The organism is Shewanella sp. MF08487 (assembly GCF_050848685.1).
Lineage (GTDB): Bacteria > Pseudomonadota > Gammaproteobacteria > Enterobacterales > Shewanellaceae > Shewanella > Shewanella glacialipiscicola.
In genome coordinates this window covers 1-50546 of sequence record NZ_JBOZPB010000030.1, presented here as the reverse complement: position 1 = coordinate 50546, position 50546 = coordinate 1, and the positions used below count along the sequence as shown (strand labels likewise).

Annotated in this window: 49 protein-coding genes and 2 pseudogenes; 31 read left to right on the top strand and 20 right to left on the bottom strand. The window is 44.2% G+C overall.

Annotated features, from left to right (window positions below):
• Positions 1 to 127: 127 nt before the first annotated feature.
• A pseudogene (locus tag ACRN9H_RS17495) lies at positions 128 to 331 on the bottom strand (cold shock domain-containing protein); the annotation flags it as partial.
• A gap of 411 nt (positions 332 to 742) precedes the next feature.
• On the opposite strand from ACRN9H_RS17495, the gene ACRN9H_RS17490 reads away from it, so the two are divergent.
• Entirely contained in the window at positions 743 to 1129 is a 387-nt protein-coding gene (locus ACRN9H_RS17490) for a PadR family transcriptional regulator (RefSeq protein WP_432315436.1), read from the top strand.
• 1 nt (position 1130) lies between these two features.
• Positions 1131 to 2093, top strand: coding sequence for a hypothetical protein (locus ACRN9H_RS17485; protein WP_432315435.1), 963 nt, complete (start codon positions 1131 to 1133; stop codon positions 2091 to 2093).
• A 143-nt stretch (positions 2094 to 2236) separates the two neighbouring features.
• On the opposite strand, the pseudogene ACRN9H_RS17480 reads toward ACRN9H_RS17485, so the two are convergent.
• Positions 2237 to 2780, bottom strand: a pseudogene (locus ACRN9H_RS17480) (hypothetical protein).
• Positions 2781 to 3107: 327 nt separating this feature from the next.
• On the opposite strand from ACRN9H_RS17480, the gene ACRN9H_RS17475 reads away from it, so the two are divergent.
• The 4 genes from ACRN9H_RS17475 (at position 3108) to ACRN9H_RS17460 (ending at position 7917) form a co-directional block, all read left to right on the top strand.
• Entirely contained in the window at positions 3108 to 5165 is a 2058-nt protein-coding gene (locus tag ACRN9H_RS17475; RefSeq protein ID WP_432315438.1) for a TonB-dependent receptor, read from the top strand.
• Positions 5166 to 5354: 189 nt separating this feature from the next.
• Positions 5355 to 6185, top strand: coding sequence for an AraC family transcriptional regulator (locus ACRN9H_RS17470; protein ID WP_432315433.1), 831 nt, complete (start codon positions 5355 to 5357; stop codon positions 6183 to 6185).
• A gap of 122 nt (positions 6186 to 6307) precedes the next feature.
• The gene (locus ACRN9H_RS17465; protein WP_432315431.1) at positions 6308 to 7000 is read left to right on the top strand and encodes a LysE family translocator; all 693 of its coding nucleotides are present in this window, start codon (positions 6308 to 6310) and stop codon (positions 6998 to 7000) included.
• A 164-nt stretch (positions 7001 to 7164) separates the two neighbouring features.
• The gene (locus ACRN9H_RS17460; protein WP_432315437.1) at positions 7165 to 7917 is read left to right on the top strand and encodes a phosphatase PAP2 family protein; all 753 of its coding nucleotides are present in this window, start codon (positions 7165 to 7167) and stop codon (positions 7915 to 7917) included.
• A 63-nt stretch (positions 7918 to 7980) separates the two neighbouring features.
• Here the strand turns inward: ACRN9H_RS17460 and ACRN9H_RS17455 are convergent, their stop codons facing one another.
• Positions 7981 to 8529 (bottom strand): DUF2799 domain-containing protein, encoded by a 549-nt coding sequence (locus tag ACRN9H_RS17455; RefSeq protein ID WP_432315429.1) that lies wholly within the window; start codon positions 8527 to 8529, stop codon positions 7981 to 7983.
• 493 nt (positions 8530 to 9022) lie between these two features.
• On the opposite strand from ACRN9H_RS17455, the gene ACRN9H_RS17450 reads away from it, so the two are divergent.
• The 3 genes from ACRN9H_RS17450 to ACRN9H_RS17440 all read left to right on the top strand — a co-directional run bounded on the left by ACRN9H_RS17450 (position 9023) and on the right by ACRN9H_RS17440 (position 12975).
• A complete protein-coding gene (locus ACRN9H_RS17450) occupies positions 9023 to 9883 on the top strand; it encodes a PA4780 family RIO1-like protein kinase (protein ID WP_220772518.1) in 861 nt (286 codons plus the stop codon).
• Between the two features lie 1303 nt (positions 9884 to 11186).
• Positions 11187 to 11873, top strand: coding sequence for an OmpA family protein (locus tag ACRN9H_RS17445; RefSeq protein ID WP_220772551.1), 687 nt, complete (start codon positions 11187 to 11189; stop codon positions 11871 to 11873).
• 265 nt (positions 11874 to 12138) lie between these two features.
• Entirely contained in the window at positions 12139 to 12975 is an 837-nt protein-coding gene (locus tag ACRN9H_RS17440) for a molybdate ABC transporter substrate-binding protein (RefSeq protein ID WP_432315427.1), read from the top strand.
• An 82-nt stretch (positions 12976 to 13057) separates the two neighbouring features.
• Here ACRN9H_RS17440 and mgtE read toward each other — a convergent pair whose 3' ends face one another.
• The 11 genes from mgtE to ACRN9H_RS17385 form a co-directional block, all read right to left on the bottom strand.
• Positions 13058 to 14422, bottom strand: coding sequence for a magnesium transporter (gene mgtE, locus ACRN9H_RS17435; RefSeq protein WP_432315425.1), 1365 nt, complete (start codon positions 14420 to 14422; stop codon positions 13058 to 13060).
• A gap of 253 nt (positions 14423 to 14675) precedes the next feature.
• Positions 14676 to 14951 (bottom strand): HPr family phosphocarrier protein, encoded by a 276-nt coding sequence (locus ACRN9H_RS17430; RefSeq protein ID WP_220772521.1) that lies wholly within the window; start codon positions 14949 to 14951, stop codon positions 14676 to 14678.
• Positions 14938 to 15792 carry an RNase adapter RapZ gene (gene rapZ, locus ACRN9H_RS17425; RefSeq protein WP_220772522.1) on the bottom strand — a complete coding sequence of 285 codons (855 nt, stop codon included), beginning with the start codon at positions 15790 to 15792 and terminating at the stop codon, positions 14938 to 14940. Before rapZ ends, ACRN9H_RS17430 begins: the two co-directional genes overlap by 14 nt.
• A complete protein-coding gene (gene ptsN, locus ACRN9H_RS17420) occupies positions 15789 to 16232 on the bottom strand; it encodes a PTS IIA-like nitrogen regulatory protein PtsN (protein WP_220772523.1) in 444 nt (147 codons plus the stop codon). Before ptsN ends, rapZ begins: the two co-directional genes overlap by 4 nt.
• Positions 16233 to 16234: 2 nt before the next feature.
• Positions 16235 to 16522: a ribosome hibernation promoting factor gene (hpf, locus tag ACRN9H_RS17415; RefSeq protein ID WP_432315423.1), complete on the bottom strand. Its 288-nt coding sequence runs from the start codon at positions 16520 to 16522 to the stop codon at positions 16235 to 16237.
• A gap of 28 nt (positions 16523 to 16550) precedes the next feature.
• A complete protein-coding gene (locus ACRN9H_RS17410; protein ID WP_432315421.1) occupies positions 16551 to 18029 on the bottom strand; it encodes an RNA polymerase factor sigma-54 in 1479 nt (492 codons plus the stop codon).
• 107 nt (positions 18030 to 18136) lie between these two features.
• Positions 18137 to 18868: an LPS export ABC transporter ATP-binding protein gene (gene lptB / locus ACRN9H_RS17405; RefSeq protein WP_432315419.1), complete on the bottom strand. Its 732-nt coding sequence runs from the start codon at positions 18866 to 18868 to the stop codon at positions 18137 to 18139.
• Positions 18865 to 19419: a lipopolysaccharide transport periplasmic protein LptA gene (gene lptA, locus ACRN9H_RS17400; RefSeq protein WP_432315417.1), complete on the bottom strand. Its 555-nt coding sequence runs from the start codon at positions 19417 to 19419 to the stop codon at positions 18865 to 18867. Before lptA ends, lptB begins: the two co-directional genes overlap by 4 nt.
• A complete protein-coding gene (lptC, locus tag ACRN9H_RS17395) occupies positions 19406 to 19966 on the bottom strand; it encodes an LPS export ABC transporter periplasmic protein LptC (protein WP_432315415.1) in 561 nt (186 codons plus the stop codon). Before lptC ends, lptA begins: the two co-directional genes overlap by 14 nt.
• Entirely contained in the window at positions 19963 to 20514 is a 552-nt protein-coding gene (gene kdsC / locus ACRN9H_RS17390) for a 3-deoxy-manno-octulosonate-8-phosphatase KdsC (RefSeq protein WP_432315414.1), read from the bottom strand. Before kdsC ends, lptC begins: the two co-directional genes overlap by 4 nt.
• Positions 20514 to 21491, bottom strand: coding sequence for a KpsF/GutQ family sugar-phosphate isomerase (locus tag ACRN9H_RS17385; RefSeq protein WP_220772552.1), 978 nt, complete (start codon positions 21489 to 21491; stop codon positions 20514 to 20516). Before ACRN9H_RS17385 ends, kdsC begins: the two co-directional genes overlap by 1 nt.
• Before the next feature lie 645 nt (positions 21492 to 22136).
• Between ACRN9H_RS17385 and mlaF the strand changes: the two genes are divergently transcribed.
• The 7 genes from mlaF to murA are packed head-to-tail and all read left to right on the top strand — an operon-like array spanning position 22137 to position 26769.
• Positions 22137 to 22955 carry a phospholipid ABC transporter ATP-binding protein MlaF gene (gene mlaF / locus ACRN9H_RS17380; protein WP_432315412.1) on the top strand — a complete coding sequence of 273 codons (819 nt, stop codon included), beginning with the start codon at positions 22137 to 22139 and terminating at the stop codon, positions 22953 to 22955.
• Positions 22952 to 23737, top strand: coding sequence for a lipid asymmetry maintenance ABC transporter permease subunit MlaE (gene mlaE, locus ACRN9H_RS17375; RefSeq protein ID WP_432315410.1), 786 nt, complete (start codon positions 22952 to 22954; stop codon positions 23735 to 23737). The genes mlaF and mlaE overlap by 4 nt, the downstream gene beginning before the upstream one ends.
• Positions 23738 to 23794: 57 nt before the next feature.
• Positions 23795 to 24268: an outer membrane lipid asymmetry maintenance protein MlaD gene (gene mlaD, locus ACRN9H_RS17370; RefSeq protein WP_107881595.1), complete on the top strand. Its 474-nt coding sequence runs from the start codon at positions 23795 to 23797 to the stop codon at positions 24266 to 24268.
• 11 nt (positions 24269 to 24279) lie between these two features.
• Entirely contained in the window at positions 24280 to 24942 is a 663-nt protein-coding gene (locus ACRN9H_RS17365) for an MlaC/ttg2D family ABC transporter substrate-binding protein (protein ID WP_432315409.1), read from the top strand.
• Positions 24939 to 25223 carry an STAS domain-containing protein gene (locus ACRN9H_RS17360; RefSeq protein WP_432315408.1) on the top strand — a complete coding sequence of 95 codons (285 nt, stop codon included), beginning with the start codon at positions 24939 to 24941 and terminating at the stop codon, positions 25221 to 25223. Before ACRN9H_RS17365 ends, ACRN9H_RS17360 begins: the two co-directional genes overlap by 4 nt.
• A 19-nt stretch (positions 25224 to 25242) precedes the next feature.
• Positions 25243 to 25500 (top strand): BolA family protein, encoded by a 258-nt coding sequence (locus tag ACRN9H_RS17355; protein ID WP_107881599.1) that lies wholly within the window; start codon positions 25243 to 25245, stop codon positions 25498 to 25500.
• A gap of 9 nt (positions 25501 to 25509) precedes the next feature.
• A complete protein-coding gene (gene murA, locus ACRN9H_RS17350) occupies positions 25510 to 26769 on the top strand; it encodes a UDP-N-acetylglucosamine 1-carboxyvinyltransferase (RefSeq protein ID WP_432315406.1) in 1260 nt (419 codons plus the stop codon).
• A gap of 110 nt (positions 26770 to 26879) precedes the next feature.
• On the opposite strand, the gene degS is transcribed toward murA, so the two are convergent.
• Both degS and degQ read right to left on the bottom strand, forming a co-directional pair.
• A complete protein-coding gene (degS, locus tag ACRN9H_RS17345) occupies positions 26880 to 27962 on the bottom strand; it encodes an outer membrane-stress sensor serine endopeptidase DegS (protein WP_432315404.1) in 1083 nt (360 codons plus the stop codon).
• A gap of 114 nt (positions 27963 to 28076) precedes the next feature.
• Entirely contained in the window at positions 28077 to 29429 is a 1353-nt protein-coding gene (gene degQ, locus ACRN9H_RS17340; RefSeq protein ID WP_432315403.1) for a Do family serine endopeptidase DegQ, read from the bottom strand.
• Between the two features lie 418 nt (positions 29430 to 29847).
• Between degQ and zapE the strand changes: the two genes are divergently transcribed.
• From zapE to rlmB, 7 genes are all read left to right on the top strand, one after another.
• The gene (gene zapE, locus ACRN9H_RS17335; RefSeq protein ID WP_432315401.1) at positions 29848 to 30960 is read left to right on the top strand and encodes a cell division protein ZapE; all 1113 of its coding nucleotides are present in this window, start codon (positions 29848 to 29850) and stop codon (positions 30958 to 30960) included.
• Positions 30961 to 31250: 290 nt separating this feature from the next.
• The gene (rplM, locus tag ACRN9H_RS17330; protein WP_076502029.1) at positions 31251 to 31679 is read left to right on the top strand and encodes a 50S ribosomal protein L13; all 429 of its coding nucleotides are present in this window, start codon (positions 31251 to 31253) and stop codon (positions 31677 to 31679) included.
• A gap of 15 nt (positions 31680 to 31694) precedes the next feature.
• Positions 31695 to 32087, top strand: a complete 393-nt coding sequence (rpsI, locus tag ACRN9H_RS17325; RefSeq protein ID WP_220772536.1) for a 30S ribosomal protein S9 — start codon at positions 31695 to 31697, stop codon at positions 32085 to 32087.
• Between the two features lie 140 nt (positions 32088 to 32227).
• Positions 32228 to 32416, top strand: a complete 189-nt coding sequence (locus ACRN9H_RS17320; RefSeq protein WP_220772537.1) for a DUF2065 domain-containing protein — start codon at positions 32228 to 32230, stop codon at positions 32414 to 32416.
• 402 nt (positions 32417 to 32818) lie between these two features.
• Positions 32819 to 33475: a flagellar protein MotX gene (gene motX / locus ACRN9H_RS17315; RefSeq protein WP_432315399.1), complete on the top strand. Its 657-nt coding sequence runs from the start codon at positions 32819 to 32821 to the stop codon at positions 33473 to 33475.
• 39 nt (positions 33476 to 33514) lie between these two features.
• Positions 33515 to 35986: a ribonuclease R gene (gene rnr, locus ACRN9H_RS17310; protein WP_432315398.1), complete on the top strand. Its 2472-nt coding sequence runs from the start codon at positions 33515 to 33517 to the stop codon at positions 35984 to 35986.
• Positions 35987 to 36727, top strand: coding sequence for a 23S rRNA (guanosine(2251)-2'-O)-methyltransferase RlmB (rlmB, locus tag ACRN9H_RS17305; protein WP_107881609.1), 741 nt, complete (start codon positions 35987 to 35989; stop codon positions 36725 to 36727).
• A gap of 88 nt (positions 36728 to 36815) precedes the next feature.
• Here the strand turns inward: rlmB and ACRN9H_RS17300 are convergent, their stop codons facing one another.
• Both ACRN9H_RS17300 and ACRN9H_RS17295 read right to left on the bottom strand, forming a co-directional pair.
• The gene (locus tag ACRN9H_RS17300) at positions 36816 to 38252 is read right to left on the bottom strand and encodes an MFS transporter (RefSeq protein WP_432315397.1); all 1437 of its coding nucleotides are present in this window, start codon (positions 38250 to 38252) and stop codon (positions 36816 to 36818) included.
• A gap of 219 nt (positions 38253 to 38471) precedes the next feature.
• Complete coding sequence (locus tag ACRN9H_RS17295; RefSeq protein ID WP_432315396.1) at positions 38472 to 39215, bottom strand: DUF481 domain-containing protein; 744 nt, start codon at positions 39213 to 39215, stop codon at positions 38472 to 38474.
• A gap of 213 nt (positions 39216 to 39428) precedes the next feature.
• Here ACRN9H_RS17295 and rpsF point away from each other — a divergent pair, with 213 nt between their 5' ends.
• Genes rpsF through rplI form a run of 4 tightly spaced genes read left to right on the top strand, consistent with a single transcriptional unit; the run spans position 39429 to position 40868 of the window.
• Positions 39429 to 39824: a 30S ribosomal protein S6 gene (rpsF, locus tag ACRN9H_RS17290; protein ID WP_220772542.1), complete on the top strand. Its 396-nt coding sequence runs from the start codon at positions 39429 to 39431 to the stop codon at positions 39822 to 39824.
• Positions 39825 to 39832: 8 nt separating this feature from the next.
• Positions 39833 to 40138, top strand: coding sequence for a primosomal replication protein N (gene priB / locus ACRN9H_RS17285; RefSeq protein WP_220772543.1), 306 nt, complete (start codon positions 39833 to 39835; stop codon positions 40136 to 40138).
• A 12-nt stretch (positions 40139 to 40150) separates the two neighbouring features.
• Entirely contained in the window at positions 40151 to 40378 is a 228-nt protein-coding gene (gene rpsR / locus ACRN9H_RS17280; protein ID WP_006083042.1) for a 30S ribosomal protein S18, read from the top strand.
• A 37-nt stretch (positions 40379 to 40415) separates the two neighbouring features.
• Positions 40416 to 40868 carry a 50S ribosomal protein L9 gene (gene rplI, locus ACRN9H_RS17275; protein ID WP_432315394.1) on the top strand — a complete coding sequence of 151 codons (453 nt, stop codon included), beginning with the start codon at positions 40416 to 40418 and terminating at the stop codon, positions 40866 to 40868.
• Positions 40869 to 41086: 218 nt separating this feature from the next.
• On the opposite strand, the gene ACRN9H_RS17270 is transcribed toward rplI, so the two are convergent.
• Positions 41087 to 43285, bottom strand: a complete 2199-nt coding sequence (locus tag ACRN9H_RS17270) for a S46 family peptidase (protein WP_432315392.1) — start codon at positions 43283 to 43285, stop codon at positions 41087 to 41089.
• A gap of 126 nt (positions 43286 to 43411) precedes the next feature.
• Between ACRN9H_RS17270 and dnaB the strand changes: the two genes are divergently transcribed.
• Together dnaB and alr are read left to right on the top strand one after the other, a co-directional pair.
• Positions 43412 to 44818 (top strand): replicative DNA helicase, encoded by a 1407-nt coding sequence (gene dnaB, locus ACRN9H_RS17265; RefSeq protein ID WP_076501295.1) that lies wholly within the window; start codon positions 43412 to 43414, stop codon positions 44816 to 44818.
• Between the two features lie 103 nt (positions 44819 to 44921).
• Positions 44922 to 45998 carry an alanine racemase gene (alr, locus tag ACRN9H_RS17260; RefSeq protein ID WP_432315390.1) on the top strand — a complete coding sequence of 359 codons (1077 nt, stop codon included), beginning with the start codon at positions 44922 to 44924 and terminating at the stop codon, positions 45996 to 45998.
• Between the two features lie 108 nt (positions 45999 to 46106).
• On the opposite strand, the gene ACRN9H_RS17255 is transcribed toward alr, so the two are convergent.
• On the bottom strand, positions 46107 to 46571 hold the full coding sequence (locus tag ACRN9H_RS17255; protein WP_220772548.1) for a chemotaxis protein CheX: 465 nt from the start codon (positions 46569 to 46571) through the stop codon (positions 46107 to 46109).
• Positions 46572 to 47186: 615 nt separating this feature from the next.
• Here ACRN9H_RS17255 and ACRN9H_RS17250 point away from each other — a divergent pair.
• Together ACRN9H_RS17250 and ACRN9H_RS17245 are read left to right on the top strand one after the other, a co-directional pair.
• On the top strand, positions 47187 to 49379 hold the full coding sequence (locus tag ACRN9H_RS17250) for a TonB-dependent receptor (protein ID WP_432315388.1): 2193 nt from the start codon (positions 47187 to 47189) through the stop codon (positions 49377 to 49379).
• A 105-nt stretch (positions 49380 to 49484) separates the two neighbouring features.
• The gene (locus ACRN9H_RS17245; RefSeq protein ID WP_432315386.1) at positions 49485 to 50159 is read left to right on the top strand and encodes a Fe2+-dependent dioxygenase; all 675 of its coding nucleotides are present in this window, start codon (positions 49485 to 49487) and stop codon (positions 50157 to 50159) included.
• Positions 50160 to 50546 lie beyond the last annotated feature (387 nt).

The window sequence follows — 50546 nt, the reverse complement described above, 5'->3', positions numbered from 1 at the left end:
GTAAAAAATGGACCATGCCCATTCGAAACTGGCGTACTGCGATGAGCCGATTTATTATTGAGTTCGAAGACAGAATTGTGAAGCATATTAACTAAATTGCAGTTACACAGAATCTGTTACACCCTCTCGAGGCGATAACCGCTTTTCTTTTGCCGTCATTTTGCACTTCAGTTTGAAACAGAATGCTATCGCCCACTATGGGTTTTCTCGCCATCTTTTTCAGCACTGAAATGTGAATAAACACATCTTGGGCTGCGTTTTCTTCAGGCTGAATAAAGCCAAATCCCTTTTCATCATTCCAGCGTACCAGCACGCCTCTATCCATGAGCATTTTCTATGTCCTTAATTTAACAGCTTAATATTTTTAGTTATTGAATATCAATACTTACTTGAGTCGTTCCTATTTATCTCTTTTAAGGAGCAAACCGTACTTAGGTTGACGAATCGGCTATTCAATGTTGGCAGCTAAGTTACTCAAGCATAGGAAGTTTTGCAATTTTTTATCTTGAATTTGCTTATGTGTGACTCATTCGCTTTGAGTGTATGGCGGTGGGGAAATGTGAGCACTCAGCAGAAACGGTTGGCATTTTTGTAAATTCAATACAAACAATAGATTGCATTAATAATAAACAAATCGATCAAAAAACGTGCGTAAGAACTTGCAATATTACTGTGTGCTGCATAGTATTTGCTGTGTGGCACACAGTGTGTGTGACACAGTGTTAAGGACAGGAATTCGACAATGACAAGTTCACAGCTAGTCAAAATGCGACTCGAGTTGCGCCGTGGGGTATTAGTGTTGGCGGTACTGGGATTATTAAAACAACCCCACTACGGTTATTCGCTCCGCAAACAGTTGCAGGAAGGCGGTATCGATATTGACGAAGGGACTCTGTATCCCTTAGTGCGCCGCCTAGCCGATCAAGGATTGTTGGATAGTGAGTGGCGACAGGCCGAAGGGCGTGAGCGTCGTTATTACCAATTGTCGTCATTGGGCGCTGAGTTGCTCAGTCAACTGACCGATGAATGGCAGCAACTTAATGGCGCCTTGGCTTTTTTACTGGAGCAAAGCGCTGACACTAATGGCTCTGATATAAAAAGCTCAGACGAGAGTGCAGAGGAGATTTGATATGGAATTAGTCGATCGCTATATCGCCGCGGTGCAGCGAGAATTGCCCGAGAACAAACGTCAGGAAATTGGCCGTGAATTAAAAGCTAATATCTGCGACCAATTGGATGCCCTATCTGAACAAGGTGAATTGACTGAAGCGCAAATTGTCGCAGTATTAAAGCAAATGGGTCATCCCTGTAAGGTCGCGCAGCAATTTGTTCCGGCAGTGCCTATTATTGCCTCTGAGGATATTCCGCTTTTTAAACATACACTTTTCACTGTGCTTGGGGTCTTGTTTGTGCTGCAGGTTGTGGGCGGCACGACTCAATGGTTGGGTTCTACAGAGGGGGATCTATTAGGATTTATCCACCATATTGCCAAAGGTTTTATCGGCGATGCCTGTCTTGCCTTTACCGCTATCCTGTTGGCCTTTTGGAGTTTCTCGGCTCAGGGGAAACCTATGTCCGGCAGCAATTGTCAAAAATGGCAGCCACAGAATTTGCCTAAGGTTGGGCCCGGTTGGCAGCATATTAGTTTAAGTGATGTATTTACCGATCTGGCGACGTATCTTTTCCTCTTGCTCGTGATCTGGTGTTCTGTGTGGATGAGTAGCGAGCAATTAGCCGCGCGGACTGTGATTTTCAGCGCTAGTGCTCAGCAATTACTGCAATGGTTTAGCCCTATTATTTTGCTGTCTATGGCGAATAGTCTCTGGCAGTTACGCCGCCGAGTGTGGACTACTGAATTGTTACTGGCGAATATGGGGATCAATCTTGCCTATGCCTCGTTCTTAGTCTTTCTGGCCTTTAGTTCGCCACTATTACAAAGCCAAGTACAAAACCAAGTAGCTGAATTAAATTGGGAATTTACGTTATTACAGTTAGAACATTGGCTAAGTTATAGCTTAGTGATTGCCGCTATGTTCCCAGGCTATGAGGTGATCCGCGATGGGTTACGTTGGCGTAAACTCGCTAGCCAGTAAGGTTTAACCTAGGTTTTGTAGGTGAGCTTTATGCGCTTTTTCATCGAATACATGGCCTTTTCAGTATGATTGAACAGGCTTTTTACATTAGTGCCATCGTCTGTGGAGAAAAGTAAGCCACGACTTTTACAGTCGATGCTGATTTATTCTGGGGTATCGCCATGATTCATTTCATTATTAAGCGATTTTTGGGCCTGTTGTTTGTAGGTGTCAAATATACCTTCTTGCTTCATCTGTTTTAGCTTCCGAGCAAGATTAACGGCGAGTGCCGCGTGACGTTTATTTAAGTAACCATAGCTGGTGAGTTCTTCTAGGGTGGCAATCGCGATTATTTTGCTGCCTTGAAACTCAGGCGTTTGTAATAGATCCAATGAGCTTGCCTCCGTATCAATATAGATATCGATTCGGTCGCGGAGCATTTTACGAAAGGAGCTCGCGGGGGATGAAGATTCAGTCAGACGCTCCTTAGGAATATCCTAAGCGTTCAAAGGCTTGGGCGTAAATCAGTTCAGCCCATTTAAAGTAGAAGTTATGTTTGGGGTCCTCATAAAACGCCATCGTAATGATAGGTTTATCAGCAATCATCGCTGTGGTTTCTGCTGTTGATTTGCTGGTTGCATGAACCGAGACACAAAAGAAAAGGCCTACCCACACACTCCAAATCTGCATATTGCTCCATCGTTGCATCGCGTGTCTCTAAAAGTGTTGAGTTATTTAGAGTATAGCTAGCCGGATAAATGGGTTCATTTTTATTCAAGCAAGATTATTTTATTTCCATGATTTCGCACTAACACACGGTTGAAATGTGATCTGCTGGCGGACATTTTGTCCTTTTGGGTTTAAAAATGTGCGATACGGCACATAGAAATGATATTTGCCTGTATTTTGCTGGTTTTTTATTCATCAGAGTTTGAGCTTGATCGGTTTTTTGCTTGTAAATAAGGCGTTAAATCCTTGCCGTCTATCACCTGTAGTAGGAAAAAAAGGATGAAATCGGGACTGGGATTATCAGGAATGCGGTTATCAAAGCTTTGGTTATCAATGACGTGGTTATTACCTCTTTGTTGTTTATCGAGTGCCGTAATGGCAGAGGTGGCAACGGATAATATAGAACGCCTTGAGGTGCGCGGCAGGCAAATTAATACCTTAGGCCATAGTACTTCGGCATCAGAGGGGATAGTCGGCGCGGCAGAAATCGAGAGTCGCCCCCTATTACGAACCGGCGAAATCCTCGAATTCGTTCCTGGGATGATAGTCACTCAGCACAGTGGTTCGGGTAAAGCGAATCAGTATTTCTTACGCGGCTTTAATTTGGATCATGGCACAGACTTTAATACTCGAGTCGATGGTATGCCTGTGAATATGCGAACCCATGGGCATGGTCAGGGTTATACGGATCTTAACTTTTTGATCCCTGAACTTATAGGCGAGATCCGTTATGCCAAAGGCGCTTATTATCCTGAGGTGGCCGATTTTTCTGGCGCGGGTGCTGCCCAATTACTGCTGGCTGATCAACTCCCCCATAACCAAGTTGGGGTGACGTTGGGGGAATATGGTTACCAGCGACTCGTGGCAACTCAGGAGCTAAACACTGACATAGGTCGTTTTATTTGGGGTGGTGAGGCACAAACCTATGATGGCCCGTGGACGGATATTGATGAGGATGTGAGTAAGGTCAGTGTCGTCGGGCGTTATTTAACTCGGCTCGGCGAGGGTGACTTAAGCGTCACTATGATGGCCTACGACAACAGCTGGAATTCGGCGGATCAGATCCCCGCCCGTGCGGTGGATTCTGGATTAATTGATTTTTATGGATCTTTAGATAAAGACGTCGGCGGTGAATCTAACCGTTATAGCGTTTCAGCTAATTACGATGCGGGTGATTGGCAGGGAAATGTCTACGCCATTCGCTCGACTATGAATTTATTCTCTAATTTTACCTATTTCTTAAACGATCCCATCAATGGTGATGAGTTTGAACAAGTCGATGAGCGCACGATTTGGGGCGGCGATCTTAAGCGTGATTGGCAAACTTTACTTGGTGGCACTCAACTGAATTACAGTGTGGGCGGCGATGTGCGTTATGACGACATTGGTGCAGTGGGTTTGTATAACACTCAGGCGCTACAACGGCTGAATACGGTAAGGCTTGATGAAGTGCAAGAGTTGTCGAGTGGCATCTTTGGCAAAGTTGAGTGGCTGCCAGCTGATCAATGGCGTTTTAATCTTGGGCTGCGTTACGATTATTTTGATGTGCAGGTCGACAGTGATAATCCGCTTAACAGTGGCGATGCGTCTGATGGTATGTTCAGCCTCAAAGCCGGCGCTTCTTATTTGTGGAGCGATAATCTTGAGTTATATGTTAATGCAGGCCAAGGGCTACATTCGAACGATGCCCGCGGTGCAACAATCAAGGTTGACCCAGTGAGTGGCGATGAGGTCGAAAAAGTCGATCTGCTCGTGCGCTCAAATGGCGGCGAATTTGGGGTGAAATACTATGACAGGGACTTTATTAATTTCTCTGCTGCGATCTGGTATCTGCAACTAGATTCAGAATTAGTATTTGTGGGTGATGCGGGTAACACTGAGCCGAGTCGTGCATCTGAACGTTATGGTGCTGAATTAACGGCTTATTATTGGCTGAATGAGGCAATCAGTATCGATATGGAATTAGCGTGGACTAACGCCAGATTTACTGAAAATGAATTTGAAGAGGGCAAGTATATCGATGGCGCGGTTCCCTTTGTTGCCAGTGCGGGCATCACCTATCGACCCGACGGTGATGGCCTGTATTCGAGTGTACGTGTGCGGCACCTTGGCGAACGGGTGCTCGACAGCTTTAATGACCACAAGGCTGATGCGACCACATTAGTTAACCTCGCGTTAGGATACGAGTTCCGCCGCTTCGATACTAAGCTTGAGCTGCTCAATGTGTTTGATAGTAAAGATCACGACATAGATTATTTTTATGCCTCTCGTTTGCCCGGCGAAGCAGCCGAAGGCGTTGAAGATCAGCATTATCATCCTGTTGAGCCACGAATGGTAAGAGTGAGCGTCAGTTATCGTTTTTAAGTCTATTCTTGATGATTAGGTAGATGATGATTAGGCCGTCAAAGTACGGCCTTTTTTAATGTGTGCGGCATCATTTTTATTCACCGCGACCAAGATTTTTAGCCCGCTGGTGCAATAATTTACTATTCTGGTGTTTACTACGGAGGCTAGAATAGCGGTTACCATTCTTGCTGGCTGCCTTGTTAACCAATGACCTACGTTATCCCCGTTGAAAATATTAATTATTGGCGTCACCCTAGCTTGGCAGGCATAGAACTGAGTCAGGCAAAATTCACTCATTTTAGTTTTGATAAACATGTGCATCTTGATTACCACTTAGGCGTAGTTACTCAAGGCGCGCAGCAGTTTGTGAATAAGGGCAGCAGCTATCAACTTGGACAGCAGAGTCTCTCGACACTCAATCCTGATGAAACCCATGATGGTCAAAGCTGCTATGCAGAGGGATATTGCGTTAAAGTGATGTCTATTCCGGTGGCATATATGAATGAGATCAGCCAAGAGCTGGGCATTAAAGAGCATTTTTTCTCTGCGCCTATGGTTGAGGATGCTCGCTTATATCGCTATTTTACCCAGTTGCATGAGCAACTGATTCAAGGCCAATCCTCTGAACTGGCTAGCGAGTCCCATCTACTCTATTTTTTGCATTTGTTACTCCAGCGATATCCCGAACAGGCGGTTAAATCAAGTCCCCAGCAAGGTTTATCGCCATTACAGCTGAATGTAATTAAACAGCGTATTTACGATGAACCTTGGCAGAATACCCAGCTTTCGACGTTTGCCACTGAAGTTAATTTAAGTAAATTTCAGTTTTTACGTCAGTTTAAACAAGCCACTGGCATGACACCCCATGCTTATTTAAAACGAGTGAGGTTAGAGTTGGCGAAAAAGTCCCTTAGCCGTGGTGCGCTAGTGGCCGATGTGGCGCAGCAGTTGGGATTTTTCGATCAGAGCCATCTTAACAAAGCCTTTAAACATGCCTTTTTACTTTCGCCAGTGCAGTTTCAGCGTCGCATGCTTTAACGCCATCGGTGTTTTTAGTATCGATTGGTTATGTAATTGATGACAATTCAGCTCTCAATTAAATGGCAATACTGGTCTTTCAATAGTTTCACTAACCGCATTAGTACGGAGTCGTATTACCCATGGATTTATCTTTATTACTGACCTTGGGCGTCATTCATACCGTCGCTTTGATTAGTCCTGGCCCTGATTTTGCCATTATGGTCAAAATAGCCACCCAGCAACGCAGAAATACCGCATTGGCCGCTGCTGCGGGAATTTCGGTGGCGATTTTGGCCCATACGATTTTAAGTCTAACAGGCGTGAGCTTAGTGATTAAAAGCTCGCATATTTTATACTTAGTGGTGCAAATTGCGGGCGCTTCTTACTTAGCGTGGATGGGGTTTTCTGCTCTGCGTTCTGGCATGGCGATATGGCGTAACCCCCTTGCCAGTGTTGATGATGAAGCGAATGACAATGTACAAGAAACGAGCGCGGATAGCGTGTCAAAAATACGCGTTATACCTATGTCTCAACGACAAGGTTTTTTAACGGGGCTGTATACTAATTTATTAAATCCCAAGGCATTGGTGTTCTTTTTAACGCTATTTTCAGCACTCATTACGCCCGACGTCACTGCTAGCACTAAGCTGGTATCTGCGGTATTGCTATTTGTACTGTCATTGGCTTGGTTTGGGCTGCTTGCCGTTATGTTGTCAAAGGCGCAGGTGCAATTGAAATTACAACGGCTGACGCCGATCATTGACGTGGTGATTGGCGTGATTTTTATGTCCGTTGCTGCTGCGATTGTGACCAATCTTATGCTGACGGCTTAAGTGTCGATGGCGTCCGTTTACATTTAAGCCATTTATCTTCAGCTTCATTTATCCCCTCGGATTTTGAATGGCTTAAGTTTTTGATAAGAATTCATCTTTATTATGAGCTGAGATTTTGGCGATGGGATAGATGAGTGCATAACACGACACCACATAATGTCAGTGTGACATTTTTTAGTTTTGCTAAAGGGCATTTACTGCTGCCACTATGCTTTTTTGCCGCCATTATTTTTGTACTTGAATGGACACATATGGATATGAGGTTAGCCAGCGAGCTATTTCATTGGCAAGGCGGTGTAAACTCTTGGCCCTTAAGGGGACATTGGCTCACGGAAGATGTGCTACACGTTGCAGGGCACCATTTTGTTATTTTACTGGCGGTGTGTGTTGTGATCGCTATTGCCATGAGTTTTCGTAATGACACAGTAAAACCGTACCGGAAAGGGCTGATTTTTCTTTTCTGTAGTGTGTTAACCAGCGTGCTATTAGTGAGAATAGGAAAAAGCGTGACTCATATGACCTGCCCGTGGGATGTCGTCGATTTTGGCGGCAGCATGCTGCATTCATCGTTATTTGCGCGTTTACCTGAGGGGGCCGAGTTTGGTCAATGTTTCCCCGGCGGCCATACCAGTGGTGGCTTTGCGTGGGTCGCTTTATTTTATGTATTTAAGGAATATCGTCCAAGTTTAGCCAAATTTGGATTAGCGTTTGGCATTATGTTAGGACTGGCTTTTGGTATTGCTCAAGAGTTGCGGGGAGCGCACTTTTTAACTCATGATTTGTGGAGTTTAGCGATTGCGTGGACCTCCTCTAGCTTGCTTTATTATGCTTTTTTTCTACGGCCTCAGGCGTCGAAGTTACCGAGTATGGTCGGAAATATCTCATTCATTAAATCAGCCCATAATAGAACTGCTTAAATAGCGGCTAATGGCAGCGTGACTCAACACTGATCCCTATTGGTATCAGTGTTTTTTTATCGCTTAATATCTAAATTCAAAGCGCATATCGGGTCTACGCAGGCGGTATCCTTCATCTAACAGTTGGTTTTTTTCATTGAGTAGGCTGTTTTTTTGTTTCAATAAGCTCGCTTTATCAGTGAGGTTATTGAGCTTGCCATCAATACTGCTGATTTCTCTATCAATGGAATTTAAGCGTTCGACAATATCCGCCATACGTTTGTTAATTTGATATTGTTGATGTCCCTGATTGTAACGTTCAACAAAGACGTTACTACTACAAACGCCATAATAGCTTTGTCCTGCCAATCCAATACGGTAGCCATTTTCAGGTTGGCAATAATTGGCCAATCCTTGTAAATATCCCTGCTTCCACTGCGCCGTATCGACATTGAGATTAAATTCGCGGCAATCTTTTTGATATTGATTGAGTTGCCCTGCACTCGTCCCTCGATTACCATCGGCGAGCCCAAGTGAAAACCAATCACTATGAGTACATTCTTCAATGGATAAGCTACTACATTGCGTCATACATAAGACTGAAAAGGCGAGGAAGATGCTGCTATGACGCATTGGAAAACTCTCTGTATATTGTGGCGTTTAGGATAAAGGCTGCAACTCATGAGATCTAGTGTTATCGACCACAATTGATGCCGTTATGACTTAGGTGTTTTCGGTATTGTCTTTTAAATAAGGTATCTGGTTAAGCCTTTATTTTTATGTGCTTAATTTTAATACTTGCTCCGTAGTAGCTGCAACAAACAGATTTAAGTTATCTTAGTGCTTAACGTTGGTAGCCGAGAATAGAAGTAGTTATTTTGAGTCTTATTTTATTGCGGTAAACAAAAAGTGCTTTTTTAGTTTAAGTTTGAGTTAAAACGGCTTTCTTTGCCAAAGTCTTGGGCAAATCTGGTATTGTATTTAACACGCAAGTGCTTTAGTTTTTTACTTTAAATTCGTATATTAACCCTGAACAATATTCATCAAACTTCCGCTGGAGACCGCTTTTGTATGAAGATTTGCCCGCAGTATTCCATATCATGCCTAAGTAAGGTATAAGGGCGCTATGAAAACTCCGAAACGAATCCAACCCCTGGTTGATGAAGGACTGGTCGATGAGGTCATTAGCCAGTTAATGAGCGGTAAAGAAGCGACTGTGTACGTTGTACGCAGTGGTGATGATATCCGCTGTGCCAAAGTTTATAAAGAAGCGGATAAACGTAGTTTTAAGCAAGCTGTGTTATATCAAGAAGGCCGAAAAGTGCGTAATAGTCGTCGCGCGCGCGCGATGGAAAAAGGCTCTAAATTTGGCCGTGATCAACAGGAAGAAGCTTGGCAAAATGCCGAGGTCGATGCGTTATATCGTTTAGCGAATGCAGGCGTTCGTGTGCCTACACCCTATGGTTGTTTTGATGGTGTATTGCTAATGGAGTTAGTCACCGACGCTGATGGCCATGTCGCTCCTAGATTGAACGATGTCAGTATGTCGGCAGAAAAAGCGCTACGCGATCATGCATTAGTGATGGAATACGTTAAGTATATGCTGTGCGAAGGCTTGGTACACGGTGACTTATCTGAGTTTAACGTATTAGTGGATAGTGAAGGGCCAGTCATTATTGACTTACCTCAGGCGGTTGATGCTGCTGCTAATAATCATGCCAAATGGATGTTAGCGCGCGATGTAAATAACATGACCCAGTATTACGGCCTGTATGCGCCTGAGCTATTAAAAACCCAATACGCTAAAGAGATTTGGGCTTTGTTTGAGGCGGGTGAATTAAAACCTGATACCCCATTAACGGGTGAATTTACTGAAGTGTTAGTTGAAGCTGATGTGAGTGCGGTACTCGAAGAAATCCAAGCTGCCTTTGAAGAAGCGCAAGAACGTAAACAGCGCATTCAAGAGGCTAATGAAGAAGACTATTAATCACTCGTTGTTAATAGAAAATTTGGTATAAAAATGACGCTCTGAGTAGCGTCTTTTTTTATAGCAAAATTTCAGTTTATGGTTTTATTTTATAACTACTTTAGCCCACTATTAGCTTAGTTTTTATCGGCCAATAAAATGACAAGACTTGAGAGAGAAATATGTTCATGACTTGGGGGAGCACAATCTACATATTTGATCTTGGGGGAGATAACGCTCTCTCCAGTCTTGCCGAAACTTTTATATAGCCTCTATTTAACCTGTAGAGACGCCGCGCTTATCTTGAGTTTTTGCTCAATGATTTCCCAATCTTCGTTGGGTGTATCAGTTTGGACGACAAGGTCGGACTAAAAGGGCACCATTATTATTTTTATGAGTACTTCTTTAAAATCGTTAGCGTTATCAGCATGCCGATATTTTTTCGTCCGACCTCGTCTATCTGGTACTCGCTTAAGCCGTGGCATTAGCGTTGTGTTAGGGTTTAACTTATTGAACGTAAACCATCATTGAGGCATGTCTTCTTTGCCGATGTCATTATCTCTGCTCTACATCCCATTGGCTCAGACCTATATGACGTAAACCAATCCATTTGTAATGACATAGCGCAATAACCTTGTTTATCGTGTTCATGCCTGCTCCTTGATGGCTCTCTATTAGACTAACCTGCTCTGTGTCTCTATAGCGTTAACTTTGCTACTACATAGCCCGCTATTAGGTACGCAAGCTTGCCTTGATAACGAAAAACTCACTCTGTAGAGTTAATTTTGTGAATAAGGTAATAAGATTAATCCGTTACCACAGCCACTATCCCGAGTTCAGGTTAGACTAGATACGCTGCTCTTATCGGCCGATTTCATTTGAATGAGCCCTGTTAAAAAGTGCTTCGTGTTTTAAAATCCTAACCAAGCCAATCTCATACTCACTTAATAGTATGTAAGATCTATGCCAATATATATATTTTACATTAATCATTTAAAATCAAGTGTTTAAATTGTCTTTGCTGATATTGTTAATCTTTGCAGATAACCACAAGGGTGCAAGATGCACTCTTTTGGTGCCACTGTATTAATATGATTTAGAAAGATAAAAGCTTGATGAAACAAGAATTCTGTACTTTTGCTGACTAAATAGATGATTAACAGAATTGAATGTCGATAAAAGATGGCCTTAGTTACAATTGCTTATATACTGCCAGCCTTATGGCAATCCATTCGATTATTGAGTTAGTGAATGGAAGTGATATTTCTAGCTTTTTTTGAGCAGGATTCACAGTTATCAATTATATATAGAGGTTTTTTTAATGATGAAGTGTTTTCAGGCAACGCAATTTAAGCCGTCCTTGTTAGCCATAGTGGTAATGACTACCACATTAGTTGCATCGGGTTGTACCACAATTAATCCCTATTCAAATGAAGAACAAACAGCCAAAGCAACCACAGGATCATTAATTGGTGCTGTTGCAGGTGCGGCTATTGGTGTTGCCTCTTCGAGTAAGAGCGACCGCGGTAAAGGCGCATTAATTGGCGCAGCATCTGGCGCCGCAGTGGGTGGTGGTATTGGTTACTACATGGACGTGCAAGAAACTAAATTGCGCCAACAATTAGCCTCAACGGGTGTGAGTGTGACTCGCAGTGGCGATAACATTATTTTGAACATGCCTAATGAAGTGACCTTTGGTGTTGATCAAACTGAATTAAGTGATGGTGCCAAACGAGTACTCAATTCAGTAGCGTTAGTGGCGAAAGAATACAGTAAGACGCAACTGAATATCTTAGGTTATACCGACAGCAGTGGCTCAGACTCTTACAATTTACGTTTATCACAAGTGCGTGCGAGTGAAGTCGGTAACTACTTGATGAGTAAGGGTGTTGCCTCATCTCGTGTTAGATCTCAAGGTATGGGTGAAGCCAGCCCAATAGCATCGAATGCGAATGCGAACGGCCGCGCGCAAAACCGTCGTGTTGAGATCGTATTAATCCCAACGGGCTAATAGTTTGATTTAACAATGATGTATATTATTAAAAGTCGCCTAAGGGCGACTTTTTTGTCGATATTAATTTATTTTTTGTGTGGTGATGTATAGCTTACGCTGAGACATTTTGTCCTCTGCAATATGCTGTTTGAGTGATTAACGCCGCAATTACATCACAGCTATTTGCCTTGGGGGCCGTTCTGCTTGATCCCTTTATCTATTTCACGTTCAGTATGGGGATAAGTAACAAGTATGACTTTTACCGCCTAGAGGAAATATCAGTATGATAAGCAAAAATATGTTGGCAGCGTTAAGTTTAAGCCCTGTAATTATGGCTGCTGCAGTGCAAGGAGCGCCGATGAAGGCTGAAACGATAGTGCAGATCCCGCCGATTGAACTGCGTGCTGCAGGCAGCTTGAAGACGGCGATGAATGAGATTATTGCTGCGTATCAAGCACAGTCGCAAACAAGTGTCGCGGCACAATATGCCCCCTCAGGTTTACTCCTAAAGCGTATCCAAGAAGGCGAGAAGGTTGATATTTTTGCCTCCGCTAACATGAAGCATCCACAGGCTTTGGTCGATGTAGGTCAGGGTAAAGCAGTACAGATGTTTGCACGTAACCAACTTTGTGCCATTGTCCAAGACAATTTTCCAGTCACAAGCACTAATTTACTCGATACCTTATTAGATCCGAAGATTAAAGTTGGGATTTCAACCCCGAAAGCCGATCCTGCTGGTGATTATGCATGGGCCGTATTCGCGAAGGCCGAGGCGGTAAAACCGAATGCACAACTTGAGCTAGAGACAAAAGCACTACAACTGACGGGTGGCCCAGAGAGTGCGAAGCCGCCTAAAGATCGTAATCCGTACGGCTGGGTGATGGAAAATAAGCAAGCGGATATCTTTTTAACTTATTGTACCAATGCGGTATTGGCTAAAAAAGAAGTACCTAGTTTAAAGATTATCGATTTACCTCAGGAGCTTGCCGTCGGTGCTGACTATGGATTAGTGGTGCTGCAAGGCGCAAGCAATGCGGCTACGCCGCTAGCTGAGTTTATTTTATCCGCTAAAGGACAAGCGATTTTGACTCATTATGGTTTCCAGCCGCCGGCTAAATAAATGATTTTTAGGTGTATAGATTGAGATAAAAACGGCACCTTATCGGTGCCGTTTTTATTGTGTTGGCTTAAATATTAACGCATTAGTGCGTCAAGTAGATTGTTGCTAAACCAAGGAAGGCAAATAAACCCACTATATCGGTTACTGTGGCTAATACCATACCGCCAGCAAGCGCAGGATCGATTTTAAGTCGTTTTAATATCAATGGAATACTTGCGCCAGCAAGCCCCGCAATCGTCATATTAATCAACATGGCGCCGCCAATGAGCCCTGCGAGTGCGATATCATCTTTCCACACGAATACTGCGATAAAAACTAAGATTGACCACAGTAAGCCATTAAGAAATCCAATCGATAATTCTTTACCAATTAGCCAGCGTGCGTTGCTCTGGCCTATATGACCTAAGGCAATACCCCGGATCACTAATGCTAAGGTTTGGTTACCAGCAACGCCACCCATACTCGGGACAATCGTCATCAATACAGCGATAGTGGCAAATTGCTCAATAGTGCCTTCAAACATATTGCTGACTGACGAGGCGAGCAAGGCGGCGAACAAATTAATGGAGAGCCAGAGTGAGCGACGTAAGGTACTTTTAAGCACTGGGCCAAAAGTATCCTCATCATCGTCCATACCTGCCATACCCATCATCGAGTGTTCTGCATCTTCACGGATAACATCGACCACATCATCGATAGTGATACGTCCGAGCAGCTTGCCATCATTATCGACGACAGGCGCGGAGACCCAGTCATTACGTTCGAATTTTTTTGCCACCTCACTGTCAGACATACTGACCGGAATGCTCTCAATATCAGGATCCATAATATTGCGGATTGTTGTGTTTGGCGCGCAGGTGAGTAAATCTGCGAGTCTAACGCCGCCAAGAACTTTATCTTTTTTATCAACAACATAAAGTGTATCCGTGGTATCGGGCAAGTTGCCTCGTTGACGAAGATAACGTAGCACTACATCGATATTGACATCGGGTCTTAAGGTCACAGTATCTGTGTTCATTAAGCTGCCGGCGGTCTCATCGGGATAAGATAAGGCCTGTTCAACCCTATGACGGTTTTGTTCCGTCATTGATTGCAACACTTGTTTATAAACGGCGTCGGGTAGACTACGTAAAACATAGGCAAGGTCATCGGTGTCCATACTTGCGGTTGCTTTTGCTACTCGTTCAGGACTCATGCTGCGGATCAGTGGATCTTTTAGCTCTTCGCTCAATTCATCGAGTATGTCGCCTATGTGTTCTTGATCGATCAATTGCCATAGTACTTGTCTAACATCTGGCGGCGATGATTCTAAAATTAGCGCAATATCGGAGGCGGCCATTTTCTGTAGCATGTTACGCACATGCACAAACATACCACTACTTAATGCTTGGTTTAACTGGTCAAGACTATGTCCGGGGTGATCGTTTTCGGTATTGTCTACGGGCATTTGTCCTCCATTGTGCGGCAACTAGGGTTGAGTGTGTAACAGCTTGAGCTTGGCTTAGTGACGATTTGTTCTTGCATAGAATATGCGGGTTTGCATGAACTAAGGCGCATAAAGAGTGGCTTAAATTATGGGGCAGCGGCAATGTTCGCTAGTGTAAAGTCCCTTAGCTTATGCCGTCGAGCGACAAATCTGATGCAGTGTCTAAAAAGTCAATTTCTGACACCAACTGTGGAGTGATCAAGATAAAGTAAAACTAACTGGCTTCGTCAAACTTAGCGTCGATTAAGGCGCAAATGGCATCTAGAGCAGGCTGTGCATCTGGGCCTTCAGCAATCAGTTTAATGGTTTTACCCATACCAGTCTCAAGCATCAATAAGCCGAGCACGCTGGCAGCCGATGCCTGTTTATTGCCTTGGATCAAGGTAATCACCGCATTAAACTCAGATGCCAGTACCACCAATTTAGTGGCGGCACGGGCATGTAATCCGAGTTTATTGCAGATGGTTATCTCACGCTCAAGCTTTGGCATTATTCAGCTCTCGATGGCGCGCATAAACTTGGTGTTTACTATTGCTAAAGCGTTTAGCTAATTGCTCTGCAACGTAAACCGATCGGTGCTGTCCGCCAGTACAACCAATGGCCACAGTTAAGTAGCTGCGGTTGTTACGCTCAAGGTGTGGCAACCAAGTTTCGAGTAAATTCTCGATTTGCCAGATGAGTTTATTAACCAGTGGTTGACGATTCAAAAACTCAGCCACGGGTTCATCTAAGCCTGTTAGTGGGCGCAGCGCTAATTCCCAATGAGGGTTAGGTAAGAAGCGCACATCAAACATAAAGTCTGCTTCTGTTGGCATACCATGTTTAAACCCAAAGGATTCAAAGTTAATCACTAATTCTTTATCGACACTGCCAAGCAGGATTTGCCTCACTTGGTCGCTCAAATCATAAATATTCAGATTTGAAGTATCTATGTAGTGATCGACCAGTTGTGACATCGGCTCGAGCAGTTTACCTTCTTGTTTTATTGCTTCTTGCAATGAAACTTGGCTCTTGGATAAAGGATGAAGGCGACGGGTTTCGCTGTAACGCTTGAGCAAAACTTTATCGCTAGAGTTAAGAAAGAAACTCGTTAGTTCTGTGCCTGGTGGCAGACTTTCGAGCTGTTTAGTCAATATTTTATCTTGCTCAGGCAGGTTACGTACGTCGACACTGATGGCGACGAGATCGTTACTGCCTTTAAGCTGATCAAGTAACGCACCGATTAGCGGTAGCGGAAGATTATCAACGCAATAATAGCCGAGATCTTCGAGTACTCTAAGGGCGACGGATTTACCTGAACCTGAGCGGCCTGACACTATGACCAGTTTCATCCCGTGATTACCTGATAGAGTTCTGCTTCATCATGTGTCTTGCGTAATTGTTTCAATATTTGCTTATCACTCAGTTTTTCGGCCATGCAAGACAAGGTGCTTAAGTGCTGCTGACATTGGTCAGCAGGCACCAGTAATGCAAATAAAATATCAACCGGTTGCTTATCAATAGCATCAAATGCAATTGGCTCTTCGCACTTAATAAGTACGGCAATGGGCTTATCTATATCGGCTAATCGACCATGTGGAATGGCGATACCGTTACCTATACCTGTGCTCCCCACCTTTTCGCGCGCCACTAGGCTTTCGAATATCTCTTGAGATGAGAGGGTCGGGTACTGGGCAGCGACTAGGTCGCTGATGAGTTCCAGTACTTTTTTTTTGCTGCCCGGAGTGGCGCAGGTCGTGCACTCCGGCCGCAGTATGCTACAAAGTTCCATTATTAGTGTTTTGTTAACTTCTCTTTGTGTTTAATAACCTGACGATCAAGTTTGTCTATCAGGGCGTCTATAGCTGCATACATATCAGTATGCTCGGCAGTAGCAAATACTTCACCACCGATGAGGTTTATCCTCGCTTCAGCAATTTGTTTTATTTTCTCAACATTGAGCACAACGTGCACATTATTGATCTGTTCGAAATGGCGTTCAAGTTTTGAAAACTTTTCTTCTACATATGCGCGTAACGATTCGGTAATTTCAATATGGTGCCCAACTAGGTGTATGTGCATAGAAACGTCCTCCGATATTCACTGTAGGTTATAAACTCTTACGCTGATTAGAAGGGGGAATAAGCATGGCTTCTCGATATTTCGCAATGGTTCTGCGTGCTACATTTATTCCCTGTTCTGCCAGAAGTTGTGCCATCTTACTGTCACTTAATGGTTTTTTCTGATTTTCTGCTGCAACCAGTTTTTTAATAAAGGCTCTGATTGCCGTTGATGAACATTCACCACCATCATCCGTACCAACATGGCTAGAGAAGAAGTATTTTAGTTCAAAAAGCCCCTTTGGGGTATGCATGTATTTTTGGGTGGTCACCCGCGAGATGGTGGACTCATGCATCTCGACTGCTTCGGCAATATCGTTAAGTACCATAGGTTTCATCGCTTCTTCACCATATTCAAAGAAGCCTTGTTGGTATTGGACAATACAGTTCGCCACTTTCAGCAGGGTATCGTTGCGACTTTCTAAACTTTTAATAAACCATTTAGCCTCTTGCAGATGCCCACGAATAAATTGGCTGTCGGCTTGGTTTTTAGAGCTGCGCGCCATAGAGGCATAATGTTGATTTACATTGATTTTAGGCATGTTATCAGGGTTAAGTTCAACGACCCAGCGGCCATTTTTCTTTGACACTGATACATCGGGAATAACATATTCGTCCTCGTTGGGGGTAATCAATAAACCCGGGCGAGGATTAAGAGTTTGGATGAGCGTTATGCCGTCTCTTAACTCATCTTCTTTGAGCTTAGTCTTACGCATCAATAATCTAAAGTCACGTGCCGCAATGAGATCTAAATGATCTTTAATCAGCATGCGGGCGTTATCAAGATGGGGCGTATCGGGCGCAAAGTGTGACAGTTGGATCAGCAGGCATTCGCTTAAATCTCTGGCGGCAACACCTATTGGGTCGAAATGTTGAATACGTTTAAGCACGGCTTCGACTTCGTCAAGTTCGACCTCTGGGTTACCTATAGCTTCCAGAATTTCTTCAGTGCTTTGAGTGAGATAACCTTGATCGTTTATTGCTTCGATAATGGCGGTCGCAATGGCTAAATCGGTTTCAGAAAAGGGGGTGAGATTTTTTTGCCATTCTAAGTGCTCATATAAACCGTCGCTAGTCTCACCTTGAAAGGGCATATCGTCTTCGCGACTCCCACCTGGACCTGAGTTAGGTGACGCGGTAAATACTTCATCCCAAGTCGTGTCCATGGGAAGATCGTCCGGCATGGATTCTTGAGTTAAAGATTCTGCGGTGTCGACGGTAGAGCTGTCTTTTTCTGGTGGCGGAGCGACGGATTCACTGAAATCGGTATCCGATAGCGTTTGGTTTACAGGGTCTTTAGTTGCGTCGAATTGATCCTCTTCCAGCTCGAGAAGGGGATTAGAATCTAAGGCTTGCTGGATCTCTTGCTGCAGTTCTAATGACGATAGTTGCAACAGACGAATTGCCTGCTGTAATTGTGGCGTCATGGTTAACTGTTGACCCAGTTTGAGCTGGAGTGACGCTTTCATGTTACCGCAGATCCCTAAGTTATTATTGTTAGATGGGGTCGCTGATTACCCTCTTGAGTCGAGCCGGATGGTGGTATAATTAACGACCATCGACTCCCTTTGGTTAACTATAGCCTGAATTGTTCACCTAAGTACACAGCCCTAACCTGCTGATTGTCTAAGATCTCTGCCGGAGTTCCTTCTGCGATTAGGTTTCCGTGACTGACAATATAGGCATGTTCACACACATCTAATGTCTCGCGAACATTGTGGTCGGTAATTAGTACACCAAGGCCACGACTTTTAAGCTGCTCAATAATTTTCTTGATGTCGATAACTGAAATCGGATCGACGCCAGCAAAAGGTTCATCAAGTAAAATGAACTTAGGATTAGCTGCTAAAGCCCGTGCAATTTCTACACGGCGACGCTCGCCACCAGACAACGACATACCTTGGCTGTCACGTATATGGGTGATATGGAACTCTTCAAGCAGATGTTCTAATTCTTCATCTCTTTGTTCTTTCGTTAATTCTTTGCGAGTTTGTAGTACAGCCATAATGTTGTCATGTACGCTCAGCTTACGAAAGATACTGGCTTCCTGCGGTAAGTAACCAATGCCTTTGCGGGCACGTAAGTGCATAGGGTCAGCGGTTAAATCATGATCATCGATAAAAATATGTCCTTTATCGCTCTTTACCAACCCGACAACCATGTAAAAGGTCGTGGTTTTACCGGCTCCGTTTGGGCCGAGTAGACCAACAACTTGACCGGTTTTTACCGTCAAACTGACATCTTTAACGACTTGGCGGCTCTTATAACTTTTCGCTAAGTTTTGTGCTCTTAGAGTGATCTGTGTCATTGAGGATCCTGCTTTTTAACAGGTTTATCAGTTGGCGTATTAGGCTTTACATCATCTTGATAGCTTTCTGGCTGAATAATTGTGATCACGCGATCGTCACCGCTGCCAGTACTTTCGGCAATTAATTTTTGTTGGATAATATTGTAGCGGATCAAATTTCCTCGGACTTGGCTACCCGCCTGATCTAATGAAGCTAACCCTTTGAGGGTGAGAGTACGGCTTGCCATGTCATAACGAATTTCTTTCGCGCTCGCCGATGCCGGGCGGCCATCATCGAGGATTTGGGTATAAGTAGCTGGATTACCAGTGGCCACTAACGTTTTGCTATTTTCACCTTCAGCAGAAAATGCACGCAGTTCATCTGCAATAATTTTGATTGAGCCTTGAGTGACTTCAACTGGACCAAAGAAGATAATTTGGTTGTTCTTGATATCTGCCGTTTGGCTCACTGCCTTAATTTTGACTTCCTGTTTCAAGTCACTCACTTTCGCGAAGGCGCTCATGCTCATCATTAGCATGAGGCTGGCAAGTAATACGTTATTTTGCTTCATATGTTCCTACTACCTGACTGGTCAATCGCACTTCTTGTGCATTGAGGTCGGCAAAAAGGCCTTGGCCTTGAATATTAAAATCTTTTCCTGTGACGTAAATAGTGCGGTCAGAGGTCATTATCATCGTATTGAGATCGAGTTCCAGATAACTGGTGGACAAGGTTTGAATGGGTTCTTCTGAGCTAATAGCATCAATAATAACATTATTCTCTAATACCACCTTGCCGGTTTCTTTGTTGAGCTTGCCTTCATCAGCCTTGAGTTGCCATTGTGCTTTACCTTGGTCGGGATAGACAAGATAAACAGGTTGAGTAAAGAAAGTTTGATTCGTAGAATCAAAATGTTCCATATGTTTTGCAGTAACACGACTGTTGACGAATCCTTGTTCATTAAACTCGACGCTGCGTAGATCTTTCACGACAAAATCTGGCGTGTTTTGATCTTTTACCTTATTGTCGGCATCATTGTTATGCTTATTTTGCACTTGCCAATACAGCACCAGTGCAGTACCGAAAAAAGCAATAATCGCCAGCGTCACACGGCTCATATACTCATACCATGGGCAGACGTGAACTTATTTTGACTTAGCAGTAACAGGTCGGTGAGCTCACGCAATGCCCCATGTCCGCCATTGAGTGTGGTAACAAAGTGAGCGTGCTGACGGACATAAGGATGACCATCGGCAACACTAACGGCTAAACCCACCACGTTCATGACGGGCAAATCGACCATATCGTCACCAATGTAAGCCACCTCATCAGGCGTCACGCCATAAAGCGCGAGTAATTCCTCATAGGGGGCAAATTTATTATCTACACCTTGGTAAATATGGGTAACGCCAAGCGCTGTCATACGGTTTTCAACGATTTTAGATTGGCGTCCAGTAATGACCGCAAGATGAAAACCGCTGGTGAGCAGTGAGCGCACGCCATAACCGTCGCGGGTATGAAAAGCTTTTAGTTCTTCACCGCTATTACTTAAGTAAATGCGCCCATCAGAAAACACGCCATCGACGTCACAAATCAACAGTTTAATCTTTTGTGCGCGTTGCCACACATCATCACTGATGGGGCCGTAAAATCCTTGCTGTGGCATTAAATGACTCCTGCTTTAACCATGTCTAACATGTTAAGTGCACCAATAGGATGGCGATCTTTATCTATCACAATCAAACCGTTAATATTTTTCGAATCCATTATTTGCAGTGCTTTAGCCGCCAATATGTTATCCATAATGGTAACGCAGTTACGGGTCATTACATCGGCAATGGGTGTTGTTCGTAGATTCACTTCAGCATCAATGACCCGACGCAAATCACCGTCGGTGAAGATACCGACAAGCTTGCGCTGATCATCAATAATCGCTGTCATGCCTAAGCCTTTCTTGGAGATTTCGTACAGGGCTTCTGTGATGCAAATATCGTGGTTGACGAGCGGTAAGTCATCACCGCTGTGCATTACATCATTGACCTTTAAGAGTAATTTACGGCCAAGTGCACCACCGGGATGGGACATCGCAAAGTCATCACGGGTAAAACCTTTGGCTTGTAACAATGCAATCGCGATGGCATCACCCATAACTAAGGTTGCCGTGGTGCTTGACGTTGGGGCGAGTCCTAGTGGGCAAGCTTCTTCAGGTACTCCAATGCACAAATGGACTTTTGATAAGCGCGCCATGTTGGACTCTGGCTTACTTGTTATAGCAATCACAGGTACACCCATACGCTGGATCACGGGCATTAAGGTGAGAATTTCGCTCGACTCACCTGAGTTTGATATGGCTAAAATAACATCATTATCCGCTAATACGCCAAGGTCGCCATGGCTAGCCTCACCGGGATGGACGAAAAATGCTGGCGTACCAGTGCTGGCAAGGGTGGCAGAAATCTTATTACCGATATGGCCTGATTTGCCCATCCCCATCACAATGACTTTACCGGTGCAGTTGAAAATTAACTCGCAAGCTTCTGCAAATTCAACTGAATCTACATATTGATAAAGATTGTCTAGGGCTGACTTTTCAATGTCGATAACTTTGCAGCCCCATTGGCGCAGTTGTGATTTATCTACCATGTCTATCTCTCTTTTTGCATTGTCTTTGTCGCCCCATTTATGGGATTGGAATAGCACAATTTGGTACGCGATAAAGATGATATTTAGTTGGCGTTCTGCCAAGTATTCTTTTGTTTTCAGGCTATTTAGCGACTGTTTTATGACGATGATTTATCTCAAAGCGTAAAACAATTGCGGCAGGCTAGGGCGATTGAGCTTATTCGTCAAGTTAAGCGCTATCCGCTACTCATTCAGAATAACGGGTATCGCGATAGTCCGTCTTGAGCAATATCATCGTCTTTGTGGTTTATTTTAATGGATTTATACGACATCACGGCGGGTATTATCCCATTGGATGTTGCTAAATTGACACTTAAGTCGCGGCGTATCCGTATTTAAAATTGGATGAGGAGCGAGCTAAGTGCAAATGAAATAACCAATACAGCCAATTCTGCAACTAGATTTAAAACATTAAGTAACATTTAACCGGTGCAGAGTGAAAACTTAAGGCGCATTTTCGCTGTAAATGAGGCAAATTGAAAGTATCGCAGGCCGATAGTGTCGATTCGGTTGTAGGTTAAAGCGCAATTACGTACAATTTGCGGCTCTTTGTTTGGTCTGTCTCGGAAGATTGGGATTGCCTCTTTGCAAATGTCGGAATCAAGCATGACTCAAAAACAAACGCCGTTGGTTGAGATCCGTAACTTGGGGTTTAGCCGCGGTCAGCGCGTAATATTTGAAGATATTAGCCTGTCCATTCCTCGGGGCAAGGTGACGGCGATTATGGGCCCCAGTGGTATAGGCAAAACGACACTGCTGAAATTAATCGGCGGTCAATTAACGCCAGACCATGGGCAAGTGTTATTCGACGGCCACGATATCCATGGCGTGAGTCGCAATGAGTTATTTCAATTACGTAAGCGTATGAGCATGCTGTTTCAAAGCGGCGCGCTGTTTACCGATATCAATGTGTTCGATAACGTCGCATTTGCGTTACGTGAACATTCAGGGCTACCAGAGGATATCATTCGCACCATAGTGTTGATGAAACTCGAAGCTGTGGGTTTGCGTGGCGCCGCGCAGATGATGCCAAGCGAATTATCCGGTGGTATGCAGCGCCGTGCCGCATTGGCCAGAGCCATCGCACTGGAACCTGAAATGGTGCTGTACGATGAACCATTTGCAGGTCAAGACCCAATATCAATGGGCGTATTAGTGAAGCTTATTCGTGAGTTATCCGATGCGCTCAATCTTACCTCTGTTGTGGTATCCCACGATGTGGATGAAGTGCTTGGCATTGCCGATTATGTGTACGTGGTAGCCGATAAAAAAGTCATCGCCCACGGCACGCCAGAAGAATTAAAGCACGCCGATAATCCGCAATTGAAACAGTTTATTCAAGGCGCACCAGACGGCCCTGTGCCATTTCATTATCCGGCCAGGGATTACCAACAAGAATTGTTAGCAAAAGGAGTTGGCAAGTGAAGTTAATCGACAGTATTGCTGACTTGGGCCGTAGCGCCATTGAGTTTGTACTTGGTTTTGGTCGTGCTGGAGTAATGTTATGGGGCGCTATTTTTCGCTGGCCACGTGTGCGTAAAGGTTTTCCATTATTAGTACGGCAGATTTATGTGGTCGGCGTGCAATCTATGGTGATCATTTTAGTGTCTGGGCTGTTTATCGGCATGGTGCTTGCGCTACAAGGCTACAATATCTTAGTAGGCTTTGGCACTGAAGAAAGCTTAGGCCCTATGGTCGCGCTCAGTTTACTGCGTGAGTTAGGGCCAGTCGTGACTGCGTTATTATTTGCAGGACGGGCGGGTTCTGCATTAACCGCTGAAATTGGGTTAATGAAAAGTACTGAGCAGCTCTCGAGCTTAGAGATGATGGCTATCGACCCATTAAGGCAGATTATTGCACCGCGCTTTTGGGCTGGGGTTATTAGTATGCCATTGCTGGCATTGATGTTTACCGCAGTCGGTATTTACGGTGGTCACATTGTTGGCGTGGAATGGAAGGGCATCGACAGTGGGGCATTTTGGTCGATTCTGCAGGCGTCGGTCGAATGGCGTCAGGACATAGTTAACTGCTTGATCAAGAGTGGTGTGTTTGCCGTAGTGGTTACTTGGATTGCGTTATATCGCGGTTATCAAGTGATCCCTAATCCGGAAGGCATCAGCCGAGCAACGACGCAGACGGTAGTTCAGTCGAGCCTTGCTGTATTGGCATTGGATTTTTTACTGACAGCCCTGATGTTTGGCCGCTAATAAATTATCGCGGATTTCGACACAGGATTTGATGGATTAACAGAGTGGTAGCTAAGCATGTTGACACGGAAAATTGAATTATTAGTGGGTGTGTTTCTTTTAACCGGACTGGCCGCTTTTTTGGTCTTAGTCTTTAATGTCGCCAATATTGAAGTTAAAAGCAGTGACAGCACCTATACCATAAAAGCTAATTTCACCAATATTGGTGGCTTAAAGGTGCGTTCGCCCGTCAAGGTCGGTGGTGTGGTGGTTGGCCGAGTCAGTAGTATTGATTTAGATCCGGTTAAGTTAGTCGCTGTCGTCACAGTAGTGATGGATAAGCGTTACGATAAATTCCCAGAAACCAGTAGTTTAGCTATTTTAACTTCGGGTTTGTTGGGTGAGCAATTCTTAGGGTTAACACCCGGTTTTGTTGATGATGATGTCAGTATGCTAAAAGATGGCGATAAAATTGACGACACTCGTTCAGCATTGGTATTGGAAGAGCTGATTGGTCAGTTCTTATATAGTATGGGTTCGAAGGATAAATAGGGGTTACCGCTATGTTTAACATCTTATCTCGCTTTTTATTGCCGCTAGTGATGGTTTTAGGGACAACAAGTGCTATCGCCGCTGATGTGGTTGTGGACACCAAAGATCCCTATGCCATGGTAAAAGCCGTTGCAAATAAAACCTTTGATCGTTTTCATAAAGATAAAGCGCTTATCGATGCCGACTCTGATCATTTAAAGGTTATTGTTCGTGAAGAATTAATGCCTTATATCGATTATAAATATGCTTCTTACAAGGTATTAGGCCAATATCTTAAGGATTCAACCGAAGATCAACGCAATCGTTTCGTTGATGCTTTTGAAGGTTATTTAGTCTCTACCTATGCCCAAGCTTTTACTGAATACACCAATCAAAAAGTGGAGTTTTCACCGGGGATAGATTTCAGCCAAGAGAAAATAGTCGATGTAAATGTACAGATCATTGAAGCCGGTCGTCCGCCGATTAAATTACTATTTAAGGCACGCCGCTTGAAAGATGACACATGGAAAGCGTTTGATTTAGTTGCCGAAGGGGTAAGTTTACTGTCTTCTAAACAATCTGAAATTTCAAATCTTATTCGCCAGCAGGGTATCGATCCTGTGATTAAGATGCTTGACGAACGCACGAAAGAAAAAGTCGTCATCAAGGCTAAATCAGGGAAGTCGCAGTCGTGATTGAGTTTGTGCAACAAGGCACAGTTTGTCATCTCAAAGGGCGTCTAACCCAAGCTGATGTCATTACATTATGGCCACAGCGGCAGCAATTACTGAGTGATGCGATACAGACGTTATCTTTGTCTGAGCTTCAATACAGTGACAGCGCTGGCATAGCCTTTTTACTGGCGCTTGTGCGTGAACATAGCCGCCAGCTTGAATTGAATTTAGCGTCTCCCCAGCTGAAAAAGTTAATTGATTTATATGATTTACATGCCTTCTTTACCGAAGAAGCGCATTAAAAATAAGGTGAAAGATGTCATGGAATGCAGCTTAATAGAACAAATTTTACGTGATGCGTTAGGACTCGAAGAAGTCCACGCTAGCTCGGATGGTAGCCATTATAAAGTGATCGCCGTAGGTGAGTGCTTCGATGGGATGAGTCGAGTTAAACAGCAACAAGCCATTTATGCACCGTTGACGGCACACATTGCCAACGGTGAATTACATGCATTAACGATTAAAGCTTTCACGCCGACTCAATGGAAACGCGAAAAAGTTTTCAACATGCCTAGCTAGTGAGGAAAAGTGGATAAACTAACAATTAAGGCAAGCCCTCCGCTTGCCGGTGACGTGATCATTTCTGGTGCTAAAAATGCGGCTTTGCCTATTTTAATGGCCGGCGTATTGGCTGAAACCGATTTTGTGGTTTCTAACGTGCCCAATCTGCGCGATGTCAGTACTAGCTGTAAATTATTACGTTGCCTCGGCGCTGAAGTGACTGAACTTGGCGACGGACAAATCCGTATTTCAACGACTAATTTGAATGAGTTCTGTGCTCCTTACGATTTGGTCAAAACGATGCGCGCTTCTATCTTGATCTTAGGGCCATTATTGGCGCGTTATGGGACTGCTGACGTCTCATTGCCGGGAGGCTGCGCCATTGGGGCAAGACCGGTGAATTTGCACTTGCATGGCCTTGAGATGATGGGTGCTAAGATTGAAGTGAAAGAAGGTTATATCAAAGCTCGTGTTGATGGACGTCTTAAAGGCGCTCATATTTTTATGGACATGGTCAGCGTTGGTGCAACTGAAAACTTACTGATGGCCGCGGCATTAGCCGATGGCGAAACCGTGATTGAAAATGCGGCTCGTGAGCCTGAAGTGATCGATCTGGCCAATTGCTTAATTGCAATGGGCGCCAAAATTACCGGTATAGGCAGTGCGACACTGCGTATTCAAGGGGTTGAGCGGTTACAGGGCTGTCATTATCGCGTTATGCCAGATCGTATCGAAACGGGGTCATTTCTGGTTGCTGCCGCTGTGACCCGCGGTCGTATTCGTTGCTTAAAAGCCGATCCTGCTTCACTTGAGTCGGTTATCGCTAAGCTTGAAGATGCGGGCGCGACGATTACTACGGGTGAAGATTGGATTGAGCTTGATATGCAGGGTAAACGTCCTAAAGCCGTAAATATCAAAACGGCGCCTTATCCTGGCTTTCCTACCGATATGCAAGCGCAGTTTTGTGTGCTCAATGCCTTAGCGCAAGGCACTGCTACGATTACTGAGACCATCTTTGAAAACCGCTTTATGCATGTACCTGAGCTTATTCGTATGGGCGCGACTATGGAGCTTGAAGGTAACACCTGCATTATCCATGGGATTGAATCTTTAAGTGGTGCTCAGGTGATGGCGACGGATTTACGTGCATCAGCAAGTCTAGTGATTGCGGGCTTAGTCGCAGATGGACAAACTATTGTAGATCGTATCTATCATTTAGATCGTGGCTATGAACATATTGAAAATAAGTTTCAGGGTTTAGGCGCTGAGGTTGTGCGCATTCAGTGATAGTGACTGGTTTAGCCCTTCAATATTGAAATCTCGACATATTAAAAAACCAGCTAAAGGCTGGTTTTTTTGTCTGCATTTGGTTTTGCTATGCAATAATGGGCGCCACTCTAGTTATCGACCACAACCTTTTCATCGATAATGACAGGTAATTCCTGTTGCTTACCTTGGCGTATTACAGTCATCATCACTTTTTTGCCTGGTGTGGTTTCTGCAATACGATCCATCAGCATTTCTACGCCGGGTACATCTTCACCATCGTATTTAATAATGACATCCCTTGGCATCAGCAGCGCGCGTGCTGCTGGGCCATTAGGATCGACACCTGTGATGAGTACGCCTTTGAGATCGGGCAGATTCAGTATTTGCGCCACCACAGGATTGATCGGTTCACCAGAAATGCCTAATGCACCACGGATCACACGGCCATTTTTAATCAACTTATTCATAATACTGTGGGCTAACTTAATCGGGATAGCGAAGTTTATTCCGTGACCGCCGCCTTCTTCACCCACTTGGAATGCCGCGGTATTAATACCGATAAGGCTACCGTTAGTGTCTATGAGCGCGCCGCCTGAGTTACCCGCATTAATTGCAGCATCGGTTTGCAGGAAATCTAAATAACCTGAACTTAAGCCGTTTCGGCCGGTAGCACTGATAATACCTTGGGTGATGGTTTGGCCTAAGTTATAGGGATTACCAATAGCGAGCACGACATCACCGACTTGAGGCGGGCTTTCAAGGTTGACTGGCACAATCGGTAAATTGTCACCCTCAATTTTGAGTACGGATAAATCAGTCTCAGGATCAAAACCTACCACTTCTGAGGTAAATTTACGGCCATCTTGTAGGGCAACAACAATCTCATCAGCTTTTTTAATGACATGATAATTAGTAAGAATATAGCCTTCTTTACTCATGATCACACCAGAACCTAGGCCTTGCAGTGATCCCGAATTAAGTGGGCGAGTTTGATCTATGCTGAGGCTATAAATATTTACTACAGCAGGTGCTGCTCGGCGTACCGCCTTGGCAAAAGACAGTTCAACAGTGTTGTTGGCACGGGTTTGTAGCAGATTATTTCCCAATGATGGGTTATCGAAATAACGAGTCACCAATAAAAATATAGCCGCCATGATAAGACCGAAGAGGGTAGCTTTACCGAGATATAACAGAGTGTCTTTTATCGTCATGGCAGGATGGATCTTAAAAAAGGTGAGTTAGATTAACATGTTTAATCTATGTAAGCATAGGGAGGCTAGGCTCCCTATGCTTATCTTAGGCTGAAAATGTGGTCAATGTAGGAATTAACGTAATACTAAATACAGCATGCTCTTATCACGCATAATCTTCAGTGCTACCGCCCCTTCTTGATCTTTTAGCATAGCTTTAAGTGCTTTAAGATCTTTAATTGCAGTGCGGTTAATACCAACAATGATATCGCCTTTTTGTAAGCCACTCATGGCAGCGGGAGAACCTTGAGCAACCTCAGTAATTTCAACCCCCTTAGAGGAGTTTTCTAAGGAAGCCCCTTGCAGCATAGGATGCACAGCGCCTGCTGCTGACTCTGTACTTTGGCTAGCTTCGCCTAATGTGACCTTAACCGTTTTCTTATCACCATCGCGAATAATGCCTAATTCAACTTTGGCACCTGCGCCCATAGTGGCGACTTTGGCTCGTAGTTCTTGGAAGGACTTAATGCCACGACCATCGATACTAACGATAATATCACCCGCTTTAATCCCCGCTTTTTCTGCTGCGCTGCCCGCAGTGACTTCATTAACGAAACCACCGTGCTGAGTATCTAAGCCAAAACCTTGTGCGAGTTGGCTATCAAGGTCGCGTCCCGAAATACCGAGTACACCACGGCGAACTTCACCATGCTCAGCAATTTGCGCGACTAAACTTTTCACCATATTGGCTGGAATAGCAAAACCAATACCAACGTTACCACCGCCTGGCGCCACAATTGCCGTGTTAATACCAATTAACTCGCCGTTTAAGTTAACGAGTGCACCACCGGAGTTACCACTGTTAATCGCAGCATCGGTTTGAATAAAATTCTCTAGCATTTCAATGCCTAAGCCGCTACGACCTAACGCGCTGACAATACCGGATGTAACTGTTTGGCCTAAACCGAAGGGGTTACCAATGGCAACGGCAAAGTCACCAACCCGTAGCTCATCAGAGTTGGAGGATTTTATTGCGACCAGATTTTTGGCCTCAATTTGCAGTAATGCAATATCAGACTCTGAGTCAGTACCAATTAATTTAGCTTTTACTTCACGACCGTCGTTTAGGCCGACTTGAATATCATCTGCCCCATCAATCACATGGTTGTTCGTGACAATATAGCCTTTTTCCGCATCAATAATCACACCTGAGCCTAAGCCTCTAAAAGGACGCTCCTGTACTTGCTCTTGTGGCGCATTAGGGCCGAAGAAGTAACGAAACACATCAGGTACTCTCTGTTTAGAAACATGAGTGCCAGTGACGGCAACAGACACTACAGCTGGAGTTGTGCGCTCAAGCATGGGCGCAAGACTTGGCATCGATTGCCCCTCAACCGTCTGAGGAATCGCAGCTTGTGAAACAACAGGCATCATAGTCAGGGTTGCGGCTAACATTGCGGCTGAAAGTACAGATAATTTTGTTTTCATCTATTCATAACTCCAAGTAATGGTTAATCGATCCGGATGTAATGTATTAACAATTTTACGAGCGCCAGATCAAATCTGTATAGGCTCCTTGCCTCGATAGCTATTCTGACACGCACCTTATTGAAAAAGTTCATTAATATTAAAAAATGTTAATTTTTGATTGGCTATTTCTACGGTTTTATTAGCGGTGTAATATCAAACATGGGGGTGTTCACCCGTTATTCAAGTTAAAGTTTATTTCGTTCACAATAAACTGAAATGATTTACAGCATAGTTCTTTGAACACAATTTACTCGCTTTTTATGCTACTGAGCTCGTTTTTTACCTGAATTGCATTTTGTATTGATATATCCTGCGCCACATTGGCCGTGTTAATATTGCGTTAGTTTTAATAACTGACATATAAGAGAATCAAAACGTGCCTCAGTTAAGCCCTTGGCAACATTACCAAAAAGATCTCACCCGTGATGGTTTTTCCCATGATCCGGCTCAAGAAATTGCAGTTAAAGCTTTACAACGCGTTTTTGAAGATTTAACGACATCGGCAGCGCCCAGTTCTGGTCTTGGAAAATTGTTTGCGGCTATGGGGATTAAATCAGCACCAGCAGCACCGAAAGGGCTCTATCTTTGGGGCGGTGTTGGCCGTGGTAAAACATATCTGATGGATACGTTTTTTGATGCTTTACCTGGCGATAAAAAATTGCGCGCGCATTTTCATCGTTTCATGCATCAATTACATCATGATTTGGATGAATTAAAAGGTGTACGCGATCCTTTGTTAGTCATCGCAAAAAAAATGGCGGCTAAATATACCGTTATCTGTTTTGATGAATTTTTTGTCTCAGATATTACCGATGCGATGCTATTGGGTACGCTGTTTCAAGCGTTATTTAAAGAAGGTGTTGTGCTCGTTGCAACGTCCAACATTATTCCCGATGATCTCTATAAAAATGGATTACAGCGGGTGCGTTTTTTACCTGCGATAGCCTTAATTAATCAACATTGTGAAGTACTCAATGTGGATTCTGGCATCGATTATCGACTACGCACCCTTGAGCAAGCGGAGATTTATCATCATCCGTTAGATGCACAAGCCGATGCTAATCTTATGCGTTATTTCAGCCAGTTAGCGCCTGAGTCTGAGGTACTTACCGCAGACATCGAAATAGATGGACGCAACATTGGTATTCGTCAGCAAGCACAAGGCGTACTATTGGTTGATTTTAGAGCGTTGTGCGACGGTCCTCGTAGCCAGCGCGATTATATGGAATTGGCACGGCAGTACCATACAGTGCTCGTCAGTGGCGTCGAACAAATGGGCGCATTTTTAACGGGAGACGATATTGCCAGACGCTTTCTAGCAATGGTAGATGAGTTTTATGAGCGTAATGTGAAGTTGATTATATCTGCCCAAGTGCCACTTGAAGATATCTACGCAGATGGCCTATTAAACTTTGAATTTAAGCGTTGTTGCTCACGTTTGATTGAAATGCAATCCCACGATTATTTAAAAACAGAGCACCTTCCTTAACGGTCCAACGTCAGCATTTTGCTTTAGTGCTTGTAGTAAATCACCTACAACGGCTTAATCGTTAGATTGCTAGCTGTTATAGGGTGATGTTTTATTGTTTTTATCAAAATATCAGGTGATTTTTAACTCAGCTTTGTCTATACTCCGCAGCCTGCCCACGTTACTCCGCCAATTGGGCGGAAGTTGTAAGCCGAAGTCAGTGCTCGAAGGGGTGCTAAAAGGCAATTTTGTGTTGTTTGCAAACGCAGATAACATGTGAGACAGAAAATTAACTTTGGGTTTTTGTAATAATGAAGACTTTTACTGCTACACCAGAAACCGTAACTCGTGACTGGTTCGTCGTTGATGCAGACGGCAAAACTTTAGGTCGTATCGCAACTGAAATCGCTATCCGTTTACGCGGTAAGCATAAGCCAGAATACACGCCACACGTTGATACCGGTGATTATATCATCGTTGTTAATGCTCAAAAAGTGACTGTGACTGGTAACAAAGCGAAAGGCAAAACGTACTACTCGCATTCAGGCTTCCCTGGTGGCATTAAGCAAATCAGCTTTGAAAAGCTGCAAGCGCAAAAGCCAGAAATGATCATCGAGAAAGCAGTTAAGGGTATGTTACCAAAAGGTCCTCTGGGCCGTGCCATGTTCCGTAAACTAAAAGTTTACGCTGGCGCAGAACATAACCACACTGCACAACAACCTCAAGTTCTTGATATCTAAACGGGATTTAAGCAAATGGCTGCAACTCAGTATTACGGCACTGGCCGTCGAAAAACATCTACTGCTCGCGTATTCGCTAAAGCAGGAAGTGGCAACATCGTTGTAAACCAACGTCCTTTGGATCAGTATTTTGGTCGTGAAACTGCTCGTATGGTTGTTCGTCAACCATTAGAGTTAGTTGAAATGACTGATAAGCTGGACATCTATGTAACTGTTAAAGGCGGTGGTACCACTGGCCAAGCAGGCGCAATCCGTCACGGTATTACCCGTGCTCTGATGCAATTAGATGAAGCTCTGCGTCCATCACTACGTTCTGCTGGTTTCGTTACCCGTGACGCTCGTAAAGTTGAGCGTAAGAAAGTGGGTCTACGTAAAGCACGTCGTAAGCCACAATTCTCTAAGCGTTAATTCGTCTTTGGAATATCAAAAAACCCAGCTTTGCTGGGTTTTTTATTGGTTAAAATTAATGATGAGACCGTTAGGCTCTCGTAATTAAATGTGCTGATATACTCTTTTTTTGGTATTCAACGATTCAGTTTGGGGTAAGTATGACCTTGCAAGTTTTTATGCTGGCGGTGGCATTAGTGCTGATTTTGGAAGGGGTTGGACCATTGTTATTCCCTAATAAATGGCGGTACTATTTAAATGAATTGTCCCATCAACATCAGCATATTATTCAGCGGTTTGGTGGCGTGTTGGTGACAATTGGCATCGTCATATTTGTGGTTTTTGTATAAAAAATCCATGGTAAAGAAGATGTAATATCACTGGCCTCGGCCTTGAATTCGCTATTATATCGCTGCGCTCTGCACGTCTAAGTTGTAGATTACGAGCACATATTATAGATACGCCTGCAATGGCTGATTATCAGCAGAGTCAGCGTGTTTATATGGCAGAAATTGCTGTATGCTGAACAACGACATACTGATCGTTATTACTCATATCAAACGTCCTGAGGTTATTTAGAAACACCAATAGACTTATCGATATTGGGTCTTATTGTAGCTCCCCTCTGATTTTAGTGAATCCGCTCAATTAAGGCCGTGTTTCTAGCCTTTTCTACAAATATATACGCTTTTCTCTGTTTAATTCAACGGTTAGAAATCCAGCTCAAACTCAAGAAATAGGTTATACTGCCGATGTATGTATTCATTCTATTGTCATTGAGAGTTGTTATGCTACGTACTGCACTGATCGCGCTATTATCTTTAATCTCTTCAATGTGCTTTGCACAAACGGAGGCGGTGGATATTTATAGCCAAGATCAATTGCTTGATTTGATCCGTAGCAATCAATACTTAGCAAAAGTGAAACATGATGATTGCCAGCTAGTCCAAGACATTGAGGCGCGAGCCCAAGTCTTAAAACAGCCTTTATATCAGTTTCTATGGGGCGAAATGCTCAACCATGGAACCTGTGTAAAAGCTAACCCTGCAAAGGGTATTGCTTTGTTACGTGACTCGGCCGAACAAGGTAGCTCAGAAGCGATGTTAAAGCTTGCCGAGTATTATCAGAGTGGGAAATTTGTCATCCGCAATAAAGAAAGGGCAGTACATTATTTACTGCCTGCGGCTGCAAGTGGTGATTTACCCGCTCGTATGACGTTAGTGCGTTTATTCAGTGAAGGTTATGGTAGCCCTCGGGATTACGAGATGGCCTATCACTGGTTATATAACGATGTATTTACAGACGAGGCGACGCAGAAAAAAGCCTTGTCTTTACTGAAGGCGTTAGCAGCTAAAATGCCCCCCAGTGCAGTGGCGCGGGCCCAGCAAGAACAGCTGCGAAGCCGTTAAGTTGTCTCTCAATCTAGAGACACATTATTTGGATATTGAATGATAAAAGACCCTCATTTTGAGCGTGAACAGGATAAGTACGAAAACCCTATCCCAAGCCGTGAGTATATTATCGATTACTTACGTTCTCAGAAATCACCTATCACTCGTGACAGTATTGCCGCGGCATTAAACATCCATGAGGAAGAGCCACTTGAAGCCCTGCGTCGTCGCTTACGTGCGATGGAACGCGATGGCGAGTTGGTATTCACTCGCGGGCAGAGTTATGGCTTGCCCGAGAAGATGGATCTGATCTCCGGTACTGTCATCGGGCACAGAGAAGGCTTTGGCTTTTTCAAACCCGATGAAGGTGGTGATGACTTATTTATTTCAAACCGCGATATGCTGATGTATTTCCACGGTGATAAAGTGCTGGCGCAAAAAGCGGGCACAGATCGCCGAGGACGTCGTGAGGCGCGTTTAGTTCGTCTGATCCAGCCACGAAGCGCTGCAATTGTTGGCCGTTATCATCTTGATAGTGGTATGGCATTTGTCATCGCCGATGATAAGCGTATTACCCAAGAAATTTTGGTCGCAGATGAAGATCGTAACGGCGCTCGTCAAGGCGATGTTGTGGTGGTGGAATTAACGCGTCGCCCAGGTCGTTTTGTTAAGGCTGCGGGTAAAGTGACAGAAGTACTCGGTAAGCAAATGGCGCCGGGGATGGAAATTGAAATCGCCCTGCGTAACTATGACTTACCTCATACTTGGTCTCCCGCTATCGAGAAAAAATTGCGTCGTATTCCCGATGAAGTGACCGACGCTGATAGAGTTGGCCGAGTCGACCTGCGCGATTTACCTTTAGTGACTATTGATGGCGAAGATGCTCGCGATTTTGACGATGCCGTATATGCAGAGAAAAAGGTCGGTGGCGGCTGGCGTTTATGGGTTGCGATTGCAGACGTAAGTTACTATGTACGTACCGATTCTGCGTTAGATACCGAAGCGCGTGCCCGTGGTAACTCAGTGTATTTCCCGTCGCAAGTGATCCCTATGCTGCCAGAAAAAATCTCTAACGGCCTATGTTCGCTCAATCCTCATGTCGACCGTTTATGTATGGTCGCCGAGATGACTGTGTCTGCTAAAGGTAATTTATCGGGTTATAAGTTTTATCCGGCGGTGATGCATTCCCATGCCCGTTTCACTTATACCCAAGTCGCGGATATGTTAGAAGGTGGCCCGATTGCGCCTGAGCATGAAGCCTTATTCCCGCATCTACAATGTTTACAGTCATTGTATTTAGCACTCGATGAGCAAAGAGCCGAGCGTGGTGCGATTGCGTTTGAGACGATGGAAACGCAGTTCATTTTTAATGAGCAACGTAAGATTGATAAAATCGTCCCGCGTGGTCGTAATCAAGCCCATAAAATTATTGAAGAATGCATGATTTTAGCCAATGTTTCTGCGGCTAAGTTTGTCAAGAAACATAAAGGTGAAGTGCTGTATCGCGTGCATGAAGCGCCATCTGAGCAAAAACTGGCAAACTTTAAAGAGTTCCTTGCTGAGCGTGGTTTAACGATGGGTGGCGGTTTAGAACCGACGCCGTCAGATTATCAAAATTTAATGTTACAAATTGCCGAACGTCCCGATGCTGAGCTTATCCAAGTGATGTTGCTGCGCTCTATGCGCCAAGCAATTTACACCCCTGATAACGAAGGTCATTTTGGTTTAGCACTAGAAGAATACGCGCATTTTACATCGCCTATTCGCCGCTATCCGGATTTAGTCTTACACAGAGTGATCCGTTATTTACTAGCAAAAGAACAGGGTGAAACCACTGAGAAGTGGACGCAGGATGGTGGCTACCATTATCAACTCGATGAGCTCGAAAAATTAGGTGAAGAGTGCTCAACCACTGAGCGTCGTGCTGATGAAGCGACTCGTGATGTCAGCGATTGGCTGAAGTGCGAGTTTATGCAAGATCATGTCGGCGATACTTTCGCGGCTGTGATTGCATCGGTCACCAGCTTTGGTTTGTTCGTGCGCTTAAATGAGTTGTTTATCGATGGCTTAGTGCATATTTCAAGCCTAGGTAGCGATTACTATCAGTTTGATTCTATGCGCCAACGACTCATAGGTGAACATACTAAGCAAGTTTATCAAGTGGGCGATCCTGTGACAGTGAAAGTCGCGGCGGTTAACCTAGATGACAGACAGATTGACTTAGTGATGTTGGGTGACGATGGCAAAGGTAGTAAGCGTAAGTCGTCAGCTAGCCGTGATAAGCCGATTACCGCCCGTGAGCGCGTTAATCGCGAAGGCGCTAAGCAAGGTAAAACGAACAAAACCGCGACATCTACAGCTAAGACTGAAGCAGGTAAAGCCAAACCTAAGGCTAGTACTAAAACGAGTACTAAGCCTAAAGCTAAAACTAGCACTAAGGCTAAAGCGGCGACTAAAGCTCAGACAACAGTAGAAAAAGATCCGGCTACTAAGCCAAAAGCCGCTAAGCGGAGCACGAGAAAGAAATAAATGAAAAAACAAGATATTATTTTTGGGATCCACGCAGTTGAAGCCCTGTTAAAGCACAGCCCTGAGCGCATTATTGAATTATGGTTGTTACAAGGTCGCGATGATGAGCGTTTAACGGCCTTGGCTAATGAAGCCAAATCATTCGGGACAACAATTCAGTTGGCGTCTCGTAAGGTTTTAGATGACAAAGCTGAAAGCAGCCAACATCAAGGTATTGTGGCGCGCGTCAAAGCCGCTAAAGTGTTAAATGAGCAAGATTTAGATGTGTTGCTTGCTAATACTGAGCAACCTTTCCTGTTGATTTTGGATGGCGTGACGGATCCTCATAATTTAGGTGCTTGCTTACGTAATGCCGATGCGGCTGGAGTGCAAGGTATTATCGTGCCTAAAGATAACTCAGTCGGCTTAACTGCGACGGTGAGTAAAGTGGCCTGCGGCGCAGCAGAAACTGTACCGTTATTCCAAGTTACGAACTTAGCGCGCACTATGCGCCACCTACAAGATAAAGGTGTGTGGATTGTGGGCACAGCTGGTGAAGCCGATTGCGAACTTTATCAAGCCGATCTTAAAGGGCCGCTAGCGATTGCTATGGGCGCCGAAGATAAAGGGTTACGCCGTTTAAGTCGCGAGTCTTGTGATTCGCTGATTTCAATTCCGATGGCGGGCAGTGTATCTAGCTTGAATGTATCGGTAGCGACGGGTGTTTGTCTATTTGAAGCTGTGCGTCAGCGTCGTAGTTAACATTTAAACTACGCAGTGATACCATGCTTGTGGTAATCAAAATCGGCTTAACTGTATCTACAGTCAAGCCGTTTTTTATGAGCATTTTTTAACTAAAGGCTTTTTCTACGTTAGCTTGATTATTATCAGTGCTATCGGTTTGAGTCGCTTCTATGTCTGTTTGCCAAGTATCGAAACAAAAGGTGAGTTGCTCTTCATTACACTCAACCGCGTCATCATCATCTACACCATCAGCTCCTAAATCATATTCGTCCTCATCAGCGTTAAACGATGGCGTCATATGCTCTTGAATCGACTCAACATCAACTCGTGGATCTAATGCTGCTGCCAGTGGTGAGGAGACTAAGTCACCTGTTGCCATCATATAATCTTGGGTCACATTGGTTTCGACTTTTTGTTTTGAATGCACGTAATGTAAACGTATAAACAGAATTAAGGTACAGGCCGACATGAAGCCATATAACATGCTGTTACCCAACCATTGCATTAACGTAGAGGCGATGAGGGGGCCGATACTGGCACCTAAGCCAAAGGTTAATAGAATGGTGGCGGATAAACCGACTCGTTCATTTTGCTCGACTCGTGAGTTGGCAAGCGCTGTAGCCAGTGGATAAAAAGTAAAGCCTAAAATACCAAATAGAAAAGTCATTACCAGTGAAATAACGGGATGGTAGGGGATGAGGGTGATCGCCAAAGCTAAGACACCGAGCAATACACAGTTGATGCGAATGAGGCGACTGCGGGACATAATGTCAGATAGCTTTCCCATCGGCCATTGCGCCAATAATCCCGCTAAAATAGTTGCTGTCATATAAGTGGCGACTTTTTCTGGTGGTAAGCCTAAATTGCTAGCGTAGGCTGGCGCGAGACCATAAAACGAACCGACTATCATGCTACCAATCGCTATGGTAGTGAGTGCTTGCGGTGCTTTTTTCCAATAATGGGTAATTTTAAGCGGTGCCGGTACTAAAGGTGCGGGGTGAAGACGGCGGGTGAGTGAAATTGGTACGATACAGAGTGAGAAGCAAATGGCGATAAGCAGTAGCGGCTCTAAACCTAATTCGGGGAAAATACTGATGGCACCTTGGCCTAAGATTAAGCCGAAGTAAGAAACAATCATATAACTGGCAAATACAGTACCGCGTTGGTTGCTCTCAGCTTGTTCGTTAAGCCAGCTCTCTAACACCATGTATTGGCACATCATTCCCATACCAACAATCAGCCGCAGCAGTAGCCAAACTGATAGCTCATCCACGAGTGCATGGCCTAATGCTGAGGCGGCGACTATCCCTGCACTGGCGACAAAGGCACGAATATGCCCTACTTGAGCGATCAGTTTGTGGCCAATTTTAGAGCCTGCAACAAGACCAATATAGTAGGCTGACATCATGCCGCCAATCCATATCTGTGGCACATGCATCACCGAGAGCCTGAGGCCAAGATAGGTTGTGAGTAAACCGCCAGCCAATACCATTAATAAAGTAGTGCTATATAAGGAGGCGAAAGTGCGTAGCGGATTAGTCATATACAACTCCGAAAACACAACAAAAATAACAACGTGGGGAGAGTATATCAGGGGTTAGTGTTTATGTTGTGTTGCAAATTGTTAGAAAATCTTGATTAAGCCCTCGTTTTTACGTGAAAGATTATGAAGACCTGATGACACAAGGTATGCATACTCAAGCATGTTTTAAAATGAGAACCCGTGAGTCGCGTTATAAGCGCATTTTTATTGAGTATGGATTTATCTAAAGGTATAAAGCAGGTTGAAGGTGGTTATAGTATCCGTCTGTTGGCTACCTTCTGGTACGGCTTCAGTGTATTTAATGTTCATACCAATCTTAAATGCCCAATCTTGGAACACAAGATTCTTGTAGTTCATATCTAAGGTGAGGGTGTTGTTATTCTCGCCTACTTCCGCAGTCAGATCGGCATTTAGGCTGCTATATTCCTGCAGTTTTTGGGAAAATTTAGCCGCAGTACGTAAAATAATATCTTTTTCTGCATCAGGATCAGGAATATCGACCGATTCTGCCGGCAGGTTATATCGGTAACCGGGACCAATTTCGAGACTGAGTTTGGTTTTATAGCTACTGATGGCATTAAAACCGTAACCACTAGAAAGTGTTGATATTTGTGTGTAACTACCGAATTGATCCCAAGTGAAATCACCACGACCGAAGACATAGCCCTTAGTCAACTTATAGTTTGACTGTAGCTGTAGTTCATATTTCTCTGAGGTTGTTTGGCTTTTTTCGGAGGCAAAGTAGGCTTTTAGCGTGGCTTCTTGCTTAGTGCGTTCAGTATCATAAATCAGCTGGGTACGGCCATTAAAACTACTTGATTCATTATTGCCGGTATTCAGCTGCAAACCGGCTTCAATTTCTGCCGTAAAATCACTTGGTGGTTCTTGATAGTCTGGAGGGACGAGCGCAAGCGCAGGAAATGAAAGACAAAATAAACTGATTGGCACGATAGCTTTTAGCATTATGTTTAATTCTTGATTAGCTGATTTCAGACGTCCGAATATAGGTGAGGCGCCATCATACCTGTATTGATTAGCGAGGCAAAGTTATTGCTTGAGTTTCTGGCTTGCTTTCTGTACTATCTCGCGCTCAAATCAGTCACTATTTTTCGTTCCTTGCCTCCATTTGGTTTGACTGAGCCAATACCGAGGCTACATAACCGTAAGGAGCAATAAATGCGTCATTACGAAATCGTATTTATGGTTCACCCAGATCAAAGTGAACAAGTACCAGGTATGATTGAGCGTTACACAGGTGTTATCACCGAAGCTAACGGAACAATTCACCGTTTAGAAGATTGGGGCCGTCGTCAACTGGCTTACCCAATTCTTGATCTGCATAAAGCTCACTACGTTCTTATGAACGTTGAAGCTAAAGCAGAGACGATCGAAGAGCTAGAAACAGCTTTCCGTTTCAACGACGCAGTTCTGCGTAACATGGTAATGCGTACTAAAGTTGCCGTTACTGAAGCATCGCCAATGGCTAAAGCTAGAGATGAGCGCGATTCACGTCGTGGCCCAGCTGGCGAACGCTCATATGATGAAGCTCACGCTGAAGAAAACGCTGAGTAAGGTAATCTGTGACCACCAATAACTTGGTGTTATCTGGAACGATAACTCGTTCAAGACGCTTTAAAAGCCCAGCAGGTATTGCACACAGTGTAATGATGTTGGAACACAAATCGCAGCGTTATGAAGCAGATATGCTGCGCAACGTCTACGTACAAATTCAAGTGATATTGAGTGGCCCACGCTTTGAAAGCGTAGCAGATGATCTGAAAGCAGGTGTGGAAGTACAAGTGCAAGGCTTTATGACGCTTCAACAGGGGCGTAATGGTCAAAACCGCTTAGTTATCCATGCCGAAAATGTCGAATTGAAAACTTAGGAGACTGTCAACATGGCACGTTATTTCCGTCGTCGCAAGTTCTGCCGTTTCACCGCTGAAGGTGTTGCAGAGATTGATTACAAAGATATCGTTACTTTAAAGAACTACATCACTGAAAGCGGCAAGATTGTTCCAAGCCGTATCACTGGTACTAGTGCTAAATATCAGCGCCAACTAGCTCGCGCTATCAAGCGTGCTCGTTATCTTTCTCTACTGCCATATACTGATTTACATCAGTAATTTGCAGTATTCCTAATCGAATATAGAGGATTTGATAATGAATGTTATTTTACTAGATAAAGTTGCAAACTTAGGTAGCTTAGGCGACCAAGTTTCAGTTAAAGCCGGTTATGCTCGTAACTTCCTTTTACCTTATGGTAAAGCGGTAGTTGCAAATGCTGCAAATACTGAAGTATTTGAAGCTCGTCGCGCTGAATTAGAAGCTAAATTAGCTGCTGACTTAGCTGCTGCTAACCAACGTGCTGAGAAAATCGCTGCACTAGAAGCTGTTGTTATCGCTTCTAAAGCGGGTGATGAAGGCAAACTGTTTGGTTCAGTTGGCAACCGTGACATCGCTGATGCGGTAACTGCTGCTGGTGTTGAGCTGGCTAAATCAGAAGTTCGTTTACCATTAGGCGCTCTGCGTACTATTGGCAACTTCGAAGTTGAAGTTCAGTTACACACTGAAGTTAAAGCTGTTGTTAAAGTTTCTGTGGTTGCAGAAGCTTAATTACGACTCGCTTTAATACATTAAGAGACACCGCCTAGGCGGTGTTTTTTTATGTCTGTAATTTCGTCTTTGAGTGTTGCGAAGATACTTTGGTTTTGATACGGGTGAAGCAATGCAGTAGTGATGCTGTAGTGTCTGAATAGTTAAAAAGCCGCTACAGCATTGGCTATAATGCGGCTTTGGTTTAGCTTAATTGCGTCAGTGTTTAGTACTGAGTATTAATTTCTCACTAAATCCAATTCTTGGATTAAGTTATCGGCATGATCCACTTCATCCATCATCCACAGGATATAGCGAATATCCACGTGTACTGCGCGAGTGATGGTTGGGTTGAAGAACCAATCTTTAGTGATAGCCTCATAGGTTGAGTCGAAGTTAAGGCCCACTAACTCACCTTTGCCGTTGAAGACGGGTGAGCCGGAGTTACCACCTGTGGTGTCCACGCTGGATAAGAAATTAACCGGTACTGAGTTAAATTCTTCTGGTTTATCTAAACAAGAGAAGAGTCTGCAAATCCAGCCGCGGGGATCTTGATAAACCGACTTCACCAGATGATCGCCAAAACGTTGCTCGTGAATCGCATCGAGGAGTTTTTTCGGCGCATTATAGGGCTCAACGCCTGTGTGTTTTGCGACTATGCCATCAAGACGAGTAAACGGCTGTTTATAGAGCGCATCACGTGATTGATAACCATCAACCATGCCATAGCTGATCCGTAGCGTACCATTGGCGTCAGGGTAGACTGGCCAGTTGTTTGCTTTGTAGTATTCGATCACGGCCGCCATATAATCAGGGCGAGCACTAGACAGCTTGCCGTCTACGATTTTTTCTGACTTTTCCTGTGCCATATTCGTGTCGTAAAGTGCTACGGCTAAACGAATAAAGGGATCTGCACTGGTTTCGAAAGCGCGAGCATCGGCATTCATCCACGCGAGGCGCTTAGCTTGGTCTGTGAGCGTAGTGAGTGAGTACAAACCATCGAGTTTAGCTGCGAGATCGGCATCTTTAGTGTTCACACTTAGCATTTCATCGAGTGCAGCTACGCGATTTGATTGGCTAAGGTAAGCATTTAAATTCTGTAGCCACAAAGTCTTATCAACAGTGACATCAAAACTTGAATCGATACGTTTAAGACGTGAGCTTAGCATTGCAATATCACGTTCTTGGTAGCCTTGCTCACGCTCGGCATCGGGCTTTTGTTTTTCTTTAGCAAGACGGTAGAGACTGTTTGCTGCGGTTAACAATGTGCTCGATTGGGCATTGGTAAAGTAGTCATTACTTTGGAACGCTTGTTGTTGCTCGGTGAGTAACACTTCTAACTCAGCAATGAGATTTTGATTTAGCTTAGGGTTTTGTTTAAGCCAAGCTAAAAAGTTATCTTCACGGCTTTGCTTAATGCCAATGATATCCGTTGCTTTAAAACCTGCTAATAGCCCGTTGAGTTTCTTCATCCGGTTAGCCATTGAGGCCATATTACCTGCGTACTTAATGGCGATATCGGCATCTTTTTGTCCCATAGCCTCGATAGTATCAATCTGTAATTGATAGCGCTTAGCTTGGGTTGGGTACAACCAATCACTGGCAAATTTAAGTTCACTGGTCAGGTTGTAACGGCTAGTCGTGCCTGGGTAACCCGCCACAAACACGCCGTCACCGGCTTTTACGCCATCGGCATTAATCTTAAGGTAACTCTTTGGCTGGTAAGGAATATTATCGTCGCTATAAGCGGCGGGTTTGCCATCTTTACCAACATAAGCCCGTAGGAAGGCAAAATCACCCGAATGACGTGGATATTCATAGTTATCAATATCGCCACCATAGCCTCCAACACTTTCAGGTGGTGCGTAGACTAAGCGCACATCGCGGATCATCAATTGCTTGATTAAGTAGTATTCTAAGCCGTTATGGAAACTGCGGACGTTGCAGCGATAGTTGTCATCGGCTTCACAGTTTTTAATCAGTGCTTTGCTGTGATTTTGAATGTCTTCATAACGCGTTAACGGATCTTGGCTGAGATCTTTCATGATACTGGCAGTGACATCCGTTACTGCTTCAGTAATGTATAAACGCTCGTTAGGACCGGCAGAGGGTTCCTTGTCCATTGATGTGGCTAAAAAGCCCTGTTCTAGATAGTTATGTTCTGTCTTGGTGTTATATTGTATCGCCTTGTAGGCACAATGATGGTTTGTCACAACTAGCCCTTGGGGCGAGACAAAACTGGCGGTACAATAGCCCAGTCCTACAACGGCGTTCATAGGATAACGTGTCAGGTCGGCCAATTGTTCTGCTGGAATATTGATTCCGCGTTCACTGAGTTTGTCTGCAATTGAAGGCATTTGATAAGGTTGCCATTGTCCTTCGTCGGCGGTTACCACGCCGGATGTTAGTGCTAGGGCAGCAACCAATGTAATACGCATGTTCTTTCCTTATTGTTTTTTTAGAGTGTCCGTTGGAATGAAATAACAGGCAAGTGTAAACATCCTGTTTGCTTGACGCGGGTTTTATATCATATTTTGTTAAGTTGTTGGAAATCGGGAGTGTTAATGTCACAACAAGGTGCTTTTAAGCCTAAAAGTAAGCCAAGAGATTTGCAGCTAGATGGACTCAAGCTGCCACCGCATTCAATTGAGGCTGAACAATCGGTATTAGGCGGCTTGATGTTAGATGCCGAAGCATGGGATCGAGTGGCTGAGGCCGTAGTCAAAGAGGACTTTTACTCCCGCTCACACAAGATGATTTTTGCTGCTATGCACAGATTGGTTGAACAGGGACAACCGATCGATTTGATCACGGTTTCTGAGCAACTAGAAGTCGAAAATCAATTAGAAGATGCCGGTGGTTTTGCCTATTTAGGTGAAATTGCGAAAAATACCCCAAGTGCGGGTAATATTTTATCTTACGCTGAAATCGTCCGTGAACGTGCTGTTGTACGTGACATGATCCGCGTTGCACACGAAATTGCCGATGCAGGCTACAATCCTGAAGGTCGCGATTCGAGCGAGTTACTCGACTTAGCCGAAAGTAAAGTTTTCAAAATTGCCGAGATGCGTACCAATGTTAACGAAGGTCCTGAGGATATTAAAACGATCCTCGAAAAAACTGTCGATAAGATTGAGCAACTTTACAATAATCCCCATAACGGCGTGACAGGTGTATCGAGTGGCTTTAATGATCTCGATAAAATGACCGCAGGTTTCCAAGCAGGCGATTTAGTGATTGTGGCCGCGCGTCCTTCTATGGGTAAAACTACCTTCGCAATGAACCTATGCGAACAAGCGGCGATGAATGAAGACAAGCCTGTGCTTATTTTCAGCCTTGAGATGCCATCAGAACAGATTATGATGCGTATGCTGGCCTCTTTGGGCCGCGTTGATCAAACTAAAATTCGTACTGGTCAACTTGATGACGAGGATTGGGCGCGAGTCTCATCGACCATGGGCATTATGCTTGAGCAAGGTAAAATGTATATCGATGATGGCTCCGGATTAACGCCAACCGAAGTCCGTAGCCGTGCGCGTCGTATCGCCCGAGAATACGGTGGTTTATCGATGATCATGATAGATTACCTGCAGTTAATGCAGGTACCCGCCTTGAAAGATAACCGTACTCTAGAAATCTCGGAAATTTCACGCTCCTTAAAAGCGTTAGCTAAAGAGTTAGAAATTCCTATTATCGCTCTGTCTCAGCTTAACCGCTCGCTCGAGCAACGTGCTGATAAACGTCCAGTAAACTCGGATTTGCGTGAATCGGGCGCTATCGAGCAGGATGCGGATCTCATCATGTTTATTTATCGCGATGAAGTGTATAACAACGATTCTCAAGATAAAGGTACGGCTGAAATCATTATTGGTAAGCAACGTAACGGCCCTATTGGTCGGGTACGATTAACTTTCCAAGGGCAGTTTTCGCGTTTCGATAATTACGCGGGTCCGCAGTTTGAAGAAGATTAAGCTTTTTTATTGAATTAGATTTACGTTTGCAGAAGACTGACAGTGCTGATGTGTTGTTTTGATTATCCGTGACTTTTTATTTCCTGAGTAAACAAGGTAAATTTTGAACCCTTTTCCCCGTGCTGAAATTAGCAGTAGTGCACTGCAAACCAATCTAGCTGAGTTGCGCCAACAGGCACCAACCAGTCGCGTGATGGCTGTCGTTAAAGCGAACGGCTATGGTCATGGATTATTAAATGTTGCCCATTGTTTAGTCAGTGCTGATGGCTTTGGGCTGGCGCGTTTAGATGAAGCTTTAGAATTGCGAGCAGGCGGTGTTAAAGCCCGTTTGTTATTGCTAGAAGGTTTTTTTCGCGCTACCGACCTGCCTTTGCTGGTCGAGCATGATATCGACACTGTGGTGCATCACGACTCTCAGCTTGAAATGTTAGAGCAAACTGAGCTGACGAAACCCGTTACAGTTTGGTTAAAAATAGATTCAGGTATGCATCGTTTAGGCTTTACGCCCGAGCAGTTTTCAACGGTTTACGCCCGCTTAATGGCGTGTGTAAATGTCGCAAAACCAATTCATTTTATGACGCATTTTGCTTGTGCTGATGAGCCTGATAACACTTATACCTCAGTACAGATGGCGGCTTTTAATACATTAACGACCGGCTTGCCAGGGTTTAGAACCTTAGCCAACTCAGCTGGCGCACTCTATTGGCCACAAAGCCAAGGCGATTGGATACGTCCCGGTATTGCGCTTTATGGTGTGTCACCTGTCACCGGTGATTGTGGGGCTAATCATGGGCTCGTGCCCGCAATGGAGCTAGTATCGCAATTAATTGCGGTGCGTGAGCACAAAGCGAATCAACCCGCGGGTTACGGTTGTTTCTGGACCGCGAAGCAAGATACGCGCTTAGGCGTAGTGGCGATTGGGTACGGTGATGGTTATCCACGCAATGCACCCGAAGGTACACCCGTGTGGGTCAATGGTCGGCGGGTACCGATTGTAGGCCGCGTATCTATGGATATGTTAACGGTCGACTTAGGTCAAGATGCTCAGGATAAGGTTGGCGATAGCGCATTACTATGGGGTAAGGCACTCCCTGTGGAAGAAGTCGCCGAACATATAGGGACTATCGCTTACGAACTTGTTACAAAGCTCACGCCAAGGGTGGCCGTGTGCTTAGTGTGATGACATCATTTGCAATGATGAACAAGTTTTAAATTATAAAACGGTGTATTGAACACCGTTTTTCTTTAGCGGTATGGGGATAAGAAATTATGGCTAATCAAGGCGTCGCTATTTTTCAAAGCAAATTTCAATATAAGCTGCTCCGTATGGGCTGGTGAATGGCATGATAATTTTAGTGCCACTGGCTTTGTGGGAAATAGTATGGCCTTTTCCTGATACCACCATAGGGGTGGCCATTTCAAACTCATAGCCTTTTTGACCCAATAAGTTTTTTGCACCGCCAGTGACCATATTGGTTATTTCACCGACTAGGTCGGTCACTTCGTCGTTAATTTTACCTGGATTTTCACCGAGCATATTTTGCATAATTTGCAGAACCAGCTTTTGTTCAAATGTAATCGACAGTGAGCCTTTAGTTTGAGGGCCTACGAGACCGATTAAACCTGACACATCTCCTTTTGCTAAATTATCTGACTTGATTTGGGGTTTCCCTGGCGTCAAATCCATGCTCGCCATGGTCGAAAGAACATTAAGCAGAGATTGAAGAAAAGGGTTTATAAAATTGACGTTCATGCCTAAATTTGTCCTCTTGTGAGCCTAAATCATGGCGGGATGACATGTACAAGGCTATTAGAAAAGTTGCTTACCAACAGCAATCTTGATTACAGTCTATAGCTTAGATGAGGTCGCTATAAATGTGAGGCTAGTTTATAGGTATTTAATCATTTATCCGAGGTTTGCGTAGTTAAACATCAATACAATTGTGCAATAGAGCCATTTTCCTTGCTTCATCTTAAAATCGTAAGCTGCCATTGATAATGGTGCATGTGTACCTATGCTGCAAAGTTTTTTGGCGTTTACACGCCGTTAGTTGATGTTATCCCCCACATTATTTTTAATCATCTTATGTAATGTTGTTGCATAAAAGAAGCGCATCATTATGTATAGTAAGTATTTCTATCCAGAGTTAACTCCTAACTAGCTAATTTAATTAAATATTAAAATCTAATAATCATCCGTAAGCTTGTCTGTATTTTAAAAGCATGCGTGTTGCAGTATTAGCTGTATTGGTAATGCAAATGATAATAATTATTGATCATATGGTAGTCTTTCCTTATATTAGCGGCCGGTAAATACGTGATATTGCTCACGACAATAACTAACTCTTCGCGATAGGAATGTTTCTTGATGAAAATAGCTCAACGTCGTAATGGTCGAGTTCGACTCGGCGCTCACATGCTGGGATCGTTAACTTTAGGGATGGCAGTCTCTGCTGCTTCAGCGATGGCAGCAGATCAACCGGTACCTGCAACAGATAAGAAAGTCGAACATATTGAAGTGAACGGCGAGTATCTGGGCTATAACAACCGAAAAGTACAATCAGGGAAATTTACTGAAGATCTGCTTAATAGTGCAAAAACAGTAACGATAATAAATCAAGATCTTATCAAAGACATGGGCGCCCAAACTTTTACAGATGCCCTGCGTGCAACACCAGGTATTAGCCTTGGCACAGGCGAGGGTGGTAACCCTTATGGTGATAGGCCTTTTATTCGGGGTTACGATGCGCAGTCATCGACCTTTATTAACGGCATGCGTGATGTGGGTTCGCAAAGCCGTGAAACGTTCAATATAGAACAAATTGAGGTGCTTAAAGGCCCGAGTTCTGTGTATAGCGGCCGCGGTGCGGTAGGTGGTAGTATCAATATTGTTACCAAAAAAGCGAATGCAGAAGATGCAATAAACCTCGATTTAGCCGTCGGTACAGATTCGTTAACTCGCGCTAGTCTAGATATTAACCGCGTCATTGCCGACGAAGCTGCAGTGCGCCTCAATGTGATGGCCCATGATGCAGACACACCTGGACGGAATGAGGTTTCAGGTAACCGTTGGGGCGTTGCGCCTTCAGTTACGTTTGGTTTGACGACACCAACTAAAGTGACGTTAGAGTATTATCACTTTGAAAATCACGATGTGCCTGATTATGGAATCCCTTACGATCAAAGTACGGGACAGCCAGTTGATGTTAATCCTGATAATTTTTATGGTTTGTTGTCGCGTGATTTTCGTGACAATACGGATGACACCGCTTCAGTATTAATAAGCCATGATTTAAGCAATGATTTCCAGTTCACGTCTACCTCAGTTTATAGCCGCAACACTAACGATTATATTGTCACCAACCCCGATGACACTGCGGGTAACGTTGTTAATGGTAATGTGTGGCGCAATACTAAATCGCGTAATTCCGAGACGAAAAGCCTAGCAACTCAGTTGCAGTTAGCTGGCGAGGCGAAGTTAGCGGGCATGCCAAATCGTTTTGCTGTTGGCGCCGAGTTCAGTAATGAGCGTACCAGTAACCAGCCTTATGTAGTTGATGCTGGTAATGGCCGTAATGGTGGCTGTACGGCTGAGATGATTGCGGGCTATAACTGCACCTCGTTGACTAATCCTAATCCGCATGATCCTTGGGTCGGTTCTATCACTCAAGGTATCGTGACTGAAACGGAAACCGACACCAGTTCGCTTTATGCCTTTAACACGATTGAGTTAAGCGACGCATGGATGGTAAACGGTGGTATTCGTTGGGATGATTTCAGAACAGAATCCGATAACGGCACATTGGCGCTATCTAATGAGGATGACTTCTTTAATTATCAATTATCAGTGTTATATAAACCGACTATAAATGGCAGTATTTATGCGGCTTGGGGCACATCCTCTAACCCACCGGGTACTTCTAATGGCGATGGTGCCGACGGTTTAGCCACAGCAAACCAAGATTTAAAACCTGAAGATACCGAAAGCTATGAGCTCGGTGTGAAGTGGGATTTATTCAGCGGCCGCTTGTCTCTGACCAGCTCAATTTTCCAAATTGAGAAAAATAATGCTCGCGTTGCGACCGAAGCTGGCCGTGGTGCGCCGCAAGAAAACGTAGGTAAACAAAACGTTAAAGGCTTTGAATTTGGTTTTTCGGGCGATTTTACCGATGAATGGCATGGTTTTGGTGGTTACACTTACTTAGATGCAACCTTAGAAAGCAATGGTTTTAATGTGGAATATGATGGTAATCGTTTCCCTAATACCGCTAAAAACAGTATTAGTTTGTTTACCACTTATGACATTACAGAGGCATTTAATCTAGGTGGTGGTGCGTATTACATGGGCGAAGTTTACGGTAATACGGCCAATACGCTATCAATCCCATCTTACTGGCGTTTTGATGCAGTATCATCTTACAAAATGAACGAGTTTTTAACCCTACGTTTGAATGTGCAAAACTTAATGGATGAGCGTTATTACGATAAAGCTTATTCAGCGCATTTTGCGAATATGGCGCCAGGACGTTTAGTCATGTTAAGTGCTGATATGCATTTTTAATGCTGGAATTGCGCTAATGTTATGGCAGCCTTCGGGCTGCCTTTTATGTTTATAATCCTTATAAATCATGTCAACCCGTGTGTTTTTATATAATGGAATAATGAGATGCTTATTGAAATCCCTGATGTTTTTTCTAAACAAGAAGTCAGTCAATTACGTGAACAATTAGATACCCGCCGTTGGATTGATGGCAACCAAACTTCAGGGGCCATGGCGAGTACTCGTAAGCGCAATCAACAGTTGGATAAGGACGATCCGGTTGCGGTAGTGGTAGGTCAACAAATCATGGACAGGCTACTTGCACATCCATTATTTGTCTCAGCAGCATTGCCATTACAATTTTACCCGCCGTTATTTAATCGTTATCAAGGTGGGGAAACCTTTGGATATCATATAGATAATGCTATCCGCTCAACCACTGATGGGATGATCCGTACCGATTTGTCAGCGACATTATTTCTCAGTGAGCCAGAAATTTACCAGGGCGGCGAATTAGTTATCCAAGATACCTACGGCCAACAAAGCATAAAATTATCAGCGGGTTCATTAGTGCTGTATCCATCGAGCAGCTTGCATCAGGTCACGCCAGTCCTGTCGGGTGAGCGTACGGCCGCCTTTATGTGGTTACAAAGTATGGTGCGAGATGAAGGCCAGCGCCGCTTGCTATTTCAACTAGATCAATCGATTCAAACACTCACTGCTCAGCAGGCAGCAGAACAAGAGTTGTTTAATCTTACGGGCGTGTACCACAATTTATTGAGACGCTGGAGTGAGTTGTAAATATTTCCATGTGCCAAAATTCAACTCAAAAGCGCGACTCTAGACTCCATAGGGTGTAATTAATACACCTCATTCACTGAATACGTTGTGCCTTATTGTATTTCGCTCTGCCTAGCGTAGAGCTTAGCCCTGCTAAGATGCTGGATATCTTAAAGCTCCCCCGAATAAACTATTCGCGATATACTACAACACTGCCTAATGCGCTGGAACGAAACTGCAATAGCAGCTCTGTTCTGCTGTTGTTATATTTTGATGGTCATCTAGGGTCTGTTGATCTTTCGAGAGTGATTTTTAGACAGCATGACAAGACGTTATAATTTGCTTCGCCAAAAGTAACCATAACCTCAAGCCATGCCAAGACTTATGCTAACCGATGAACGCTGGGAA

Excerpts from the sequence above, each read along its gene's own strand:
- ACRN9H_RS17430 (WP_220772521.1), bottom strand. The coding sequence starts at position 14,951 with ATGCCAAAGCTTGAGCGTGAGATAACCATCTGCAATAAACTCGGATTA.
- ACRN9H_RS17470 (WP_432315433.1), top strand. The coding sequence starts at position 5,355 with ATGACCTACGTTATCCCCGTTGAAAATATTAATTATTGGCGTCACCCT.
- ACRN9H_RS17385 (WP_220772552.1), bottom strand. The coding sequence starts at position 21,491 with ATGGTAGATAAATCACAACTGCGCCAATGGGGCTGCAAAGTTATCGAC.
- rapZ (WP_220772522.1), bottom strand. The coding sequence starts at position 15,792 with ATGAAACTGGTCATAGTGTCAGGCCGCTCAGGTTCAGGTAAATCCGTC.
- lptC (WP_432315415.1), bottom strand. The coding sequence starts at position 19,966 with ATGAGCCGTGTGACGCTGGCGATTATTGCTTTTTTCGGTACTGCACTG.
- ACRN9H_RS17300 (WP_432315397.1), bottom strand. The coding sequence starts at position 38,252 with ATGACTAATCCGCTACGCACTTTCGCCTCCTTATATAGCACTACTTTA.
- rpsI (WP_220772536.1), top strand. The coding sequence starts at position 31,695 with ATGGCTGCAACTCAGTATTACGGCACTGGCCGTCGAAAAACATCTACT.
- degQ (WP_432315403.1), bottom strand. The coding sequence starts at position 29,429 with ATGAAAACAAAATTATCTGTACTTTCAGCCGCAATGTTAGCCGCAACC.
- ACRN9H_RS17255 (WP_220772548.1), bottom strand. The coding sequence starts at position 46,571 with ATGAACGTCAATTTTATAAACCCTTTTCTTCAATCTCTGCTTAATGTT.
- kdsC (WP_432315414.1), bottom strand. The coding sequence starts at position 20,514 with ATGCCACAGCAAGGATTTTACGGCCCCATCAGTGATGATGTGTGGCAA.
- hpf (WP_432315423.1), bottom strand. The coding sequence starts at position 16,522 with ATGCACATACACCTAGTTGGGCACCATATTGAAATTACCGAATCGTTA.
- ACRN9H_RS17270 (WP_432315392.1), bottom strand. The coding sequence starts at position 43,285 with ATGCGTATTACATTGGTTGCTGCCCTAGCACTAACATCCGGCGTGGTA.
- ACRN9H_RS17295 (WP_432315396.1), bottom strand. The coding sequence starts at position 39,215 with ATGCTAAAAGCTATCGTGCCAATCAGTTTATTTTGTCTTTCATTTCCT.
- mlaD (WP_107881595.1), top strand. The coding sequence starts at position 23,795 with ATGTTGACACGGAAAATTGAATTATTAGTGGGTGTGTTTCTTTTAACC.
- ACRN9H_RS17355 (WP_107881599.1), top strand. The coding sequence starts at position 25,243 with ATGGAATGCAGCTTAATAGAACAAATTTTACGTGATGCGTTAGGACTC.
- ACRN9H_RS17245 (WP_432315386.1), top strand. The coding sequence starts at position 49,485 with ATGCTTATTGAAATCCCTGATGTTTTTTCTAAACAAGAAGTCAGTCAA.
- ACRN9H_RS17485 (WP_432315435.1), top strand. The coding sequence starts at position 1,131 with ATGGAATTAGTCGATCGCTATATCGCCGCGGTGCAGCGAGAATTGCCC.
- degS (WP_432315404.1), bottom strand. The coding sequence starts at position 27,962 with ATGACGATAAAAGACACTCTGTTATATCTCGGTAAAGCTACCCTCTTC.
- lptB (WP_432315419.1), bottom strand. The coding sequence starts at position 18,868 with ATGACACAGATCACTCTAAGAGCACAAAACTTAGCGAAAAGTTATAAG.
- rpsR (WP_006083042.1), top strand. The coding sequence starts at position 40,151 with ATGGCACGTTATTTCCGTCGTCGCAAGTTCTGCCGTTTCACCGCTGAA.
- ACRN9H_RS17445 (WP_220772551.1), top strand. The coding sequence starts at position 11,187 with ATGAAGTGTTTTCAGGCAACGCAATTTAAGCCGTCCTTGTTAGCCATA.
- rplI (WP_432315394.1), top strand. The coding sequence starts at position 40,416 with ATGAATGTTATTTTACTAGATAAAGTTGCAAACTTAGGTAGCTTAGGC.
- rnr (WP_432315398.1), top strand. The coding sequence starts at position 33,515 with ATGATAAAAGACCCTCATTTTGAGCGTGAACAGGATAAGTACGAAAAC.
- rplM (WP_076502029.1), top strand. The coding sequence starts at position 31,251 with ATGAAGACTTTTACTGCTACACCAGAAACCGTAACTCGTGACTGGTTC.
- ACRN9H_RS17440 (WP_432315427.1), top strand. The coding sequence starts at position 12,139 with ATGATAAGCAAAAATATGTTGGCAGCGTTAAGTTTAAGCCCTGTAATT.
- dnaB (WP_076501295.1), top strand. The coding sequence starts at position 43,412 with ATGTCACAACAAGGTGCTTTTAAGCCTAAAAGTAAGCCAAGAGATTTG.
- ACRN9H_RS17465 (WP_432315431.1), top strand. The coding sequence starts at position 6,308 with ATGGATTTATCTTTATTACTGACCTTGGGCGTCATTCATACCGTCGCT.
- rlmB (WP_107881609.1), top strand. The coding sequence starts at position 35,987 with ATGAAAAAACAAGATATTATTTTTGGGATCCACGCAGTTGAAGCCCTG.
- ACRN9H_RS17365 (WP_432315409.1), top strand. The coding sequence starts at position 24,280 with ATGTTTAACATCTTATCTCGCTTTTTATTGCCGCTAGTGATGGTTTTA.
- ACRN9H_RS17250 (WP_432315388.1), top strand. The coding sequence starts at position 47,187 with ATGAAAATAGCTCAACGTCGTAATGGTCGAGTTCGACTCGGCGCTCAC.
- ACRN9H_RS17320 (WP_220772537.1), top strand. The coding sequence starts at position 32,228 with ATGACCTTGCAAGTTTTTATGCTGGCGGTGGCATTAGTGCTGATTTTG.
- ACRN9H_RS17455 (WP_432315429.1), bottom strand. The coding sequence starts at position 8,529 with ATGCGTCATAGCAGCATCTTCCTCGCCTTTTCAGTCTTATGTATGACG.
- lptA (WP_432315417.1), bottom strand. The coding sequence starts at position 19,419 with ATGAAGCAAAATAACGTATTACTTGCCAGCCTCATGCTAATGATGAGC.
- ACRN9H_RS17490 (WP_432315436.1), top strand. The coding sequence starts at position 743 with ATGACAAGTTCACAGCTAGTCAAAATGCGACTCGAGTTGCGCCGTGGG.
- mgtE (WP_432315425.1), bottom strand. The coding sequence starts at position 14,422 with ATGCCCGTAGACAATACCGAAAACGATCACCCCGGACATAGTCTTGAC.
- motX (WP_432315399.1), top strand. The coding sequence starts at position 32,819 with ATGTATGTATTCATTCTATTGTCATTGAGAGTTGTTATGCTACGTACT.
- ACRN9H_RS17410 (WP_432315421.1), bottom strand. The coding sequence starts at position 18,029 with ATGAAAGCGTCACTCCAGCTCAAACTGGGTCAACAGTTAACCATGACG.
- ACRN9H_RS17450 (WP_220772518.1), top strand. The coding sequence starts at position 9,023 with ATGAAAACTCCGAAACGAATCCAACCCCTGGTTGATGAAGGACTGGTC.
- ptsN (WP_220772523.1), bottom strand. The coding sequence starts at position 16,232 with ATGGAACTTTGTAGCATACTGCGGCCGGAGTGCACGACCTGCGCCACT.
- rpsF (WP_220772542.1), top strand. The coding sequence starts at position 39,429 with ATGCGTCATTACGAAATCGTATTTATGGTTCACCCAGATCAAAGTGAA.
- mlaF (WP_432315412.1), top strand. The coding sequence starts at position 22,137 with ATGACTCAAAAACAAACGCCGTTGGTTGAGATCCGTAACTTGGGGTTT.
- ACRN9H_RS17475 (WP_432315438.1), top strand. The coding sequence starts at position 3,108 with ATGCGGTTATCAAAGCTTTGGTTATCAATGACGTGGTTATTACCTCTT.